Here is a 57,496-nt window from a genome sequence, read left to right as displayed (position 1 = left end):
CACTACCTGTGCGACGAGCAGGCCGACTGGTACCCGGACCTGGACGACATGGCGTCGAAGATCACGAACCGTACGAAGGCCGTGGTCATCATCAACCCCAACAACCCGACGGGCGCGGTCTATCCGAAGGAGATCGTCGAGGGCATCCTCGATCTGGCCCGCCGGCACGGCCTGATGGTGCTCGCCGACGAGATCTACGACCAGATCCTCTACGACGACGCCGTGCACCACTCGGCCGCCGCCCTCGCCCCCGACCTGGTCGTCCTGACCTTCTGCGGGCTGTCGAAGACGTACCGCGTGGCGGGCTTCCGCTCCGGCTGGCTGGTGGTCACCGGCCCGAAGCAGCACGCGAGGAACTACCTGGAGGGCCTGACGATGCTGGCCTCCATGCGCCTGTGCGCCAACACGCCCGCCCAGTACGCCATCCAGGCCGCGCTCGGCGGCCGCCAGTCCATCAGCGGGCTGACCGCCCCGGGGGGCCGCCTGCACGAACAGCGGGAGGTGGCCTGGCGCATGCTCAACGACATCCCCGGCGTGAGCTGCGTCAAGCCCAAGGGCGCCCTGTACGCCTTCCCGCGCGTCGACCCGGCGGTGCACAGGATCCACGACGACGAGAAGTTCGTCCTCGACCTGCTCCTGCGGGAGAAGATCCAGGTGGTCCAGGGCACCGGCTTCAACTGGCCCACCCCCGACCACTTCCGCATCCTGACCCTCCCCCACGCGGACGACCTGGAGGCCGCGATCGGCCGCATCGGCCGCTTCCTGAGCGGCTACCGGCAGTAGGGCACCGGGAACCACCGACGGGACGACCGCGTCGGATCAAGGTACGAGCGAAGAGGGACAGGGGAGACAGGGCTGTGCGGGCATCCTCCTGGCGGCCGTCGGTGCCGTCGCAGCGGTGCTCGCCTGGTCGCCGAAGGCGCGGGTCAGCATCGACGGCGGCTTCGAGGGCATGCACCGGGACCTGAGCGTCCTCTACGTCGACCTCCCCTCATCGCCGCCGGCGGGGCGCTCGTCCCGCTCCTCGCCTGGCTGCTCACCCTGCGCACGGTGCGCCGCCCATGGCTCGCGGCCGTGATCGCGGCGGGCGCGCTCTCACTCGGCATCTGGGCTCTGCTGAGCTGGTGGACGCCGTATCAGCGGCCGGAGTTCATGGGGCAGCCGCACCGGTCGGCCCGGGACCGGGCCGGGGCAGGCCCGGGAGCAGCCGTCGGATGGGATGGGGCCCGGCCGGCACGCCTTGCCGGCCCTCCCCCGGACCGCGAAGCCGCGGCCGCACGGAGTGGAAGGCAGACGGTGGACCGTGAACCGGACACACCCGGTTCGTCGGCGGTCCCGCTCCACCGCATGTGCCCCTGTTCCCGGAGCAGGAGGGACGGCCGGGTGGAGGCGTTCTCCACGGTTTCCGGGCCCCGCGCGGACCCGACGCCCGCGCTCCGCGGTTCCGGCCGAGGGCTGCGGTGCACGAGCGAGGGCTGCGGTGCACGAGCCGGGTTCTGCACGGCGGATTCCCTCCGGCCGGCCCACTTCCACGGAATGTCAGTGCTCGGCCGTAGGCTTCGAAGCCGCCGGAAAGGCCTGCACCGAGCCGGCCGGGGATCGGGGGTGGGTGGGATGACGGGAGCGTTGGGCGCGGGGCTGCGTCGGGTGGTGGAGGCGGCCGATCCGGTCAGTGGGCGGGTCAAGGGGACGGGGACCCAGCTTGCGGGGCTGGTGAAGCGAGGACTGGCGTTCCGGCACCCCCGTGCGCCGCACGATCACTTCCTGACGCCTGCGGGGCATCGGATCCGGGAGGGGGAGGCGGTACCGGCACCGGTGGAGGCGGCGCCGGTGAAGGCGGAGGCACCGGCCACGACCGGGGTGTTCGCGGCTCGTGTCGGTGGTGAGGGCGCGGCGCACCAGCCCGGCCCCGCCCGGCGGCGGGAGGTGCACAGTGCCTGGCAGGGCATGCTGGAGCTGCGTCGGATGACCAACCCCGACGGCGCCACGGACCGGCCCTGTGGCTGGGAGCGCTCGCATCTCGTGCAGGCTGCCGCACTCGCGCTGGAGGCCGCCGGGCGTCCCCCGGCCGGGCAGGACCCCGAGGGCGGTTACCGGGTGCGGGAGACGCCGCAGCCTGAGGCCGTCGCCGTGTACGAGGGGGACGGCGAGGCGCTGCGGGCCTGCGCGGCCGCCCTGGAGGGGGCCGGCTGGCAGGTCGGCGCGTACACGGAACCGAGGACGCGGACCCGGTACCTGCTGGCCTCCCCGCGCCGCGTATGAGGGCGCGTGCCAGGATCGGTGGCGAGTACAGCGAGTCGAGCAGGTGCGAAGGGGACGCAGTGAGCGAGCCGTTTTCCGTCCGGGTGACCGTGCGCGGATACGAGACCGACGTGCAGGGCCACCTCAACCAGGCCGTGTACCTCAACTACGCGGAGCACGCGCGCTGGGCGCTGCTCCATGAAGCGGGGATCACGCAGTCCGTGCTCGCGGCGCGGGGCGTGGGACCGGTCGCCCTGGAGACGACCATCCGCTACAGGCGCGAGCTGCTCGCCGGCGACGAGGTCGACGTGAGCTGCGTCTTCGTCTGGAGCACCGGCAGGACGTTCCGTATCGAGCAGGTCGTCACCAGGGCGGACGGCACGGTCTCGGCCGAGATCACGGCGGTCGGCGGGGTGCTGGACCTGGGGCTGCGCAAGCTGCTGCCGAGCCCGCAGGACGTCTTCCGGGAGCTGGCCGAGAACCCGGGTGCGCTCGGCCTGTAGGACCGGCCGCGGCGGCGGAGGGGAGACCCGGCAGGGAGACCGGTGGACGGCTCGGGGCGGAGGTCGCTTCGTTTCCGCTTCCAGCCGGTGAACGTTCCGCCGCCGGAACGGCAACGCCCCGGGCCGTCCGGGCCGCCACGGCCCTCGGAGCCCTCGGCGCGGTATGCGCCCGGCCGGTGGCCACCTGGCCGGCCCCACCGGGCACCCGCTCAGCCCTGCGCCGCGAGGGCGGCCAGCCGCCGGGCCTGTGCGCGGGTGGCGCGGGCGATCCCGTCCTCGTCTGCCGTGCGCAGCCGTCCCTCCTCCACGATCTGGCGGCCGTTCACGAACGACGCGGTGACCGGCGCCGCCGCGCCCAGGACCAGTGCGGCCACCGGGTCGGCGATGGAGGCGTGGGCGAGGGTGTCCATCCGCCACAGCACCAGGTCGGCGAGCTTGCCCGGCTCCAGCGAGCCGATCTCCGCCGCCCGGCCCAGGACCCGGGCGCCCCCGTGGGTGCCCAGGCGCAGTGCCTGACGCGCCGTCAGTGCGGCTTCGCGGTGCGGGCCGAGGCGGTTCACGAGGAGGGCGTTGCGCAGTTCGGTGTGCAGTTCGCCGGACTCGTTGGAGGCGGTGCCGTCCACGCCGAGGCCGACCGGGACTCCGGCCGCCAGCAGGTCGGCGACGCGGGCGATCCCGGCGGCGAGACGGGCGTTGGAGGAGGGGCAGTGGGCGACGCCCGTGCCCGTACGGGCGAAGGCGGCGATGTCGGAGTCGTTCATGTGGACGCAGTGCGCCATCCACACGTCCTCGCCGAGCCAGCCGGTGGACTCGAAGTAGTCGGTCGGGCCCATGCCGAACAGCTCGTGGCAGAACGCCTCCTCCTCCACCGTCTCCGACCCGTGCGTGTGCAGCCGTATGCCGAGGCCACGCGCCAGCTCCGCACTCTGCCGCATCAGTTCGGTGGAGACGGAGAACGGGGAGCAGGGGGCCACGGCGATCCGGGTCATGGCGTCGCAGGAGGTGTCGTGGTGCTCGCGGACGGTCTCCTCGGTCGCGGTGAGGGCGTCGTCGAGCGTCTCGACGGCGAAGTCCGGGGGCAGCCCGCCGTCCTTCTCGCCGCGGTCCATCGAACCGCGGGCGAGCGTGAAGCGCACGCCCATGTCGCGGGCGGCGCGGACGACGGCGCCGGAGAGGTCGCCGGAGCCGCGGGGGAACACGTAGTGGTGGTCCATGGCGGTGGTGACACCGCCGCGGGCCATCATCGCGAGGGAGCCCTGGGCGGCGGCGTGCACCATCGGCTCGTCGATGCGCGCCCAGGTCGGGTAGAGGGCGACGAGCCAGTCGAACAGGTTGTGGTCGGTGGCCAGGCCCCGGGTGATCCACTGGTAGAAGTGGTGGTGGGTGTTGACCAGACCGGGCGTCGCCAGGTGCCCGGTGGCGTCGATGCGGCGGACGACGTTCTCCAGGCCCTCGGGGGCCCGGCCCGCGCCGAGCGACTCGATGCGGTGGCCGGCGAGGACGAGGTACCCGGAGGCGTACTCGGTGTCCTTCGCGTCGACGGTCGCGATCGCGCAGTTCTCGATGACGGTGCGCCGGACTGCTTCCATGGGTTCGTCCCTCTGACGTGTTCCGGTTCTTGCTCTCGGGTCCCTGCGTCGTTCTCGTTCTCAGAGGCTGGTGAGGTCCGGCGGTATGAGCGCCTCGCAGCCCTCGCGCAGGATCGTGGCCTCGATCAGGCCGTAGGGACGGTCGGCGGCGAAGTACACGGCGCCGTCCGCGGTGTCGTTGTCGAGGCCGAAGGGTTCCAGGTCCACCTGGAAGTGGTGGCTGTTGGGCAGGGAGAGGCGCACCTCGTCCACCTCGTCGCGCTGCTCGATGATCCGGGTGCCCATCCGGTACAGCGTCTGCTGCAGGGACAGGGAGTACGTCTCCGCGAAGGCCTGGAGCAGGTGCTGCTTCGTCCGCTCGTACGACGTGTCCCAGTCGGGCACCGGACGCTCGTCGTCGGTCCAGTTGAACCGCCAGCGGGCGGCGACCGAGGTGGCGAGGATGCGGTCCCGGGTCTCCTTCAGCGTCGTGTACCGGTCCTTGACGAAGCCGTGGAACTCGGAGTCGGTGGAGTTCAGCACCGTCAGGTCCTTCAGGCCCGAGACGATCTCCCAGCGCTCGCCGTCGTAGGTGACCTGCGTCAGCCGGGTCTCCTGGCCCTTGCGGACGAAGGAGTGCTCCCCGCGCTCGCCGGCGTGGGCCTCGGAGGTCGCGATCCGCTCCCAGGCGTACTCCTCGACGCGGATGCGGGCCCGGTGGAGGGGTTCCTGGGAGGTGACGAAGTGCCGGGCGAGGTGGATGCCGAACTGCTCGGCGGACTCGATGCCGTACTCCTTGGCGAAGGCGAACACGGTGTTCTTGGTGGTGTCCGTCGGCAGGACGTTGGCGTTGGAGCCGGAGTAGTGGACCTCCTCCATGTCGCCGGACAGGGCGACGGAGACGTTGAGGTCCTTGATGTGGTGGGTGGCACCGTCCCGCGTGACCCTGACGACGCGGTTCTCCGCTTTGCCGTACTGGTGGTGGCCGAGAATCGTGGGCATGTCTGCTAGCTCCCTCGGTATACGGAGTAGCCGAACGGGTTGAGCAGCAGCGGTACGTGGTAGTGCTCGCCCGGCACGACGGCGAACGTGATCGCCACCTCCGGGAAGAACGCTCCGGTGCCGCCGCCCCGGTGCGCGGGGGCGTCCTGCCGTGCCTCGGCTCGCCCGTCGGTGGGGTGGGGCCCGGGCCTCCGTTCGAAGTACGGCTCGACGTCGAAGTGCAGCCGTACGTGGGTGGTGCCCTCCGGCAGCGCGGGGAGGTCCTCGCACCGCCCGTCCGCGTCGGTCGCGAAGCCGCCGAGGGCCTGCCAGTGCGCCGTCCGGCCCGGGCGGGCGGAGAGCTGGACGGCGACGCCCCGGGCGGGGCGGCCGACACTGGTGTCCAGGATGTGCGTGGAGACGGAAGCGGTGGTCTCGGTACTCATGCGGGCGCTGCTCCCGGGGATGCAGAGACGTCAGGGCTGTCGGTCCGCTTCGACGAGCCGGGCCAGGCGGACGCGGTTGATCCTCCCCAGCTCGGCGCGGACGGTCTCGCGTTCCTGCTCAGGCGTGTTGCCGATGCGCTCCCTGGCCGCGTCGCGCATCTGCTCGCCGGTCCGGCCGGTGGCGCAGATGAGGAACACATGGCCGAACTTCTCCTGGTGGGCGAGGTTCAGCTCGAGCATCTCCGCCTTGAGCCGGTCCGGCGCGGAGGTCATGCCGCTCTGCTCCCGCGCGGAGGCCGGGTCGCCGGGCCGGGGTCCGCCGATCGGCGGGTGTCCGGCCATCGCCTCGTCGAGGTCCGCCGCGGTCAGCCCGATCATGGCGGTGTCGGCGGCGGCGTACAGGTCGTCGGCGGTCGCGTAGGGGCGGGCGGCGAGCAGCCTGTGGGCCCACGCCGTGGAGGCGCACACCTCGTGGAGTACGGCAAGGGCCGCACTCTCCTCCAGGGCGTTGAAGCGGGCCAGGCCCTGCGGCGTGGAAGCGGACGTCACGGAAGCCTCCCCCGGCCGGGAACGGCCATCCTGTGGAACGGGCGTGCGAACAGCTAACGCCGCCCCGGGCCACCACGTCAACAGTTTGTTGAAAAACGCGACAGCCGGGCCGTCCCCCGAGAACCCGCCGAAACCCTTCAGGGACCTTCAAAAGACCCTCAGGAGCCCTTCTCCCGGTTGAGGTAGTTGTAGACGGTGAAGCGGCTGACGCCGAGCGCGCCCGCCACCGTCTCGACGCCGTGCCGGACGGCGAAGGCGCCGCGCGCCTCCAGACTCCGGACGATCTCCTGTTTGGTCCTGCGGTCCAGGTCGGCGAGGGGCCGGCCGTGCCGGCGTTCCAGCGCGGCGAGGAGGTGATCGAGGGAGTCGGCCAGCTGGGGCAGGCGCACGGCGACGGCATCGGCGCCCTCCCAGGCGAGGACGACGTCGTCGGGACCGGCCTCGTCGGGCGGGAGCAGCCGCCCGCCCATGGCGTCGACGAGCGGCTTGACTGCGGCGACGAACGGCTCGTCCGCCACGCCGCTCATCCCTCGCCCTCCGCGATCACGTTGACCTGGAGCGAGACCCGGGTCGCGCCGGCCTCCAGGCTGCGGCGCAGCAACGCGTCCACAGCGGCGAGGACCACGTCGGCGCCGCCTTCCGCGGTGTTCCCGAACGGCCCGACGTCCACCGAGTCCAGCGCGGCCCCCTCCACGACCTCCCGGGCCACCACCGCATGCGCGGGCGCCTCCTCCAGATCGAAGGGCTCGGTCGTGAACTCCACTCTCAATCGCATTTCGCCCTCAGAACGCACCCCTGACCTGCACTTTCCCCCGGATCACCCCTCGCGAGGGCACACCGGGGACGTACCAGTCGACCGCTTCACAGCCGGGAGGCACCCCGGGCCGATCGATTTCCCCGGGACGGAGCCGCTTCGTCCGCCACGACGCGACCCTAACCGACCGACGCCCCCTCCGCCCCGCACGTGGGCGGACCGCCCGCGCGGCGCCATGGCCCCACAGCCGGCCGCCCCGCCTCCGGCCGCCCCGCCGAGCGTGCACCGGCCCGCCGGCTCCGAGCGCCCCGAGGCGGGCGTTCCGCCCGCCGGAAGGGCCCTCGCGTGACCGGTGGGAGTCGGAGCGCCTGAGTCGGAGCGCCTGCCCCTCGGCACGAGCGGAACCCCGGACCGGACACGGCACCCGGTGGGGGACGCCGTCGGCAGCCGGTTCAGACGTCCACAGGCCCCCTCCTCCTGGCCCTCGGAACCCGCGGCACGATCATCGGCGGCCTCCTCGGGGCGTCACCGGCAGGTCGGTCCGGAGCCGAACCCCCGTTCCGGGGGCGGGAGGTGCCGGGCCGTGTCGCCGGCCGAGTGCTCGCCCCCTCCCGAACGGCCGGATCGTCCCATGACCACGCCCGGGCCAGGGCACTTCGACAGAGTCGCGTGACGAGCTGCACGGTGCCCCGAGTCGCTCCGTACGTGTCGGGGAGCGGCGTTCCCACGGCTTCGGAAGGCACTCCGGCGGCGGGTGCCGGGCCGCCGGGTAAGCGCTCCGCCGCCTGCGTCGCCGCCGGTGTCCCGGTGGCCGAGGACAGAAGCGCCGGCTACGGGCCGGTGGTGGGCGGCGCTGTCCCTCCTCGTGAACAACAGAATGAGACAGCGGCCTCGTCGGAGCGGCTGTCGGTTTCCCGTCCTTGCCGCTCCCGCCTGCCGTGCGGCGTTCACCCCGACCGTTCGAATCCAGCAGTGCGCTGCCAGACCGTTGCGCCGCGTGTGCGACATGTGGGTGACGCTCGGTCAGCTGGTTCGAGCAGCGCCGTCCACCCGTTCGAGATCTTCCAGATAGGCTCTGACCTGGCTGAACGACCGGTTCGCCCCGCTGTGGAGCAGCCGCCGGCTGCCTACGCTGAGTTTCAGGGGCGCCAGCTCCTGTGAAGAACTCTCGAGGCTGAGGAGCACCGACTTGACGGACCTCGTACTGCTCGCGGGCGGATCGGTGACGATGACCCACCACGTCACCGGCACCTATTTCATGTGCAACGACTGGCACGACGGCGTCGGCAACCACACCCAGACCTGGGCACAGGACCCGTTCGCCAAGGACAACTCCTCGCACCGGTGGTTCCTGCGGCAGAACGCCGACGGCACCGTGCGCATCGAGTCGTACGCCAACCACCGCTGTCTCACCGCGGGGGCCAACCCGCCCGACACCGTGACCCTCCGAGAACGCACGGACAGCCTCAGCCAGCACTGGCGGCTGGTCTCCCACGCGGAGCGGGGCAATGACTTCTACATGGTCTCGGTCGTGCACCCGCGCTACGCCCTGGCCATCGCGGACCACCTTCAGGGCAACGACCGGCTGGTGGGCCTGACCCGCATGTGGGGCGGGCCGAACCTCTCCCAGCTGTGGCGGATCTATCCCTCGTCGGAGGACCGGGGATGACTCCGGACGAGCACGCGCGCCGCCCCGTCGCGGGGAGTGCCACCTGAAGCGTGCCGGTCAGTCAGCGGGTGTCCGCCGAGCGCCGGCCACGGCGGCGCAACGGCGGTCACCCGCGGCCGGACGTCACCGGCGGCCTTCCCCGAAACACCTCACGAACGGCGGAACCGTCCTGCTGGTCACGCTCGCGGACGACTGGCGGGCGCAGGCTGCCTCGACGCGTGCGGCCGGGCTCCCCGGGATCTTCACCGAGACCGTCGGGACCGTCTGGTGGACCACCTGCCTGGAGGTCCTGCCGCCGCGTGAACGTTCCCGGCCCGGCTGCCCCACCGGACCCGAACTCGCGACCCGCCTGCTCGGCCCGCTCGCCGCGCTGCCCGCCCTCGAAGGCCGGATCCGACTGCGTACCCGCGTCGCGGCAACGGGACAGCGGGCGCGGCGGCGACCGGCAGGGCGGCGGGGGCCGGGCCGTAGGTCCCGGTGAGGTCGTGGCCGGGGGCGCCGGCGGCGCTCGTGACGGTGTGGGCGCCCCCGGCCCGCTGGTCAGTCGTGGGCCGCGACGAGGTGCTCCAGCAGTGCGTCGGGGAACTCCCGCTGGAAGGAGTTGGCCTGCCAGCGGTCGGGGAAGAGGGCGAGCTGGGCCTTGTCCCTGATGCGGGTGAGGGCTTCGCCCTTGACGATGCGGGAGCGGTTGAGCGCCTCGGCGCCGGCGGCGTCGGTGGCCCGGGCCAGGTGGTACGGCAGCATCTCCAGTCTCACGGCGGCGGAGAACTCGCCGGCCATGCGTGTGGTGACGACGTCGAACTGCATGGGTCCCACGGCCGCGAGCACGGGCGCCTGGTCTCCGCGCAGGTCGGAGGCCAGGACCTGGACCACACCCTCCTCGTCCAGCTGGGCGATGCCGCGCCGGAACTGCTTGGAGCGGGACAGGTCGACCGGCCGGACCACCGCGAAGTGCTCGGGCGCGAAGGTCGGCATCGGCGGGAACACGGCCGGCCGGCCGGTGTGGAGGGTGTCGCCGACGCGCAGGACGGCGGCGTTGCCCAGGCCGACCACGTCGCCGGGGTAGGCGACGTCGACCACGGAGCGGTCCTGTCCGAAGACGCTGTGCGCGTACTTGGTGGCGAACGGCTTGCCGGAGGCGGCACGGGTGACGGTCATGCCCCGCTCGAAGACGCCCGAGCAGACCCGCATGAACGCGATCCGGTCACGGTGAGCGGGGTCCATGTTGGCCTGCACCTTGAACACCAGCCCCGAGAACGGCGCGTCCACCGGCCGGGTCCCCCCGCCCTCCAGCTCGCGCGGGCCGGGCGGCGGGGCGAGGTCGACGACGGCGTCCAGCAGCAGCCGCACCCCGATGTTGGAGACCGCCGCGCCGAAGAACACCGGCGTGGTCCGGCCCGCCAGGAACTCCTCCTGGTCGTGGACGGCGCCGTCGGCCTGCAGCAGGTCCAGTTCCTCGAGCGCCTCGCCCCAGTCCGCGCCCTCTTCCAGCGCGGCCTGGCGGGCCGGGACGGCTTCCTCGGTCGCCTCGTGCGCGCCGCCGGGCGTACGGGTGTAGCGCAGCATCCGCCCCGGCTCGCGTACGTCGATCAGCCCGCGCAGGTGTCCGGCCTCCCCGACCGGCCAGGTGACGGGGGTGGGCCGGAGGCGGAACTCCCGCTCGATCTCGTCGAGAAGCTCCAGGGCGTCGCGTCCGGGACGGTCCCACTTGTTGATGAACGTGATCACCGGAATGCCGCGGTGCCGGCAGACGTCGAACAGCTTGCGGGTCTGCTCCTCCAGGCCCTTGGCCGCGTCCACGAGCATCACCGCGCAGTCCACCGCCGCCAGCACCCGGTAGGTGTCCTCGGAGAAGTCCGCGTGACCGGGAGTGTCCAGCAGGTTCAGCACACACCCGCGGTGCGCGAACTGCAGCACCGCCGAGGTCACCGAGATCCCGCGGGCCTTCTCGATCTCCATCCAGTCCGACGCCACCCCGCGCCGCCCGGCCTTGCCGTGCACCGCGCCCGCCTCGGTGATGGCCTGCGCGTGCAGGGCGAGGGCCTCGGTCAGCGTGGACTTGCCCGCGTCCGGGTGACTGATCACCGCGAACGTCCGCCGCCGGGCCGCCTCGGGGGCCGCCAGGTCCTGGGGGGAACTCATCGCACCGCCTCCGCGTCCGCCGCGGCCTCCGCAGGCCGGGCCGGGGACCCGTGCGGGAAACGGGCGGACTCCTCCGCCTGCCCCGACTGCCGACGCGGGTCCTCACACCGCGCATCGGCTTCGACCCAGTACGTGCGCAACCGTGTCACCAGTTTCTCGTGTGCTTCGCTGTCACTGCCCGGCAAGGGCGAACCGTCGGCGGGAAACCCTCCGGCAGTTCCAGAACAGTCCGTACGTCCTCCAGGCAGAGGTCCGGCGGCCGCATACGCCGCGCCGCCTCGCCTCGCGTACCCACTCTCTCACCGAACCGGTAACCTACCCTAACGTCAGGTCAGGTTACCGATCGCTGCCCGAGGGCAGCCCCGAGGGACGACGCCGTACACTTCGGACCAGGCGCGGACGACACCCCCGGTCCCCGCCCTTCCCGGGCGTGCTCCGCGCGCCTGGTTTCGCGCTCCACGGGGCAGGCGGGGAACCGTCCCGGCAGACGCTCGGCTAACGTCGGAATATGAGCCATCCGCACCCCGAACTCAAAGCCGCCCCTCCCCTGCCCGAAGGAGGGCTGAGGGTCACCGCCTTGGGCGGCCTGGGCGAAATCGGCCGCAACATGACCGTATTCGAGCACGCCGGCAAGCTGTTGATCGTGGACTGCGGTGTGCTGTTCCCGGAGGAGACGCAGCCCGGGGTGGACGTGATCCTTCCCGACTTCACCTCGATCAGGGACCGCCTCGACGACATCGTGGCCGTCGTGCTGACCCACGGCCACGAGGACCACATCGGCGGCGTGCCCTATCTGCTGCGCGAACGGAGGGACATCCCGGTCGTCGGCTCGAAGCTCACCCTCGCCTTCATCGAGGCCAAACTCAAGGAGCACGGCATCCGGCCGCGGACGGTACGGGTCAAGGAGGGCGACCGGCGCGGCTTCGGCCCCTTCGACTGCGAGTTCGTCGCGGTCAACCACTCCATCCCGGACGGGCTCGCCGTGGCGATCCGTACCGGAGCCGGCATGGTGCTGCACACCGGCGACTTCAAGATGGACCAGTTCCCCCTCGACGACCGCATCACCGACCTGCGCGCCTTCGCCCGCCTGGGCGAGGAGGGCGTGGATCTGTTCCTCACCGACTCGACCAACGCCGAAGTGCCCGGCTTCACCACATCCGAGCGGGAACTGAACCCCGCGATCGAGCAGGTGATGCGTACCGCGCCCCGGCGGGTCATCGTCTCCAGCTTCGCCAGCCATGTGCACCGCATCCAGCAGGTCCTGGACGCCGCCCACCAGCACGGCCGCAAGGTGGCGTTCGTGGGCCGCTCCATGGTCCGCAACATGGGCATCGCCCGCGAGCTGGGCTATCTGAAGGTCCCCTCCGGCCTGGTCGTGAGCACCAAGGAACTGGAGAAACTCCCCGACCACCGGATCACCCTGGTGTGCACGGGATCGCAGGGCGAGCCGATGGCCGCGCTGTCGCGGATGGCCAACCGCGACCACCAGATCCGCGTCGGCGAGGGCGACACCGTCCTGCTCGCCAGTTCCCTGATCCCCGGCAACGAGAACGCCATCTACCGGGTGATCAACGGGCTGACCCGGTGGGGCGCCCGCGTCGTCCACAAGGGCAACGCCAAGGTGCACGTCTCCGGGCACGCCAGCGCCGGCGAACTCGTCTACTGCTACAACATCGTCAAACCCCGCAACGTCATGCCCGTGCACGGCGAGTTCCGCCACCTGCGGGCCAACGCCGACCTCGCCGTCCGCACCGGAGTCGCCCCCGACCGGGTCGTCATCGCCGAGGACGGCGTCGTCGTCGACCTCGTCGACGGGCGCGCGTCCATCACCGGCAAGGTGCCCGCGGGCAACGTCTACGTGGACGGCATGGAGGTCGGCGGCGCCACCGAGGCATCCCTCAAGGACCGCCTCACCCTGGCCGAGGAGGGCGTCGTCACCGTCGTGGCCATCGTCGACGCCGACACCGGCGCGCTGGCCGAGGCGCCCGACTTCCTGGCCCGCGGCTTCGTCCACGACGACACCACGTTCGAACCCGTGATCCCCGTCATCGAGAAGACGCTGGCCACCGCCGCCCAGGAAGGCGTCGGCGACGCCCACCAGCTCGAACAGCTCGTCGCCCGCGCCGTGGCCAACTGGGCCTTCCGGACCTACCGCCGCAGGCCGCTGATCATTCCCGTCATCATCGACGCCTGACCAGGCCGCGCCCCCGCCCGGCCACCGGCGGGGGCCACCAGGCACCCTCGCGGCAGCAGCACCGCACCCTGTGCCCGACGGACATCGGAAAGGTGGACGGATGAGTCCGCGCTTCGAGGAGCTCGACTGGCAGGAGACACCGATCGGTGAGGTCAGCCTGCGACGGCGCCGCCATCCGGTCTCGGGCGAGGACGTGTACGAGGTCAAGCTCGGCGACGAGTTCTTGATGTCCAGCCTCTTCACCGCCGGCGAGATCGCGCTGGCGGAGCTGGGGCTGGCCGAGCTGCCGGACACCGCACTGGACGTCGCCGTCGGCGGACTGGGACTCGGACACACCGCCCGGGCGGCATTGGACGACCCCCGCGTCCGCAGGCTCACGGTGATCGACGCGCTCGCGGAAGTCATCGGCTGGCACCAGCGGGGCCTGGTCCCCCTCGGGGCCGGGCTGGCGTCGGATTCCCGCTGCCGCCTGGTCCACGGCGACTTCTTCGCGATGGCCGCCGGCGCCGGCGGACTGGACCCGGCGGAACCGGACCTCCGGTTCCACGCCATCCTGCTGGACGTGGACCACTCGCCGCGCGAGGTGCTCCACCCGCGCCACGCCGCGCTCTACCGTCCGCCCGGGCTCCGCGCTCTCGCCGGACACCTCCGTCCCGGCGGTGTGTTCGCCCTGTGGTCGAACGATCCGCCCGACGAGCAGTTCGTCTCCGCGCTCACCGAGGTCTTCGCGGAGTCGGCGGCCCACGTCGTCGAGTTCACCCATCCCCTGCAGGGCGGTACGTCGGCCAACACCGTCTATGTGGCCGGCACGAGAACAGGCACGCGGTGACGGGCACGTAGTGACGGGCACGCGGTAAGAGGGTCCACGGGCCGCCCGGGGCGCCTCCCCCGTCGGGCGGCCCTTCCGTCCGCGGACGGCGGGCCGCCCGCGAGCTCGTCGGGCCGGTGCGGGCAGACGCCCCGGTCCGCACGCCGAGGGCCGCCTGCCCCGCCGCTCCGTGATCAGCGGCAGGCAGGACGGCCGCGCTGCCCGTCAGTGGCCGCCGGTGAGTTGTCCGGCGAGGCGCTGGTGCATGTCGGCGCTGGGTTCGTTGAGGCCGACGATGGTGACCTTCTTGCCGCGCTGGGCGTACTTGGTCTCGATGGCGTCCAGGGCCGCGACGGAGGAGGCGTCCCAGACGTGGGTGCCGGACAGGTCGATCACCACGTCGTCCGGGTCGTTCTTGTAGTCGAACTGGTAGACGAGGTCGTTGGAGGAGGCGAAGAACAGTTCACCGGTGACCGAGTAGACGACCTGCTTGCCGTCGGGGTCGACCACCCCGGAGACGTTGGCCAGGTGCGCCACCCGCTTGGCGAAGACGACCATCGCGGCGATGGTGCCGACGACGACGCCGATGGCGAGGTTGTGGGTGGTGACCACGACGACCACCGTGGTCGCCATGACGAGGGTCTCGCCCAGCGGCATGCGCTCGAGTGTCCTGGGCCGGATGGAGTGCCAGTCGAAGGTGGCGACCGACACCATGATCATGACGGCCACGAGGGCGGCCATGGGGATGTCGGAGACGACCGGACCGAAGACGATGCACAGCACCATCAGGAACGTGCCCGCGAGGAAGGTGGACAGGCGGGTGCGGGCGCCGGAGACCCGTACGTTGATCATCGTCTGGCCGATCATGGCGCAGCCGCCCATGCCGCCGAAGAAGCCGGTGACGATGTTGGCGACGCCCTGGCCGACGGACTCGCGGGTCTTGTTGGAGTGGGTGTCGGTGATGTCGTCGACCAGTTTGGCCGTCATCAGCGACTCCATCAGGCCCACCAGCGCCATGGCGAAGGCGTAGGGGGCGACGGTGGTGAGGGTGTCCATGGTGAGGGGGGCGTCCGGCAGGCCCGGCACGGGCAGGGAGGACGGCAGTTCGCCCTTGTCGCCGACCGAGGGGACCGCGATGCCGGCGGCCACCGTGATGACGGTCAGCACGACGATGGAGACCAGCGGCGCCGGAATCACCGTCGTGACCTTCGGGAAGAACACCATCAGGGCCAGACCCGCGACGACGAGCGGGTAGACCGCCCAGGGGACGTCGCGCATCTCCGGCACCTGGGCCATGAAGATCAGAACGGCGAGCGCGTTGACGAAGCCGACCATCACCGAGCGGGGCACGAAGCGCATCAGCTTCGCCACGCCGAGCGCGCCCAGGATGATCTGGAAGACACCGGCCAGGATGACGGCGGCGACCAGGTAGCCCAGCCCGTGCTCGCGGTTGAGAGGGGCGATGACCAGGGCGATCGCACCGGTGGCGGCGGAGATCATCGCCTTGCGGCCACCCACGACGGAGATGACGACGGCCATGGTGAACGAGGCGAACAGGCCGACGCCGGGATCGACACCGGCGATGATCGAGAAGGAGATGGCCTCCGGGATCAGGGCCAGGGCCACCACGAGCCCGGCCAGCACCTCGGTACGGAGGGTCTTCGGGGAGGCCAGCCAGTCGGGCTTGGACATGCGCGGCCTGAGGGCCGCGGACAGCGGTGAGGACATGCAACCGTTCCTGTTCGGGCGCACACGTCCATACCGCTGGACGCACACGCGCGTCGTACCGATCCCGCGAGGTGCGGACTCTTCGGCGGTCCGGCCGCCTCGGCGGGAGCCGTGCCGGACAGGGCGGCAACCCCACGGCTGCCGGTCGGGCATCATTGCCCGGAAGTCTTCGGGTGCCGTCCGGGCCCGGTCGGGGCCTCGCTACGGCGGTTGCGCCCCTGCCACGCGCTGGACGGCGGGGACGGGCACAGAGGAAACTGTACCCCGACGTAAGGGGAGGGTGCGGTTTGTCGACTTGTGAAAAGAAGGTAAACAGCCCCCAGGATCCTGTGATTGTTCTCACGTAGACTCAAGAACTTGACGATTCCTCAAACAGGCGGAGATGTGAAGGAGAAGGTGCGGCGATGAGCGAGCGGCACATGCAGATCGGCGAGGTGGCCGAGCGGACCGGTCTGTCGCTGCGCACCATCCGGCACTACGAGGAAGTGGGCCTGGTCATTCCCTCGGCGCGCAGCAAGGGCGGCTTCCGGCTGTACGCGGAGGCCGACGTGGCGCGGCTGATGGTGATCCGCCGGATGAAGCCGCTGGACTTCTCCCTGGAGGAGATGCGGGACCTGCTGGAGATCACCGACCGGCTCGCCGCCACCGACGACCCGCCCGCTGACAGAGAGCTCGAGCGCCTGCGGGAGCGGCTGGACTCCTACCGCAAGGTGGCCGACGCACGCTGCGAGAACCTGCGGGCCCGGCTGGAGATGGCCGAGGACTTCGCCTCCACCCTGCGCCGCCGCCTGCAGACGGACGCCCACTCGGGCGCCTGACCCGCTTCGGTCCTGGTCCGGGTCGGGGGGCGCGGTCCTCCATGGGCCGCGCCCCGACGTCGTCCCGCCCCTCGAGGTCGTCCCGCCGCACGACGGTGTTCGGCGTGGGGGGGGTCGGCAGAGTGCCGACGAGGTGCACGGCGGACGAACCACCCTCGCCCAGCGCGTCGACGAAGCCTTCCCTGCGCCGGGCGAGCGCCCCGCGTCACGTGCCCGGGGCCGGGAAGGGGTGGACAGGCGGGGACCGGTGGGGCATTCAGGGGCGTGGGCAGGTGGATTCTCCCGGGTCCTGGTAGGTGCGGTAGAGCGACGACCGGTCCCGGCGTTCTCCGGGGAAGGTCACCACGGGGACCGGCTTGCACACCGGCCACAGGCCGGACGCCGCCTTCTCCCGTTCCGCCCCCACGCTCTCGTCCGCGAACGTGAAGACGCCGCTCGCGCCCGGCACGCACCCGGCGGCGCAGTGTTCCAGAGGGCTGCCCCGGCGCAGTTCGTCATGGACGTCGTTGTGGTTCACGACGCTGATGTCGCTGTCGCGGGCCGCGGCCACGGCGGAGCCCACCGCGGTGAGGGCGTCGTGGTGCATCACGGCGTAGCCGTCGTTGAGGGCGTCGGGTCCCTCCTGGCCGAAGTACCGGTGGTAGGACTCGTCGAAGCGGGCGAAGGCCCTGGGGACCTGCTCGTCGCCGTCGGCGGCGGCGCGCCAGCGCGGTGCGTCCACGGCGGCGGCGGTCACGATCTCGATGTTGTTGCGCTCGGCGATCCGGCGTATCCCGGCCGTCTCGGTGACCGGGTCGCGGCCGGTGCTGACGCGCAGCACGCGCATCGGCTCGTCGTCGGGGCCCGGGATGCAGGAACTGGTGCGGTCGATGGTCTCCAGGAAGGGCGGCAGGTCCGCGTCCCGGCCGGCCAGGAACACCGTTCTGGCGCCGACCGCGCACATCGCGGACACCGCCCGCCGGAAGATCTGCGGGGTGCCCCGGACCGGCCCCTTGATGCCCTGGTAGGTCTCGGTGCGCCGCTGGACCTCGTCGGTGGTGATGCCGTACTCGGCTCCGAACTCCCGGCGGAAGACCCGGCGGAGGTTGGCGACGTAGTTGTCGTTGCGGTCGTCGGCGATCATGAACGTGTTCTTCCGGTCCACCTTGTTCGCGCTCACGTAGCGCTTGAGCGCGTCGACGAACTGGTCGGTGGAGGGCGAGGCCTTGAACAGGTGGGGGTGCTCCATGTCGCGGGAACTGAGCACGGCGCTGACCGACGGGATCCTGGCCGGTCCGAGTCCCTCACGCACGGCGGCGAGCGTGGCCGTGTCGCTGTTGGGGAAGCCGACGGCGGCGACGACCGGGGCCTCGCCGCCGCGCCGGGCGGTCAGGTCCTCGGTCACGGTCCGCCAGTGGCTCAGGTCCTCGCCGACGTTGGCGAAGAGCAGCTGGATGGCGGTGTCGCCGGTGGCGGGACCGTGGTTGTGGCTGCGCTGGGCCACGTAGGCGCCCTGGAGGGAGTGCCGGATCAGTTCCTTCGACATGGCGGCGCCGGGGGTCCTGGACGTGTACGGCATGACGACGGCGACGCTCACCAACGGCTTGCCCGACGTGCGGGCCGCCTTCCGCGCCGCCTCGTTCTCTTCCGCGATCCGGCCCAGTACGTCGGTGAGGTCCGGGGAGAAGGGGTAGGCCTCGGCCGTGACGCCGACGCACTCCCCTCCGGGGGCCGTCCGCCGCAGTTCCCGGTCCCCGGTGCAGAAGTCGCGGTGCTCCCGGTGGCTGTCCAGGCCCCACCACGCGCCGGCCCCCGTCAGGACGGCGACCAGCGTCCACAGCGCCACCACGTCGACCACCCCGAGGACGCGGAAGCGCAGCCGCCCCGGCAGCCAGCCCCAGGTCCTCCGGTCCCGCAGCCTCATCCCGCCCCTCCCCTGCCTGTCCGCCCCCTGCGGGGCTGGTCGTCCTGCCAGCGACGGTCCAGGGGCCAGTCCTCGCCGTCCCGCACCGCGCGCGGCCAGCGGACGGCGGCCTGGGCCAGCACCGCGCGCCCGGTCAGGTGCTGGGCGGACAGGAAGGACAGGTCCTGGCCGATCCGGTCGACCAGGGCCCTGTCCGCCTCGGCCAGTTCGTCCGCCGCGTACCACAGGGCGTGCAGGAGCCGGTTGACGGCCTGCTTCTCCAGTCCCGCGCCGGGGTCGGCGCGGAGCTGCAGCCGGTCCCGGCGCCCGCGGGCGACCTCCTGGCACTGCTCGAACCAGGCGTCGCCCGGCGGACGCGGCGCGTGGGCCACCGTGCGCAGGATGTACAGCCAGTCGCACGCGTCGCCGTCGGCCCGGAGGAACTCGGCGTGCAGCCGGTCGACGACCTCCTGCGCCTCGCCCGCGGCGAGCCGGTGCCACAGGGAGCGGGACCTCTCGTCGCGCTCCGCCCGCCCCGTGCGGCCCTCGGCCCGCTGCCGGTGGTGCCCGGCGAGCAGGGCGTGCGCGCCGAACCAGTCGACGCCCCGCCCACCGCGGCCGCTGCGCATCTGGTGCACCAGCAGCGCCCGCAGGAACCGGTCCGTGATGAACGGGCGGCTGCCCGGTCCCCGTGACCAGCGTTCCCGTTCCAGCTGGACGGCGGCACCGTCGGCCGCGGGCAGCCCGTCGATCCGGCGGGGCACCCACCGCTCGGCCAGCTGTTCGGCAGCCTCGCGGTCCCAGGCCAGCGAGAACAGGCACAGTTCGTCGTGGTTCTCGCTGCCGACCAGGGTGTCGAGCAGCCGCCAGATGACGGATTCGCCGGCACCGCCGGGATGGGTCAGGTCGAGGAGTTCCTCGGCCGCCACCCACTGCTCGGTGCCCGCCCGGTGCACCACGGCGTCGCACAGTCTGCGGACGCCCATGGGATGCCCCCGCGTCAGGTCGTGCACGGCGGTCGCGATGTACGGGTCGAAGGAGGCCCGGTCGTCGCGTCTGAGCATCCGCTCCAGGTGCTCGGTCTCGAGCGGGGGGAGGGGCAGAAGCAGCACGCCGGCCGAGGGGTCGGTGCCGGCGCGGGTCCACCGGGAGTCGGTGCCGACGTCGTGCAGGGCGCGGCGGACGGCCGCCGGGTAGGGGTCGTGTTCGCCGTCGGGGGTGTCGTCCCGGGTGGCGGGGCTGTCGTCGCCGCGCAGTTCGGTCGCGATCACGACGAGCTGGTCGTGGGAGCCCCGGCCGGGCCGCGCACGCTGTTCGAGGAGGAGCTCGAGGAAGTCCCGGCCGGCGTCGGTGTGGACGTTGTCGAGGAGGACCAGCGGGCGGGGGGCGCGGTTCGCACGGCGCAGGGGCCCGTAGCGTACGTCCGCGAGGAAGGCTGCCGTCAGCATGTGTTCGACCCCTCGCCGGAAGCCGCGGCCCTGGTGGAACTCCTGGCACATCCGGGCCACGGTCGGTGCGCGCAGCACGGCCGGCACCGGCCTCGGCGGTACGGCGGCGGCGCCGGGAGGCAGGCCGCGCAGCCGGTTGTCGGCCTCGCTGCGGTAACTCTCGTACCAGCGCACCAGGTGACGGGAGGCGAGCCGTCGCGAGCACCGGCGGCGCTGACCGGCGAGGAAGGTGCGCACGGCCGCCTCGGGAAAGGCCGCGGGGTCCGGGGAGCCCCCGTCGGGGGAAACGGGCAGCGCCGCGCGGAAGAGCGTGTCCCAGGTGGGGGGCGGGTCCCCCGCCGGCGGGTCGTTGTCCGGTGGGTCCGTCATCAGGGTGGCGGCGTGCCGGTCGGCCACCCGCAGTTCCTCGTCGTTGCCGGGGCGCCGCGCGGACACCACGGCGAGCAGACCCGCCGTGGTGCGGGGAAAGCACAAGCGGCCGAACCCGGCGACGGGCTTCGACAGTTGGGTGACGAGTTCGACCAGGACCTCCACCGCGCAGGAGCTGTTGGAGATCTCCGGGCCGACCCGGGCCCGCTCCTGGAGTTCCGTGCAGTTGATCCTCGCGAACGGCACACGCGGTCCCGGCCAGGGGCCCGTACCCGGCGCGTAGGCCTGCTGGAGGTCGTCCAGCAGGGCGCTCTTTCCGGTGCCGTGCCGGCCGCTGAGCAGGACCACGGGCAGGTCCTCGGCGAACTCGTGATGCGGTCGTCTGCGGTGGTGGTCGCGCTCGAGGCCGACCAGGCGCGGCACCAGCTGCCCGAGCAGGGGCTCGCGTGCGTACACCTCGGGGATCGGGGGGTCCGTCGCCGGTGCGGATGCCGGCGGAGCGCTGGAGCCGTTCATCCCAGCCTCAGCATCGAGTTGACGATGTCCGTCACGATGCCGGAGGCCAGGTCCCGGCCCATCGAGCCGACCGACCGGGAGCCGCTCTGCACGAGGTCCCGGCTGTGCCGCAGGAAGCGTTCCAGGGTGGTCGCGTCGGGTGCGGCGCCGGTGCGCGAGGCATCGGTCAGGGCACTCGCGAGTTCGCGCACCTGCCGCACCTCGCTGTCGCTCTCCGACAGGTCGGGGCGGGCCGCCTGCACCAGGGTGGCCAACTGCTCGAAGGACAGGAACACCCCGGTGCCCCGGTCGTCGACGCCTATGTGCACCGGGGCGGGCAGCTCCAGGTGGTCCTTGGCGTACTCAAGGTCCTCCAGGGCGAGTTGACGGCCGCAGTAGAAGGCTTCCGGCGCCCAGAGGAAGTCCTCGGCGGTGGCCCCGCCCAGGTGATGCTGCTGTCCGGCCCGGTCCCACCAGGCGAACAGGGCCGCCTTCGCGTACCGGCGCCGGGTGTCCCGGTCGTCGTACGCCTCGTCCCAGGCCCGCGCCTCGGCGAGGCCGGCGGCGGTCGGACCGACCACCGGGGGAACGGCGCCGGAGTCGTTGTGCACGGTGATCCAGCCGAGCGCGGCGAGGCGTTCCACGACCGCTTCGACGAGGTCCAGGGTGCAGCGCTCATGAGCTGCGTAGGCGGAACTGGCAACCCGGTTCCCGAGCGCGCCACCGCTCTCCTCCGTCAGCCACAGCAGGAATCTCGCGGACGCGGCACCGGTCTCGTCGTAGACCGGCGAGAGCCCGTTCGTGGGCACTGCCCGGGATCTGATCATCGTGTCCCCCACTCGCGTGACCAGTGATGGGCGTTCGCCTTCCCAGAACGGGGAAGTCAAACACGTCACATATGACGTTCATCGGACGCCGGTCCACTCGTCGGCCGCCCATCGGGGGCCCGGGCAGTGCGGCCGGACGGCGAGACACCGGGTGCCTTCGCGGGCCCCTCCCGCCCGCGCGCAGGGCAGGGGCGCCTCGGCGGCGTGCGAACCGGTGCGGGGGAGGGAAGGCCGTCGGCGCTCCTCCTTCGACCGGAGAGGAACCGCGCCCCGTGCCGTCGCACCCACCGCGGCCCCGGGGCCGGTCCGCCGGCCCCGTCCGGGGTGCGGATCCGCCCGGCGGGCAGCAGCCTGGAGGCATGGCAGATCCAGCACACGCGGCAGCTGCGGCGGCCCCGACGGAGCATCCGCACATCGTGGTCCACTCCCCTGCGCTGGACGGCTCGCGCCGGGTCACCTCGGGTGACGAGACGCTGGGCGTCGCCTCGCACCTCGACGACGTGAGCGAGATCCTGCGGCTCGCCGACCTCTATGTCACCGACGTCGAGGGAACCGACCTCATCGAGTGGCAGGGCGGCGGTCCCGAGGACTGGCCGGGCCTGTCCGAGGAGCACCACGAGGCCTGACCCCCACGGGTCTGCGGCAGCGGCCGCAGACCTCCTACGGCACCCTCACACCCCCCTCTGAACCGTGCCCCGGAGGGCTTCGAGCACCCCTGCGGCGTCGGCGGCCGTGCGGCGTGCCACGGGTCCGTATGACAGACGTCGTGGAAAGCCGTGACAGACCGCACCTCCGCTGCCCTCGGACCACAGGGAGTGTGGAGGGCGTGAACACCGTCATGGAGGACGCCGACCCGCGGCGGAGCTGCCGGGAATCCGCCGCCGTACACGCCGGGTGCAGCAGCGGTGCCGCCACGGGACCGCGAGGTTGAGTACAACGGAACCCGGGACGAGGGATCCGGGGGCCGGGACCATGACGATGACCATGAACATGGACGACTGGGTGGAACGGCTCGGCGGACCGGACGGCCCCGGTCGTTATCGCCGGTACGCGCTGCTCAGTCTCGGCCACTTCACCGTCTTCGAGGTCGGGCTGTGGGCACTCTGGGTGGCGCAGTCGGGTGCCGGCACGTCCACGGTGGTGTCCGTGGCCGCGTTGGCCTCGGTCCACGTCGTGCTCCAGACGCTGCTCTCCCGCGCCGCCCTCCGCCACTATCTCGGCACCGCTCCCCGGCCCGGCCCGCTGATCGCCCTGTACACAGCCGCGACCGTGACCCTGGCCACCCTGGGATGCGCGCTGTACGCCACCGGCCGCATCGACGAACGCGGCCTGGCGACCTGCCTGTTCTGGCTGTTGATGTTCCACTCCGGCCCCTCCGCGCTGGCGCTGCCCCGCCGGACGGGAGCGGTACTGGTGGCGGTGGTCTCCCTGTCCATGGCGGCGGGCGGCGTGGCCGTGGGACTCTCCGGGACGTGGCTGGCGGTCGTGCTCGGCGGCACCCTGATCATGGCGCCCTCCATGGCCGCGGCGATCCGGGCCACCGGCTGGGGCGTGCGCCTGGTCGAGGAACTGGCCGCGGCACGGCAGACGCAGGCACGGCTCGCCGTCGCCGAGGAACGGCTGCGGTTCGGCCGCGACCTGCACGACGTGCTGGGGCGCAACCTCGCGGTGGTGGCGCTGAAGAGCGAGCTCGCGGTCCAGCTGGCGCGCCGGGGGCGGCCGGAGGCGGTGGACCACATGGTGGAGGTGCAGCGCATCGCGCAGGAGTCGCAGCGGGAGATCCGCTCGGTGGTGCGCGGCTACCGGACCGCCGACCTGCACACCGAACTCGCCGGAGCCCGCTCCGTACTGGAGGCGGCCGACATCGCCTGCAGCATCGAGGACGGGCCGGCGCACCGGCTTCCCGCCGATGTCCAGGCCGCACTCGGCTGGGTGGTGCGCGAGGGAACGACGAACGTGCTCCGCCACGCGCCGGGCGCGTCACGCTGCACCGTGTCGCTGCGCACGGCGGGCCCGGACGCGGTACGGCTGACGATGGAGAACGACGGCGCGCCCACTGCCGAAGGCGGTGCGGGCACCGGCCTGTCGGGACTGCGGGAGCGTCTGTCGGGACTGCGGGGCACGCTGACCGCGGAACGGCGCCCCGGAGGCGTGTTCCGGCTGACGGCGCACGTCCCGTGGCAGGAGGGGGAGGCGGAGGAGGAAGGGACAGGACGCTCCGAAGCCCGGTGACCGGGGTCCCGCCGACGGCCCGGGGGTCCCGCTGTTCCTGCTCGGCCTCACCGGCACCCCGCAGCCGGCGAACGCCTCGCGCGGCGGGGTGGTTGCCGTAGGTTTGCGGTGTTCCCGCGGGATCGGCAATACCGGCGGGCCGGGGTTTTCGGCCGGTGTGCCGGGGCTTCGGATTTCATCCGCGCGTCCGCTGTTATTTCCCTCACGACGTCGTGCCTCGGGATTTAACCGACCCCTTGCCTAATATTGGCCAGGACACGACACAGGAGGGAGCGGTGACCGTGCGCCGGGACTTCAGGAATCCTGCCAGGTGCCGCTCCGACCTGGTCATCGGCAGGGAGGAACCGTTTGCCGAAGCGCGCGAGCAGCTGGCCCGCGGGGGCAGCGTGCTGCTGCACGGGCCCGCCGGAATAGGTAAATCGACCGTGCTGCGGGCACTTGCGGCGGAAAACGCGGGCGGGGCGCACACGGTGTTGCGCTGCTCCGCCACGGAGTCCGAATCCCACCTTCCGTTCCTGGCGCTGGCGGACCTGTTCGGTCTGGTCCTCGAGAGGGTGTCCGGTGCGCTGCCCGCCGCGCAGCGCACCGCGCTGGAGTCGGCGCTCACCGGCCGCGGCGAGTCCACGCTCCAGCGGGACGGGCTCGCGCTGCGCCTGGCGGTGCTGTCCACGCTGCGGGCGCTGGCCACCGAGGGGCCGGTCCTGGTCGTCGCGGACGATCTGCAGTGGCTGGACTCGGCCAGCACGGAGCTGCTGGGCTTCGCCGCCCGGCGCCTGGGCGACGCGCCCGTGCAGATGCTGTGCGCGGTGCGGGCCGAGGGCACCGGAGGGCAGGAGTACGACCGTCATCTGCGGGCCTGCCCGCCGGACACCCACGTGGTGCGGCTGGGCCCGTTCTCCCGTGCCCAGGTGTCCGCGCTGCTCGACCACCGCGGCTACACGGGCCTGTCCCGCACCACGGTCCGTGACATCCACCGCACCAGTGACGGCAACCCGCTGTTCGCCCTCGAACTGGGCCGTGCCCTGGCCGAGAGCCCGGCCCGGCCGCGCCCCGGCGAGCCGCTGCCGGTGCCGACCTCGCTGCGTGCCCTGGTCCTCAGCCGGCTGGAGATGCTGTCGGACGACGCGCGCCGCACCCTGCTGGTGGCCAGCGCCGGTGCCCGCCCCACGGCGACGCTGCTGCACGCGGCCGGCCGGGACCACGCCGAGGAGGAGACGGCCCAGGCCGCCGCGCTGGGGCTGCTGGCGACGGACCCGGAGGAGCCGGCGCTGCGGTTCGCGCATCCGCTGATCTCGGCCGCGCTGTACGCGGAGGCCCCCGCGCACGAGCGGCGGGCCGCTCACGCGGCGCTGTCCACGGCGGCGTCCGACCCCATCGAGCGGGCCCGGCATCTGGCGCTCGCCACGACCGGCACCGACCCGCAGGTGGCGGCCCGGCTCGCCGAGGCCGCCACGCTGGCCCGGGACCGCGGGGCGCCCTCGATCGCCGCCTCGCTGGGGCTGCTGGCCGCCCGCCGCACCCCGGCCGACACAGCCGACGGCACGCCGGGCCCGGACGAACGGCGGCTGCAGGCCGCCGAGGACGCCATCATCGCGGGAGAGGCGGATCTCGCCCGGGACATCGCGCGCGAGGTGCTGACCCGGGCCACGGCGCCCGCGGAGCGGGTGCGTGCGTGGATGGTGGTCATCGAGGCGGCCGGGCAGGCGCTCGGTGAGGTCGACGCGGTCTTCCCGCAGGTGCTGGCCGACGCGGGCGACGACCCGCGGCTGCTCGCCCTGGTCCACTACCAGCTGGCCTGGCGGGAACTGGTGGTCGACGGAGACTTCGACAAGGCCCGGCGGGAGGCCGCGCACGCGGCGGACCTGGCGGCGCGGGGCAAGGACCGGCGCACCGAGCTGATGGCGCTGTCCTTCCAGTCGTCCACCGAGACGCTGATGGGCCACCCCGACGCCCCGGCCACCATCAAGCGGGCCCTGAGGGAACCCCAGGACCCGTATGTGGCCTGCCACCACAACGGCGCGGGCATGGCCAGGTTCCGCTGGCTGCTCATGAGCGACCAGCTGCCCGAGGCCCGCAAGAGCATCACCGGGCTGCTGCGTGAGGCGCGGCGGCGCGGCATGGTCGAGAGCGAGGTGCACTTCCTGCGCTTCCTGGCCGACACGGAGCTGCGCTCCGGGCACTGCGGCCGCGCCCTGGACCTGGCCCGGGAGAGCCTGCGGCTGGCCCGGGACTCCGGGATCGGGGAGGGTGCCTCGGCGATGCTGGCCTCGCTCGCGGAGGCCTGTGGCGGGGACGTGGAGCGGGCGCTGGTGCTGGCGCGGGAGGCCGCGGACCACGCCGAGGTGGACGGCGACCAGATGTACCTCTCGCGCGCCCTGGCCGCCTTCGGCTACGCCCAGTTGGCCGCCGGGGACGCGGCGGGTTCCGTCCGCTCTCTGCGCCGGGTGCGGGAGCTGGAGCAGGGCATGGGCATCATCGACCCCGCGCGGGGCCGCTGGCACGGCGATCTCGCCGAGGCGCTGGTCCGGATCGGTGAGCCGGGCGAGGCGCAGGAACTCATCAACCTCACGCGGGTGCACGCGTTGCGGCTGGACCGTGCGGGCGTCCTCGCCGTACTGGACCGCGCGGAGGCGCTGGTGCGGGCGGCCCGCGGGGAACACGAGGCCGCGCAGGAGCAGTTGGCGTCGGCGCAGGATCGGCTGGGGCGGCTGGGGCACGGGCTGGAGGAGGCGCGGGCCGCGTTCGCGCTGGCCCGGCTGCGCGCCCGGCGCCCGGGGGCTGCCCCGGGTCATGTCCCGTACGACGAGGCCGCCCGGCTGTTCAGGCGCTGCCGCGCGCTGCCCTGGCTGCGGCAGGTGGACGCGGCCGTGGCCGCCGGCCCGGTGGAGCCGGAGGCGGTGCCCGCGGCCACCTCGGCGGCGCTGGACGGCCTCGCCTCGATGGAACGGCAGGTCGCCTCGCTGGTGATGGAGGGCGCCACCAACCGGGAGATCGCCGCCCGTCTGTTCGTCAGCGTCAAGACGGTCGAGGCGACGCTCACCCGGGTGTACCGGAAACTGGGCATCCGGTCGAGGGTGGACATCGTCCGCCTGGCGGCGGGGCGCCGCACGGAGTGACCCCGGGGACCGAGGGTTTTCCCTGTGCAACTCCCTTAGGGGGTTCCCTCATTGGGGGAGCGCGCTCCGGCTCGTAGCGTAGTGGTGTGCCGCTCGCCGGGCACACGGGGCCGGCAGTCCGGTCCTCGTGCGAACCCCCACCCCGCGCGATCCCCACCGGCGACCGATGAGGAGACCGATGTCCGGGCTCGTCCGCAGCACGAAGACCGCCGCGACCACTGATGTGATCGCCGCCACCTGATGTCCTGAGTACCCCTCAGGTGATTGCCAGGGGGCGTTGCGGGCTTCCACGAGCAGCCCGCAACGCCCCCTCTCCACTCCCCCGGCGTCCCGTCATCGGCGTACGGCTCCGAAGCGGTTGTCGTACGCCGTGTCCGGGTGCATGACCTGCGGCATCCGTTCCCCCTCCCTCGGCGGTGGTCCCGGCCCGCGCCGGCCCTCCGGTGAGCCCACGGGCCGACTGGGCCAGGCGGGTGGTGCGCTCCCTGTCGGCCCGCCGGCCCGCCCTGATTGCCTAGGATCCCCCTGTGGCCACCTTCCATCTCCAGCGCACGGCGCCCCTCCCGCTCGACGAGGCCTGGCGTCGGCTCACGGAGTGGTCCCGCCACGGGGCGGCGGTCCCGTTCACCCGGGTCACCGTGACCACTCCCCCGCCCACCGGTGAGGGCACGGTCTTCGTCGCCCGGTCGGGCCTCGGCCCGGTCGCCTTCGACGACCGGATGGAGGTGACCGTCTGGCGACCCCCCTCCGACGGTTCTCCCGGCCTGTGCCGGCTGGAGAAGCGGGGCCGCGTGGTCAGGGGCTGGGCGGAGATCGAGGTCCGTCCGGGACCGGGGGGCCGCACCCGGGTGCTGTGGCGGGAGGACCTGCGCGTCCGCTTCCTGCCCGGCTTCTGCGACCCGGCCCTGCGGGCCGTCTCCCGCCGGATGTTCGGCCGGGCGGTGAACACCCTGCTGCGGCAGCCGTGACGGCGGGCGGGGGCGTCCGCGCCGGCGGCGTCTCTCCGTCCGTCACACCGTCGGACCGGTCCCGGCGACGGACGCGGAGGCAGAGGCACGATCGGGGTCACCGCCGCTGTCGCGGTCGCAGTCACGATGGATCGGGGTGCGGGCACCCGTGAGGGGGCGGCCGGTGCCGCCTCGGCGGGCGGCGACGATCTCGGCGGCGATGGACACGGCCGTCTCCTCGGGGGTGCGGGCGCCGAGGTCGAGGCCGATCGGTGAGTGCAGGCGGGCCAGTTCCCGGTCGGTGACGCCGGCCTCGCGCAGGCGGGCGTCACGGTCCAGGTGGGTGCGGCGGGAGCCCATCGCACCCACGTAGGCGACCGGGAGGCGCAGCGCGAGCCGCAGGAGCGGTACGTCGAACTTGGCGTCGTGGGTCAGGACGCACAGGACCGTACGCGCGTCGACCTCGGTGCGCTCCAGGTACCGGTGCGGCCAGTCGACGACGATCTCGTCGGCCTCCGGGAAGCGTGCCCGGGTGGCGAACACGGGGCGCGCGTCGCACACGGTGACGTGGTGGCCGAGGAAGGCACCGGCCCGGACCAGCGCCGACGCGAAGTCGATCGCGCCGAAGACGATCATCCGGGGCGGTGGCACCGACGACTCGACCAGCACCGTCACCGGGGCACCGCAGCGCGAGCCCTCCGCGCCGATCTCCAGGGTGCCGGTGCGGCCCGCGTCCAGCAGCGCGCCTGCCTCCGCCACCGCCGTGCGGTCCAGTTCCGGGTGGGCGCCGAAGCCGCCCTCGTACGAGCCGTCCGGGCGGACCGTGAGCGCGCGGCCCATCAGGCCGGGCGGGCCGCTCACGATGCGCGCCACGGCGGCCGCCTCACCGCGCGCGGCGGCGGCGAGCGCGGACGCGAGCACCGGGCGGTCGGGGTCGGCCGTCCGTACCGGTGTGACGAGGACGTCGATGACGCCGCCGCAGGTCAGACCGGCGGCGAAGGCGTCCTCGTCGCTGTGGCGGAAGCGTTCGAGGACGGTTCCGCCGTCCCGGAGGGCCTGTCGGCACAGCTCGTACACCGCGCCCTCGACGCAGCCGCCGGAGACCGAGCCGACGGCCGTGCCGTCGGTGTCCACCGCCAGGGCGGCGCCGGGCCCGCGGGGTCCGCTGCCGGTGACCGCCACGACGGTGGCGACCGCGAAGTCACGGCCCTGCCCGGCCCACCGGTGCAGTTCCTCGGCGATGTCCAGCATCTCTCGGTCTCCTCGGCAGGGGCCTGCGGGCCCGCGGGCTTCGGGGGCGGTCGGGGCCGGCCGGTCCCGGGCGGCTGCCCCGCACCGGTGGGCGCGTCACACGGTTCGGACGAGGTGTTCCGGGCGGACCGGTGTGCGGTTCAGCTCAAGTCCGGTCGCGTCCCGGACGGCCGCGAGGACCGCCGGGGTGGAGGAGAGGGTGGGGGCCTCGCCGACGCCGCGCAGCCCGTACGGCGCGTGGTCGTCGGCGAGTTCGAGCACGTCGACGGGGATGACCGGCGTGTCGAGGATGGTGGGGATGAGGTAGTCGGTGAAGGAGGGGTTGCGCACCTTCGCCGTCCTCGGGTCGACGACGATCTCCTCCATGACCGCCACGCCCAGGCCCTGGGTGGTGCCGCCCTGGATCTGGCCGATGACGGACAGCGGGTTGAGCGCCTTGCCGACGTCCTGGGCGCAGGCCAGTTCGATCACCTTGACGAGACCGAGTTCGGTGTCGACCTCGACGACGGCGCGGTGTGCGGCGAAGGTGTACTGGACGTGGCCGTTGCCCTGGCCGGTGCGCAGGTCGAAGGGTTCGGTCGGCCGGGGCCGCCACTCCTCCTCCACCTCGACGGCCTCGTCCCCGAGGACGTCCACGAGATCGGCCAGCACCTCGCCCCCTTCGGTGACGACCTTGCCGCCCTCCAGCAGCAGTTCGGCCGTCGCCCACGCCGGGTGGTGCGGGCCGAACCTGCGCCGGCCGAGCTCCAGGACCTGCTCCCGGACGAGTGCGCAGGCGTTTTTGACCGCTCCCCCGGTGACGTACGTCTGCCGGGACGCGGAGGTCGAACCGGCCGAGCCCACCCGGGTGTCGGCGGGACGGATGGTCACCTGGCCGACACCCAGCTCGGTCCGGGCGATCTGGGCGTGGACGGTGACTCCGCCCTGGCCGACCTCCGCCATCGCGGTGTGCACGGTGGCCACGGGCCGGCCGCCGACCACCTCCATCCGCACGCGTGCGGTGGAGTAGTCGTCGAAGCCCTCGGAGAAACCGACGTTCTTGATGCCGACCGCGTAGCCGACGCCGCGTACGACGCCTTCACCGTGGGTCGTGTTGGACAGGCCGCCGGGCAGCTGGCGCACGTCGGCGCCCTCGCTGCTCTCCCACTGCCGCTCGGGCGGCATCGGCATCGCCTTGACGCGGCGCAGGAGTTCGGCGACCGGCGCCGGGGAGTCGACGACCTGCCCGGTGGGCATGACGGTGCCCCGCTCCATGGCGTTGAGCCGCCTGAACTCCACCGGGTCCAGGCCCAGTCGCCCGGCCAGCTTGTCCATCTGCGCCTCGTAGGCGAAGCACGCCTGGACCGCGCCGAAGCCGCGCATCGCGCCGCAGGGCGGGTTGTTGGTGTAGAGGGCGAGGGCTTCGATCTCGACGTCGTCCACGACGTACGGCCCGATGCCGAGGGAGGCGGCGTTGCCGACCACGGCCGGGGAGGCGGAGGCGTACGCGCCGCCGTCGAGGACGATGCGGCACGTGACGTGGGTCAGCCTGCCGTCGCGGGTGGCGCCGTGCTCGTAGAGGAGCTTGGCCGGGTGGCGGTGGACGTGTCCGAAGAAGGACTCGAAACGGTTGTAGACGATCTTGACGGGCTTGCCGGTGCGCAGGGCGAGCAGGCACGCGTGGATCTGCATGGACAGGTCCTCGCGGCCGCCGAACGCGCCACCGACACCGGCCAGGGTCATCCGTACCTTGTCCTCGGGCAGGCCGAGGACGGGCGCCATCTGGCGCCGGTCGGAGTGGAGCCACTGGGTGGCGATGTGGAGGTGGACGCCGCCGTCCTCCTCGGGGACGGCGAGTCCGGACTCGGGGCCGAGGAAGGCCTGGTCCTGCATGCCGAAGGTGTACTCGCCCTCGACGACGACGTCGGCGCGCCCGCGGGCCCGTGCCACGTCGCCGCGCACGACGGGCTGGCGGTGGACGATGTTGGGGTGGGCGACGTGGTGGCTGTGGTGGTCGTCGCGGTGCTCGTGGACGAGGGGCGCGTCGGGGGCGGTGGCGGAGGCCTCGTCGGTGACGACGGGAAGTTCGCGGTAGTCGACCTTGATCCTGGCGGCGGCGCGGCGGGCGGTCTCCGGGTGGTCGGCGGCGACGATCGCGACGGGCTCGCCGTGGTGGCGGACCTTGCCGTGCGCGAGGACCGGGGTGTCCTGGATCTCCAGGCCGTAGTTCTTCACGTCGGTCGGCAGGTCGTCGTACGTCATCACGGCGTAAACGCCCGGGGTGGCGAGCGCCTCGCTCGTGTCGATGGACACGATCTCGGCGTGCGCGACCGTGGAGCGCAGGATCTGGCCCCAGAGCATGTCCTCGTGCCACAGGTCGGAGGAGTACGCGAACTCGCCGGTGACCTTGAGGGTTCCGTCGGGGCGGAGGGTGGACTCTCCGATGCCGCCCTTGGTCGCGGAGCCCTGCGTGATCTTGGTGGGAACACCGTTCGTCGGCATGCTCAGCCCCTCTCGGACCGGCGGGCGGCCGCGAGGCGGACCGCGTCCAGGATCTTCTCGTAGCCCGTGCAGCGGCACAGGTTGCCCGAGAGCGCCTCGCGGATGTCGGCGTCGCCGGGGCTGGGGTTGTGCTCCAGCATCTCGTCGGCGGCGACCAGCAGGCCCGGGGTGCAGAAGCCGCACTGGACGGCACCGGCGTCGATGAACGCCTGCTGGATCGGGGCGAGTTCCGCGCCCTCGACGGCACCGCCGCCGGCACCGTCCCGCGCGCCGCGGGGGCGCTGGCGGGCGAGGTCGGCCAGTCCTTCGACCGTGACGATCTCACGCCCCTCGGCCTGGCCGGCGGCGACGAGGCAGGAGCACACCGGGACGCCGTCGAGGCGCACCGTGCAGGAGCCGCACTCGCCCTGTTCGCAGGCGTTCTTGGACCCGGGCAGGCCGAGCCGCTCGCGCAGCACGTACAGCAGGGACTCGCCCTCCCACACGTCGTCGGCCTCCTGGGGCCGTCCGTTGACCGTGAAGTGGACACGCATCACGCGGCTCCCTCGGTGAGACGGCGGGTGCCGCGGTACGACTCCCAGGTCCAGGTCAGTGTGCGGCGGGCCATGACGCCGACCGCGTGCCGGCGGTAGCCCGCGGTGCCGCGGACGTCGTCGACCGGGTTGCAGGCGGCGGAGCAGAGGTCGGCGAACTGCTGGGCCACCGACGGCGGGACGGTCCTCCCGTTGTCCCAGAGGCCGCCCTCGTCGAGCGCCGCCTTCAGGAAATCCTCGGCGGCGGTGGCCCGTACGGGGGTGGGCGCCGCCGAACCGATGCCGGTGCGGACCGTGCGGGTGCCGGGGTGCAGGGCCAGGCCGAACGCGCACACGGCGATGACCATCGCGTTGCGGGTGCCGACCTTCGAGAACTGCTGCGGTCCGTCGGCCTTCTTGATGTGGACGGCGCGGATCAGCTCGTCGGGTGCCAGCGCGTTGCGCTTCACGCCGGTGTAGAAGGCGTCGATCGGGATGCGGCGGGACCCGCGCACCGATGCGGCCTCGACCTCGGCGCCGGCGGCGAGCAGTGCCGGGTGGGCGTCGCCGGCCGGGGAGGCGGTGCCGAGGTTGCCGCCGACCCCGCCGCGGTTGCGGATCTGCGGGGAGGCGACGGTGCGGGCGGCGAGGGCGAGGCCCGGCAGTTCGGCCCGCAGGTGTTCCATGATCCTCGTGTACGGGACGGAGGCGCCGAGCCGTACGGTGTCCTCCCCGACCTCCCACTCGGTGAGGTCGCCGATGCGGTTGAGGTCCATGAGGTACTCGGGCCTGCGGTGGTCGAAGTTGATCTCGACCATCACGTCGGTGCCACCCGCGATCGGCACGGCGGTGGGGTGCTCGGCCTTCGCGGCGAGCGCCTCCTCCCAGCTGGCGGGGCGAAGGAAGTCCATGACCGGCTCTCTTCTTCGTCTCGTGGCTCGTACGGATCGAGCCAGTCCGGGTGCGGCGGGTCCGGCTCGTGCAGAGGGGATTCACGCGGAGTGGCCTCAGTACACCGCCCGCTGCTCCACCCGGGTCAGTCACGAAAGACATGAAGGAGTTGCCTGGCCAGCGGGGGCATCTTGTAGATTCGTATGAAAAGAGGACCTCAGTAACCTCCTTGTCTTCCTCCGGAAACAACGGACACGGAAGAGACGGAGTACACAGTCCGGGGGGGACGGGCGACCGTGCCGGATCGGCCACTCACCCGGGCGCTGCGGGGAAGCCCCCCGCGGACCGTCCACGGCCTGTGAGCGGGTCCCCACAGGCCCATCGTAGACATCGGTACACATCGAGACAGGGAACGGCGGCGACGAGAATGCGGCTGCGCGCACTGCTGGAGACCGACGCGCTGGGGCTCGCGCTGCTCGGCGGCGAGGACGAGCTGGACCGCACCGTGCACAGGGTGATGACCACCGACCTGCGGGACCCCAGCCGCTACCTCTCCGGCGGGGAACTCGTGCTCTCCGGTCTGGCCTGGCGCCGGGACGCCGCCGACTCCGAACCGTTCGTACGGCGTCTGGTGAAGGCGGGGGTCGTCGCCCTGGCGGCCGGCGAGGCGGAGCTGGGCACCGTCCCGGAGGACCTGGTCGTGGCCTGTGCGCGACACCGGCTGCCGCTGTTCGCGGTGCACGAGTCGGTGGCCTTCGCGACGGTCACCGAGCATGTCGTACGGCAGGTGTCCGGCGAACGGGCCGGGGACCTCGCGGCCGTGGTGGACCGGCACCGGCGGCTGATGACGTCGGGCCCGGCGGGCAGCGGCCCGGACGCGGTGCTCGACCTGCTCGGCACCGACCTGGACCTGCGGGCGTGGGTGCTCTCACCGACCGGGCGGCTGATCGCGGGTTCGGAGGCGGGGCCGCGGCTGCCCGACGACGTGTGCGTGCGGCTCGCGTCGGAGCAGCTGGCCGCCGCCCGCGGCGACCGCGGCGGCCCGCTCCGGGTGACCCTGGACGACCGGACGACGTACAGCCTCTTCCCGGTGCGCGGCGGTGGACTCACGGGCCGGACGGTGACGGCCGCTCCGCAGGCCGCACAAGCCCCGCAGCCCGCACAGCCCGGGCCGGGCGGGCCGGGCACACCGGCCTCGCCGGAGCTGCGGGACGGCAGGGACGGCAGGGAGACGGTGCTGTCGGACTGGCTGCTGGTGGTCGAGGCGGACGCCGGGGACTGGGCCGAGGAGCGACTGGACCTGCTGTACGGGGTCACCCAGCTGATCGCGGTCGAGCGGGACCGCCGGAACGCGGCGCGCACGGTACGGCGCCGGCTCGCGCAGGAGGTGCTGGAGCTGGTGCAGGCGGGCGCGGCGCCGGCCGAGGTCGCGGCCCGGCTCCGGGTGGCGGCGCCGGTGCTGGTGCCCGCTCCCGGGGCCGCGCCGCACTGGCAGGTGGTCGTCGCGCGGGTCGACTGGGACGGCGGCGGGTCCGGGGACGGGGCGGCGGCGCAGGCGCTGCTCGAGGAGATCCTGGTCGACCCCTCGTCGACGGGGCCCGAGCACTCCGACCGGATCGCGGTGGCGCACACCGGGGACGAGGCGGTCGCGCTCGTCCCGCTGCCCGCGGTGGCCGGCGAGCACGAGGGTGCCGAGGGGCGGGGACTTCTCGCCGACGTGCTGCTGGAGTCCGTACGGGAGCCGCTGACGGCAGGCCTGGACGGCGACGGGCGGCTCACCCTCGGGGTCAGCGCGGCCGTGCACTCGGCGGAGGGGCTGCGCGGGGCCCTGGAGGAGGCCCGGCACGCGCGGCGCGTGGCCGCGGCGCGGCCGGGCCGGGTCTGCGCGGCCGGCCACCACGAGCTGGCCTCGCACGTCCTGCTGCTCCCGTTCGTCCCCGACGACGTACGGCGGGCCTTCACCGCGCGTCTCCTGGGCCCGCTGCGGGACTACGACCGGCGCCACCGCGCCGAACTGATCCCCACGCTGGAGGCCTTCTTGGACTGCGACGGTTCCTGGACCCGCTGCGCCGCCCGGCTGCACCTGCACGTCAACACGCTGCGGTACCGGGTGGGGCGCATCGAGCAGCTGACGGGCCGTGACCTGTCCCGCCTGGAGGACAAGCTGGACTTCTTCCTGGCCCTGCGCATGAGCTGACGGCCGGACGGCCGGCCGGAGTTCGCGGGGCGGGGGTGGCGCGTGGTGAGGGCGTGCGCCGGTGGGGAGTCGCGGGCGCCGTCGGGCAGTCCACCGTTCGGGCCCGTTGATCCACGACTTTGTGAAATCCTTCACCCACCCTCTTGGCCCGGCCCCGTTGTTCGTGCTGAGATGCGGCCACCACTCAACAGCTCGATGGCGTGCTCGGGGAGGGCAACGTGGCGCACACCGCCATGTCTGGTAACGGAACGACCGCTGGTGACGATCCCCTCCAGACCGCGGTATGGCGGTTGCGCTCACGCGCCTGCTGGGCCGACGCCGCCGCCCTGCTCACCCCGAGCACCCCGGCCGCGGCGCTGCAGCGGTCGTCGCTCCTGGTGGAGCGGTGCCTGTACACGGAGGCGGGCTGGGGCGAGGCCGAGGACGCGCTGCGGACGGCCGAGGCGCTGGCCGACACCGATGACGAACGGGGTGCCGCGGCCTGTGAACGCGGGTACCTGGCCTACGCCGCCACCCTGCTCGCGGTGCGCGACCGGGCCGACGAGGCGCGGGCCGCGCTCGGGCGCGCGGCGGCGCTGATCCCTCCGGGAGCCCCGGCACGGGCACTGCTGGACTTCCGGCGCGGGCTGATCGCCGAGAACCTGGCCCGCTCCCCGCAGTCGGCGCGTGCCGCGTACCGCCGCGCCCACGCGGGCGCCACCACGCACGCCGATCCACTGCTGCTCTCCGGCACCTGGCGCCACCTCGCCGGACTCGCCCTGCGGGAGGGCGAGTTGGCGGAGGCGCGGCACGGCTTCGCCGAGTCGCTGCGGATCCGCGAGGAGTTGGGCTATCTGGTCGGCACAGCCCCGGCCCTGGTCTCCCTCGCCGACACGGAGACCGAGCCGGAGGCGTCCCGTCTGCGCGAGGAGGCCCGTCGGCTGCTGCGCCTGCTCGGCGGCGTCCCCACCTGGCTGTCCCGCCAGCTGGCACCGCAGAGCCCGGGCGCGGCAACGGCATGACGACCTCGGCCGCACCCGGCCCGTCCGGCGTTCGAGGACGAGGCCCGTTCGGATCTGAAGGGGGTCTGGGGGCGCTCCCCCAGGGAGGGAACGGGGCGGGTCGGAGGCGGGAGGGGACGGGGCGGCGGAGACAGGGCGGGACGGGGCGGCGGAGGCGGGAGGGGCATCACCGCCCGCCCCGTTGAAGCGCCCCCCCACCAGCGACCGGACCACGTCCAGATCGCCGACGGTCAACGCGTCGAGGTAATCCGGGGGCACGGCCCCCAGGGACGGAACGGGGCGGCGGCGGAGGCGGGAGGGGCACCACCGGCGCCGACCGCTCAGCCCGCCCCGTTGAAGTGCTCCCCCACCAGCGACCGGACCACGTCCAGATCGCCGACGGTCAACGCGTCGAGCAGAGCCGTGTGTTCGTGCGCGTCGGCGATCAGCTCCGCGCGGCCCCGCACCCCGGGGGCGCTGCCGGCCAGGGGCCACTGGGCGCGGCGGTGGAGGTCCTCGGCGATGCGGACCAGTTGTTCGTTGCCCGCGAGGGCGAGCACCGCGCGGTGGAAGGCCCGGTCGGACTCGGCGTACGTGGCCCGGCAGCCGGAGGAGGCGGCCCGGACGGTGGCCTCGGCGAGGGGGCGCAGTCCGGCCCAGCGTTCGGCGGGCACCGTAGCGGCCAGCCGCAGCATCACCGGGACCTCGATCAGCGCCCGGACCTCGGCCAGTTCGGCGAGCTCCCGGTCGCCCCGTTCGACGACCCTGAAGCCCCGGTTGGGCACGACCTCGACCGCGCCCTCGAGGGTGAGCTGCTGCATGGCCTCCCGGACGGGTGTCGCGGAGACCCCGAACCGCTCGGCCAGCACCGGCGCGGAGTACACCGCGCCGGGCCGCAGGTCGCCCGTCACCAGCGCGGTGCGCAGCGCGGCGAGGACCTGCCCGCGCACGGAGGACCGCTGGAGGGGTGTGCGGGGCCGGGGAAGGACGGCGGGCGGTTCGCCGCGGGTGTGCTCACCGCGTACGGCGTCGTCCCGGCCGGGTGCGGCGTCGGCTCCGCCGCTCCGTACGCCGGACCGGGCCGGTCCCCTGCCTCCGCCCGCGCCCGTGCCGTCCCGCCCGGTCCCGGTGCCACCCGCCCCTGCGAAGCCCTTCGCGCCCTGCCTCACGGGGTCCTCCTCGGGACGTTTCGGTACGTGGGGTCATTACGGCGGTTTGTCGTTTGCCCGTCACGCACCATACGGGCACGGGCCCCCGCTTCACATCTCGAAGATCTTGGGTAAGGTGAGCCTTACCTTTACCGGCCCGGCGTCGGGCCGGTTCGGCGACACGTGAAGGGGTGGTCCCATGGCAGCGACCGGTTCGGCCGTCGCGGACGCGTACGCCCGCCTGGCGGAGGCCTTCCCGGCATTCGCCGTCACGGAGCTCGCCGCCGACGAGGAAGTACCCCGGGAGGGCGCCTGGGTGTCCGCCGACGCGCTGGCCGAGGGGGACGGCGGCTCCGCGCTGGACGCCTTCCTGGCCTGGGACGACAGCCAGGTACTGCGGGACTACGGACAGCAGGCCCGCCCCGACGTGGTCGCCAGCTTCGGCCTGCACCGCTACGCCTGGCCCGCCTGTCTGCTGATCACCGTGCCGTGGTTCCTGCACCGCCGCGTGCCCCGTTACCCCGTGACCCACGTCTCCTTCGACCGTGTCGCCGCCGGACTCGCCGTGGGCCGCATGGCCGTACGCCCCCACACCTTCGCCTGCCTTCCGCACGACCCGGCGGCCGCGCTGCCCGGCGCCCGCGTGGTGGTGGACGAGGAGGCCCTGCGCGCCGAGGTGCGCGCCGCCGTCGCCGAACACCTCGGACCCGTCCTCACGGGCTTCGGCCCGAGGATGCGCCGTCGCGGCCGCGCCCTGTGGGGCATGGCGACCGACGAGGTCGTGGAGAGCCTGCGGTACATCGGGCAACTCCTCGGCGAGGAGGAGCGGGCCCTGCGGGAGCTGGAACTGCTGCTGCCGGGCGCCACCAAGCCGTACGTCGGCTCGGCGGGTTTCCGCCCGGCCACGGGGCCCGACGGCCAGGCCACGCACACCCGGGACCGGATCAGCTGCTGCATGTTCTACACCCTGCGCCCCGACGACGTCTGCGCCACCTGCCCGCGCACCTGCGGCACCGGAAGGGTGAGCGAGAAGGCGGCCACCGGCAAGGTCATCAGCATGCCCACCGAGGTCACCACCATGCCGGTGGCGAAGGCGAGCTGACGCCGCGCCACTCGGCGCGCCCCTCGCCGCCCCGCCCGTCCGCCCACTGGATCCGCCGGCTCCGCACCACCACGAAGGTCACAGGGTCTTCACGATTCCCTCGCCCGTTGCGAGGTGTACTCACGGAACCACCCGTACGGGTAGTCTCATTCGAACCCAACTCCCGCCCCTCGCGCGTCAGTTCCAACAGAACGCCGCCCTGGGCATCCCCTCGCACCTCTAATGGCGACCACTTGCCCCGAAATCCCCAGAGGAACGGCGGGATTGGGCCACTATGGCGGGCGTTACGCCCTATCCCAATGCAAGGGACCCCTAGATGAGACTGACCGACATATCGCTGAACTGGCTGCTTCCGGGCGCCGTGCTGCTCCTGGGCATGCTGGCGGCGGTGGCGGTGCTCGCGCGCGGCAAGCGCTCCTCGGTCAAGGACACGAGCGCGGACGACTCGTGGGAGCGCAGCGAGGAGCGCCGCAGGCGCAAGGAGGCTCTGTACGGCACCGTCTCCTACATCCTGCTGTTCTGCTGTGCCGCGGTGGCGGCAGCGCTCTCCTTCCACGGTCTGGTCGGCTTCGGCGAGCAGAACCTCGGCCTGTCCGGCGGCTGGCAGTACCTCGTGCCCTTCGGTCTGGACGGCGCGGCGATGTTCTGCTCGGTGCTCGCCGTGCGCGAGGCCAGCCACGGTGACGCGGCGCTCGGCTCCCGCATACTCGTGTGGACCTTCGCGTTCGCCGCGGCCTGGTTCAACTGGGTGCACGCTCCCCGGGGCGTGGGGCACGCGGGCGCTCCGCACTTCTTCGCGGGCATGTCCCTGTCGGCGGCCGTGCTGTTCGACCGCGCGCTGAAGCAGACCCGCCGGGCCGCCCTGCGCGAACAGGGCCTGGTGCCGCGTCCGTTGCCGCAGATCCGGATCGTCCGCTGGCTGCGGGCTCCCCGGGAGACGTACCGTGCCTGGTCGCTGATGCTGCTGGAGGGCGTACGCAGCCTCGACGAAGCGGTCGAGGAGGTCCGCGAGGACCAGCGCCAGAAGGACGAGACACGCCGGCGCCGGCGCGACCAGGAGCGGGTGGAGCGGGCGCGCTTGAAGGCCATCAGCCGGGGCCACCGCGCTCTCGTGGGCGGCGGTGGCCATCCCATGGAGGCCCCGACCGTGGAGCGGGCGGACGACATGGCGACCAAGGAGCCTGCCATAGCGGCGCCGGAGGCCGTCCTGCCCGTGCGCTCGCGTCCGTCCCTGCAGCCGGTACGCGGGCGTTCCGACCCGATGACCGTCGACCTCACCGCGGAGGACGACACCCAGGCGCTGCCGCGTCTGGACTCCCTCGAGCGCAAGCTCAAGGACCTGGAGCAGCAGTTCGGCTGACGCGGGCGGGACGGGGCACTCGACGGGACGGGGTACGGCCGCACGGGCCGTACCCCGTCCCGTCGGGTGCGTCGGTGCCGGTGCCGGTATCAGGCGGCGTCCGTCTCGAGTTCGAACCAGACCGCCTTGCCCACCCCGTGCGCCCTGATCCCCCACGCGTCGGCGAGGGACTCGACCAGGACCAGTCCACGGCCGTGCGTACCGTCGTCGGCGGCCGGTACCCGCGGCCGGGGTTCGTGGTCCACGAAGTCCCGTACCTCGACCCGTAATCCGCGAGGTCCGACGGTGGCCGTCAGGACCGCCGCCCGGTCGGTGTGGATCAGGGCGTTGGTGACGAGCTCGGTGGTGAGGAGCTCCGCCGTCTCCGACTGTCCTGGCCTCCCCCAGTGCCTGAGCATGTGTCGTAGGTCGTGGCGGGACTCGGGCACCGCCCGCAGGTCCGCGCGCCCCAGCCGACGTTGCAGCCGGGCCGCCTTCGGTGTCTGCGCCGCGTCCCCGTCGGCCGTCCCGTCCACGGTCGTCACCGAGCCGGTCCCGGCCGCGCCGGGACAACCCCCCTGTGCCTGCCTTCTCATGGCCCCCGCCCACGTTCCGGTGTCGATTCCCCCTGCGGCTCGAACATGTCCGGGAGAATCCATGCCCTGTCACCCACGCGGCAGTCATGCGGCGGTCACAAGGCGTCGTCAAAGCCGGATATTGGCCGAACTTCAACGGCCACACACGTGTGCGGGGCCGTCCTCCCGACCCCCGTGGCGAGAGGACGGCCCCGGGTCCGCGGTGGTCGTGCGGCCCGTTGCGGACCACGCTCTTCCGGACAGTTCCCCTCCGGACAGCTCACTTCCGGACAGTTCCCCTCCGGACGTCGGTGTCAGTACAGCCTGTTGACGGCCTTGGTCGTCGTCTTCTTGAAGGCGGCCACCGGGGCGTTGCCGAAGTCGCCCATCTGCCCCCAGCTCACGATGGTGACCGTCCTGCCGTCGCGTCCCACCGACAGCAGGTGGATGTCGGTGGCGCCCCAGGAGGCACGGGTGTGCAGCCCGTGGACCTGTGCGCCCTCCTCGACCGGCAGCGAGCCGTAGTACCGGCCCTCGGCCCCGGTCTCCGGGTCCGACTGCTCGATGCGGTCCGCGCAGGAACGGATCCTCTTGTTGATCAGGGCGGCCAGTGCCTTGCCCTGGGCGGCCGAGCCCGTCACGACCGTGGCCTGCACGGCGCCCGTGTCCGGTTCGGTGTGGAAGACCCGGTGCCGGTAGTCGTAGGCCGGAACGCCGTCCTCTCCCAGACAGGGGGCGAGCTCGATCGGGAAGCCGTCGGTGACGGGCCCGGCCGTCCACTCGGACGACGGGTGCGGCGGAAGCTGGGACGCCGCGAGGAACTTGGGTGGCACGGCCTTCGCCTGCCGTGCCTTCGCCTGCTGTGCCTTCGGCGCCACGTCCGTGGCAGGCGCGGCTCCGGCCGGCCCGGTGAGCGACGTGACGGCGGCGAGTGCGAGGAGGGTGATGACGGAGAGTGCGGCGGCCCGGGTGCGCATGGGCATGGGTGTCCCCCGTGAGGAGTGTGTGGTGGGATGCGGGTGCTGCCGGGATGGCCTGGACGGTCCGTCCGGTGGCCGTCGGGGCGACACCAGGAGCATCTGCCGTCCCGGGAGGCAGGCGCAAGCGTCGGCGGCCGTTCCCGGGGCATGGAACCATCCCAGCCCGTCTGACGTGCAGGTACATGAAGTGCCTGGGATGCCGTCCCGGGCCCGTCCGGCCCGACGAGTGCGCGCGGGGTGAAGGTGTCGGCACAGGACGACGTGGCCGAGTTCGCGGCACGGCTGCGGGAGCTCAAGGAACGTACGGGCCGCAGTTACGGCTCGCTGGCCCGCCGCCTGAACATGAACACCTCGACGCTGCACCGCTACTGCGCGGGCGAGGCGGTCCCCCTCGACTTCGCTCCGGTGGAACGCTTCGCCGCCCTGTGCGGGGCCTCGGGCGCGGAACGCCTGGACCTCCACCGCCGCTGGCTCCTGGCCGTCGAGATACGGCAACGACCGCGAGCGGGAGAGGCGCCGGCAGCGGCGGTCGTGGACACTCCACCTGCCACCACGGCTCCGGTCACCGGGCGCACGAACAGCCGTCCCGCAGAGACGACCAGTGGCGACGGGGCCGGGGCCCAGGATGACACCGCCATGGACACGGACACCGCTTCCGGGATCGTCCCCGGCACCGATCGACCGCGCCTGGACGCGGGCGTCGTCATCGGTCCTCACCCCCCGGCCGGCCGGCCCCTCCCCCGGCCGCGCCCCTGGTACCGGCGCCCGCGCGTCGCGGGTGTTCTGGCCGTCGCGTGCGCGTTGCTCGCCACCGTGGGCACGCTGGCCGCGCTGCGGGACGGCCACCGCTCCTCCCCCGACGACACCTCCCGGGCCACCGCCGACTCCGTACCGACCTCCTTCGTGGACCCCACGGCACCGGGTCTGCGTGTCCCGTCACCGCCCGCCTCGGCGTCCGCCTCGTCCGGACGCCCGGAGCGCTCACCGGACGGCTCCGGAACCGGGCGCGGGCCCTCCGGCCCGGCCGCTCCCGGCGGCACCTCCGGGAGTTCCGCGGGGGGCGGCTCCGACGGTTCCTCCAGCGGCTCGTCCGGGGGCTCCCCCGCACCCGCCGGTGCGCCTCTCGCCTGGACCGCGGATTCCCAGGCCTGGGCGTACGGCTGCGGTCACGACTACGTCGTCGCCAAGCCGCCCGCCCAGGTGCCCCCGCCCCCGGTCCCGCAGGATGCCGGTACCTGGGCGGCCACGCAGGCGGCGGTGCACGGGGGCGAGACGATCGTGAGACTGTCCGTACAGGGGACGTCGGACACTGCAGTCGTCCTCACGGCGCTGCGGGTCCGGGTGACCGGCCGCGCCGACCCCGCTCCGGGCAACGCGTACGCCATGGACCAGGGCTGCGGCGGCGCCCTCACCCCGCGGTACTTCGCGGTGGACCTGGACAAGGACCGGCCGATCGCCCGCGCGGTCGCGGGGAACGACGCCGGTACGCCGATCCCGGCGGTCCGCATGCCCTACCGGGTCTCCGCGAAGGATCCGGAGGTGCTGGAGGTGACCGCCAGGACCGCGGACTGCGACTGCCGCTGGTACCTGGAGCTGGACTGGTCCTCGGGCGGCCGCTCCGGCACCGTCCGGATCGACGACGGCGGCCGTCCCTTCCGCACCAGCGGCATCGCGGGGCTGCCCCGCTACGAGTACGACACCTCCAACCGCCGCTGGGCACCCCGCACAGACTGAACCCCTTCACGGGCGCGGCACGTTGCGCAGGTTGGAGCGCGCCATCTGGAGCATCCTGCCGACCCCGCCGTCCAGCACCATCTTCGACGCGGACAGCGCGAAGCCGGTCACCATCTCGGCCTTGATCTTCGGCGGGATGGACAGCGCGTTGGGGTCGGTGACGACGTCGACGAGGGCCGGGCCCTTGTGCTTGAACGCGGACCTGAGTGCCCCGGCGAGGTCCTTCGGCTTCTCCACCCGCACCCCGTACGCGCCGCACGCGCGGGCGACGGCGGCGAAGTCCGGGTTCTTGGTGGTGGTGCCGTGCGAGGGCAGCCCGGCGACCAGCATCTCCAACTCGACCATGCTCAGGGAGGAGTTGTTGAAGACGACGACCTTCACCGGCAGGTCGTACTGGACGAGGGTGAGGAAGTCCCCCATGAGCATGGTGAACCCGCCGTCGCCGGACATCGACACGACCTGCCGGCCCTGGTCCACGAACTGCGCCCCGATCGCCATCGGCAGCGCGTTCGCCATCGAACCGTGCGAGAACGAACCGATGACCCGGCGACGGCCGTTGGGCGAGAGGTAGCGGGCCGCCCAGACGTTGCACATCCCGGTGTCCACGGTGAACACCGCGTCGTCGTCGGCGATTTCGTCCAGGAGGGAGGCCGCGTACTCGGGGTGGATCGGCACGTGCTTCTCCACCTTGCGCGTGTACGCCTTCACCACCCCCTCCAGCGCGTCCGCGTGCTTCCTCAGCATCCGGTCGAGGAACCTGCGGTCGTCCTTGGCCTTGATCCTCGGGGTCAGGCAGCGCAGCGTCTCCCGCACGTCGCCCCACACCGCGAGGTCCAGCTTCGAGCGCCGGCCGAGGTGCTCGGGCCGCACGTCGACCTGGACGATCTTCACGTCGTCGGGGAGGAAGGCGTTGTACGGGAAGTCGGTGCCGAGCAGGATCAGCAGGTCGCACTCGTGGGTGGCCTCGTAGGCGGCGCCGTATCCGAGCAGCCCGCTCATGCCGACGTCGTACGGGTTGTCGTACTGGATCCATTCCTTGCCGCGCAGGGCGTGCCCGACCGGGGACTTGATCTTCTGGGCGAGTTCCATGACCTCGGCGTGCGCGCCCTGGGTGCCGCTGCCGCAGAAGAGGGTGACCTTTCCGGCGGAGTCGATCATGTCGATCAGGCGGTCGATCTCGGCGTCGCCGGGGCGGACCGAGGGGCGGGAGGTGACCAGGGCGGTCTCGGCGGCCTGGTCGGGGGCCTGCCGGTCGGCGATGTCACCGGGGAGGGTGACGACGCTGACGCCGGAGCGGCCGACCGCGTTCTGGATCGCGGTCTGGAGCAGCCGGGGCATCTGCTGGGGGTTGGAGATCATCTCGCTGTAGTGGCTGCACTCGCGGAACAGCTGGTCGGGATGGGTCTCCTGGAAGTAGCCGAGGCCGATCTCGCTGGAGGGGATGTGCGAGGCGAGGGCGAGGACCGGGGCCATGGACCGGTGGGCGTCGTACAGCCCGTTGATGAGGTGGAGGTTGCCGGGCCCGCAGGAGCCGGCGCAGGCGGCGAGGCTGCCGGTGATCTGCGCCTCCGCACTGGCGGCGAAGGCGGCGGTCTCCTCGTGCCGGACGTGGACCCAGTCGATGGCGGAGTTGCGGCGCACGGCGTCGACGACGGGGTTGAGGCTGTCGCCGACGACGCCGTAGAGGCGTTTGACTCCCGCGCGGGTCAGGATGTCGACGAACTGTTCCGCGACGTTCTGTTTGGCCATGGTTCCCAGGTGCCCCTTCGGTGTCCGTGAATCCCTGGATCCTCGTCCGGGTTCCATGGAGTCACACCCGGCGGGTTCACGCCTCCCAGACGGCGGCGGCCGTGCGGTCGTCCGCGTATCCCTTGACCCGTACCTGGGTGTCGGCGAGGAACGCGGCGAGGCCCGGCGGTCCGGGGCGGGACCACCGCACGGCGAGGTGGGCGCGGAGTTCCTCCTCGCCGCGCAGCGGGTCGGCCAGGCCAGGACTGCACAGCAGGAGGGTGTCACCCTCGCGGGCGACGGACGTACGGAAACGGAAGGGCTCGCGCGCAGGGCCGGGGGCGGGCTCGTACCGGCTCGGGGGTGTCGGTATGCCGAGGTCCATGGTGAGCCGGTCGCCCTCGGGGGTCTCGGAGGGCGGCGAGCCGAAGCCGAGCACGGCCCCGCCCCTGGCCTCGGCGGCCTCCGGTTCGATGTCCTGCCACGCCCCGCCCCGCAGCCGGAACAGTCCGCCGTCGCCGACCCCGAAGAAGACGCGGGTCCGGCAGCCGGGGTCGGCGGGCAGCAGCAGGCAGCGCAGGGTGGCCGCGTACGCCTCGGGTTCGAGGCCCTGCTCGGCGGCGCCCGCGCGGAGCCTGCCGAGGGTGCGGTCGGTGAGGCGGTGCAGCCCCGACTTGAGGTCACCGCGCCGGCCCGCCCTGATGTCCTCGGCCAGACGGGCGTGGCTGAGGCCCACCGCCTTGCCGATCCACCGGCAGGCCTCGGCGGCCGCACGATGCGCTCCGGGGGCGCCCCGTACGCCGGTGGCGACCGCCACCAGCACCAGGGCCCGGTCCCCGCTGCCGAACCGGGCGGTCAGCAGGGCGTCCCACCGCGGTTCGCCCCGGTACCGCGCGGAGTCACCGCGTACGGAGGCGGCCCGCAGGGTGCAGGAACCGTACCGGGCGCCGTCGAGCACGGTGTCCGGGACCAGGTCCTCCAGTGCGTGGGGGTCGGCGGCGGGCAGCGCGGTGGGCTCGGCGTCGTAGGTGGGCGGCCGGGAGCCCACGTGGCCGCGCGGCGAGGGCGGCGGTTCCACGGGCGGGACGAGGCGCGGGGCCCGGGGGCCGGGGGAGGCGCCGGTGGGGGTGGGGCCGGGGACGGCATCGGGTGGGGCGGGAAAGCCGGTCGCCGAAGTCGTGCGGCCCGGCGGGGGCCAGGCCGGCGGTGCTCCTTGCGGCGGGTGGGGCGTCCGGCCACCGGAGGACTGTGTGCCGGACGGCTGCGTGCCGGACGGGTTCCCCGTGGAAGGCCCTCCGTGCGCCGGCTCGCCCACCGGACCGTCCGCCCCCTCGTTCACCGTGCCGGCCACGGAGTCGAAGCGGTCCTCCAGGGAATCGGGCGCGGGCGCGGAGCCCGTGTCCGCGGTGGCACCGTCGTACAACTGCCCCCACCAGTCGTCCTCGTGGCCGGTGGACCTGCCCCCCTGCTCGCTCATACCTTGCATTGTCCACCGCGCGGGCCCGATGAGACCCGATGAGAACGGAGCAGGGGAAATCCGTTCCCGGCACCGCGCGGCCTACGGCACCACGGCCACTCGGGACACATGGGGCACATGAGGCACACGGGGCACGGTTGTTCGACGCGAGGGGCCGGTGGGAGCCCCACACCTGGTCTGCGCCTCCGGCCGCCCTCCGGCACCCTGGACAGATGGGAGCGTGGGATCTCCTGCTGACCGGACTGGTGATCCTGTTCGGCCTGTGCGGAGTACTGCTGCCCGGGGTGCCGGGGTCGTGGCTGGTGTGGGCCGCGATCCTGTGGTGGGCGCTGAAGGACCCGCGGCCCGTGACGTGGTGGGTACTGGTCGGCGCGACGGTCGCCCTGCTCCTGTCCCAGGTGGTCCGCTGGACCCTGCCGCCCCGCCGGCTCCGGGCCGGCGGCATCGACGGCCGGGTGCTGGCGTACGCGGGCGCGGGGGCGTTCCTGGGCTTCGTCCTGGTGCCCGTCCTGGGCGCGGTCCCGGGATTCGTGGCCGGGATCCACGCCTGCGAGCGGGTCCGCCTGGGCCGCCGCGGCGAAGCGGTGACGGCGACGCGTACGGCGATGCGCTCGGGCGGCTGGAGCGTGCTGACCGAACTGTTCACCTGCCTGCTGATCACGGCGGCATGGCTCGTCACGGTCGTCTGGCGATGACCGGCAGGCCGGCCGGCCTGCCGGTCCACCGGTCCGCGGCTACGGCCGCAGTGCTCCCTCGTGGGTGAGCAGGTGGATCTTGCGGTCCAGGCCGCCCGCGTATCCGGTCAGCCTCCCGTCGGCGCCGATCACCCGGTGGCAGGGGCGCACGATCAGCAGCGGGTTCGCGCCGATCGCCCCGCCGACGGCCCGTACGGCGGCCCTGGGGGCGCCGATCCGCGCGGCGATCTCCCCGTACGACACGGTCGCCCCGTAGGGGATGTCACCGAGCGCGGCCCAGACCTTCTCCCGGAAGGGGGTGCCGGCGGTGTGCAGCAGCAGCCGGAAGTCCTCGAGCTCACCGGCGAAGTACGCGGCGAGCTGCTCCTCGGCCGCACGGAACGGGCCCGGGTCCTGCCGCCAGGCCTCCCGCACACTGCGCCCGCCCTTCTGCCCGGGCACGGAGAGCGAGGTCAGCGCCCCGTCCGGGCCGGCGGTGAGAAGCAGTTTCCCGAGAGGGCTGTCGACACTGGTCCAGTACGTGTCCGTACCCGTGCCGGTACTCGTGCCTGTGCCTGTGCCGACCGTGCCGTCCGCCGTCGTGCTCGTGGTCGCGTTCGTGGTCGTGTTCATGAGTACTCCAACTCCCCTGCCGCGCGCAGGTGGTTCAGGGCGTATGAGCGCCAGGGGCGCCAGCTGTCGGGCAGGTCGGGGCCGGGCAGGGCCACGTCCGGGTCGCCGAGCGCGCGGGTGCGGATCTCGGCGATGGTACGGACGTCCAGGCCCGGAACGCCGGTCAGGGCGTCCGCGGACTCGTCCCGGTCGGCGCCGGGGTCGAGCCGTACGGCGCCGTCGGCGAGGGCGGCGGTGAGCGCACCCAGGGTGCCTCCGGGTTCGGCGTCGGCGAGGACGGACGGTTCGGGGAAGAGGTGGGTGAGGGTGCCGCAGGGGGCGTCGAGCGTCTTGCCGTACCGCTGGACCAGCCGTGTGGCCTCGCCACGCCCCACCAGGGCCCGTACGGCGAGTTCGGCGGGGTCGGTGGTGCCCGGCGAGCGCAGTCCCGGCCGGGCGGCGACCAGTGGGGCGAGCCGCGTGTCGGCGCCGAGCCGTTCGTCGACGGCGTAGGGGTCCGCGTCCAGGTCGAACAGGCGGCGCAGCCGCTGTACGGCGGTGGTCAGGTCGCGGAGGTCGGTGAGGTGGATGCGGGCGTCGAGCCAGCCGCCGGGGCGGGCGCCGGAGCCGGTGCGGGCGGCGCCGGGATGTTCGTCGACGGCGGTGGTGCCGGTGCCGTACGGAAGCCGGAGGGTGCGCCGGTAGGTGCGGGTGCCCGGGGTGCCGGTGACGTCCTCGACGCCCGGGACGGCCTCGCGTTCCAGCAGGTCGAAGACGGGTCCGGGCTGGTAGGGGCCGCGGTGGGCGAGGCGCAGGGGGACACCGGCGGGGGGAGTGGCCGTGCGGTGGCCGGCCCGGCCGCTCCGTGGCGCGGCGGCACGCAGTTCGCTGGGAGTGGCGGCGTACACGGCCCGGACGGTCTCGTTGAACTGCCGCACGCTGGCGAACCCGGCGGCGAAGGCGATCCCGGTGACCGGGAGCATGGTGGTCTGGAGGAGCACGCGCGCGGTGTGCGCCCGCTGCGCCCGGGCGAGTGCGACGGGTCCCGCGCCGAGTTCGCCGGTGAGCTGGCGCTGCACCTGGCGGGCGCTGTAGCCGAGCCGTGCGGCCAGTCCGGCGACCCCTTCGCGGTCGACGACGCCGTCGGCGATCAGTCGCACGGCCCGGCCCACGACGTCGGCGCGTACGTTCCACTCGGCGGAGCCGGGAACGGCGTCCGGACGGCACCGCCGGCAGGCCCGGAACCCGGCGCCCTGCGCGGCGGCGGCGGTCGGGAAGAACCGCACGTTGCGTCGCTTGGGCGTGACCGCGGGGCAGCTGGGACGGCAGTAGATCCCGGTGGTCGCGACGGCGAAGAAGAACGCCCCGTCGAACCGTCCGTCCCGGCTGCGCACCGCCTCGTACCTGCTGTCCTCGTCCGTCACGCCGTCCAGTCTCCACCGGCCGGCGGACCCCGGCTGGCGGAAATCGGACGTGAAGGACGGGAGGGCGGGCGGCCGCCCGGTACTCGGCGGACGGCCGCTGCCGGCGTTCGGACGGGCGACCGGTGTTACCGCCGGCGGCTGTCGCCGCCCCTCTTCGCCTCCATGGCGGCCCTGCCGATCGCCCCCTTCCGCTTCCAGTCCTTGCGGATCTCGGCGCGGAGGCGTGCGTCGGTCTTGGCGACGATGCGCCGGTTCTCGCGGAGCAGCTTGCGGTAGCTCTCGAGGCGGCGTTCCGGGAGGGCACCGGTCTCGATGGCCTCGGTCACGGCGCAGCCCGGCTCGCTCTCGTGGGCGCAGTCGTGGAAGCGGCAGCCCTCGGCGAGCTCCTCGATCTCGGAGAACACCTGGCCGACACCGCTGCCGGCGTCCCAGAGGCCGACGCCCCGCAGGCCCGGGGTGTCGATGAGGACGCCCCCGCCGGGCAGGGCGAGCAGGTTGCGGGTGGTGGTGGTGTGCCGGCCCTTGCCGTCGACGTCACGGGCGGCCCGTACGTCCATCACGTCCTCGCCGAGGAGGGCGTTGGCGAGGGTGGACTTGCCGGCGCCGGACTGGCCGATCAGGACGGAGGTACCCCCGGCGGCGACGGCGGTGAGAACGTCGAGCCCTTCCCCGTCCTGCGCGCTGACGGCGAGTACCGGCACGCCGGGCGCGCTGGTCTCCACGTCCTGGACCAGGTGCGCCAGCGTCACCGCGTCCGGCACGAGGTCGGCCTTGGTGAGCACGACCACCGGCCGGGCCCCGGACTCCCAGGCGAGTGCGAGGAACCGCTCGATCCGGGCCAGGTCGAGCTCGACGGCGAGCGGGACGGCGATGACGGCGTGGTCCACGTTGGCGGCGAGGATCTGCCCCTCGGACCGCTTGGACGAGGTGGACCGCACGAAGGCGGTGCGCCGCGGGAGGCGGGCACGCACATACCTCGGCGTGCCCCCGTCCGGGTCGACGGCGGCCCAGTCCCCGGTGCACACGACCCGCAGGGGGTCGTGCGGGGTGACGAACGCGGTGTCGGCCCGCACGGTCCCGTCACCGGTGACGACGTCGCACTGCCCGCGGTCGACCCGCACCACACGGCCGGGCAGCAGCCCCTGCGCGCCGTACGGGGAGAACGCGTCCTCCCAGGCCTCGTCCCAGCCGAAGGCGGCGAGAGGATGCGGGGAAGCGGAAGGAGAAGAGGAGAGGTTCAAGGGAAACCCTTCGAAGGGCGGCCCCGGCACCGCGCTTCACAGGCGCGGCAGAGGAAGAGGTGTCAGCCGAGGGCCACGGAGGTGGGATGAACGGACGTCCGGATGCGGGCAGCACCCCTCACGGAAACAGCCATCGGTCACACCTCCCTTTCACCACACGTACCAACGACAGCAGCAGCCAACGGCCCTGCTCACTTCCGCGCCCAGGGTAGAGTGCCGATCAGCCGGACGGCCACTCCTTTTCCGCACCCACCGCGCCCACCGCGTCCCGCCCCCGGTACGGGCCCGCCGGACCCCGTCACCCGCTCGCGCAGGAGCGGCCGTTGAGGGTGACGTCGGTGGGCGGGGAGTTCTCGCCGGTCCAGGAGGCGAGGAAGCCGAAGGCCAGTTTCCCGCCGGCGGGGACCCTCTTGTTGTAGTCGGCGGGGGTGGCGGTGACGCGGGAGCCCTGCTGGCTCGCTCGGGCGTCCCACATCTGGGTCACGCGCTGGCCGTCCCGGAAGGTGAAGGCGACGCGCCAGGATTCGAGGGGCTCTGCCGTGGTGACGGTCAGGGTGGCCTGGAAGCCGTCGGGCCACTGGTTGCCCAGGTCGTACGTGGCGTGGCAGACGGCCGGCTCGGCGGGCGCGGTGGTCCGGGGCGGGGAGGCCGTGGCGGAGGTGCTGCCCTGCGGTTCGGGGTCGGGGTCGGGGTCGGAGTGGGGGCCGGTGTCGGGGTCGGTGGCCGACCGGCCCGGGGCGCGTCCGTCGGCGGAAGGTTCGTGAGCGTCGGTGGATGCGGCGCCGGGGGCCGAGGCGGGTGGGGCGGCGCCGGGGCCCTCGGGCGGGTACGGATCCGGGTCGGCCACCGCCCGGCGGTCGGCGTCGGGGCGGGCGGCGCTGCCTTTCTCCGCGCCACCGAACTGCGTCAGGGAGACGGCGAGCGCGATTCCCGACACCAGGACGGCGGCGACCATCAGCCGGTTGCGGACGACGCGCGCCCGGTCCGATGCGCCGGCCGGGGCTCCGTCCGCGCCGGGTCCGTCGGGGCGGCCGGGGCCGAGGCGTGCCTCGGCCGCGCGGCGGCGGCGCTCCAGGTAGGCGAGGCCACCCCAGCCGATGATCCCGCCGGTGAGCGCGACGGGCAGTCCGCCGCCGTGCAGCCGCAGGCAGGAGGCGGCCTCGGCGCACTGCACGCAGACGGCGAGGTGCCGGGACAGGTCGTCGGGGGTGTCGGCTGCGGGCGAGCGGGTGACGGCGTCCAGCAGCCGGGCGTAGCTGCGGCACTCCGCGTCCATCGGCGAGTCGAGGTGGTTGCGGTGGCAGCGGTCCCGGAACAGGCGGCGGACCTGGGCGAGTTCGTCCGCGGCGGTGGCGGGGTCGAGGCCGAGCCTGCGGGCCACCAGGGGCAGGGGCAGGGACTCCGCCTCGGCCAGCCAGAGGAGTTCGGCGTCGGCCTGCTGCAGATCGCGCAGTCCGCGCAGGGCGATCGGGCGGCTCAGCGGCGGGCCGGTGTAGCGGGCGGCCTTGTCCGAGTGGAGCCACAGCCGCAGGTCGGGATCGAGCCGGTGCCCCTGTCCGATGTCCTCCCAGTCCGCGGCCGTGGTGCGAACGGCGGCCAGCAGCAGGGGTATTCGGGGCAGCCTGGAGGAGCGGCGGCCGGTGCCGCGCACCGTACTCGCCTCTGCCTCGCGCACCGCCCGTATGCCGTGTGCGAACGCCTCGCGCGCGAGTTGCGCGGCGGCGGTGGAACCGGCCGTGCAGAGATCGGCGTACGAGAGCACCGCGTCCCAGCACTCGGAGAACAGTGCTGCCTCGGTGGCGTCCTGAGGGGCCGGCAGGTCGGGCATGAGTCTCCTGCATCCACGAACGAGGTCAACTCGGCATTCTGAAAGCGCAGTTGGAGAAACCCTCGGGGAGGTGGACGAGCTTTTCACGATCTCGACACAACTGACAAGCTCGCTCTCCGCTTCGGGCGGCACGGCGAGAGGCGTACGCGCCCGCGCGCACGCCTCTCGGCGGAGCATACGCAGGGAAGGCCGGAACGTCTGCGTTCCGGCCTTCCCTGTTTTCCCGTTCTCCTGCTCAGGCGCTCCCGGCCCTCGCACGTCTCACACCTCGACGGGCTCCTGCGCCGGGAGGCTGTCCATGAAGGAGCTGACGGAGAACACCGCGCGCCCCGGTCCGGGCTCACCGTAGCCGGGGGGCGAGGACAGGCCGAAGTCGTCCATCGTGGCGCGGTAGGCCTCGAGCAGCCTGATGTGGTACTCCAGCGGCGCGCCCTGCGGGTTGGCCTTGCCGAGCGGGGTCGTCGGCTCGGGGCACCAGGTGGTGAAGCGGGGCGTGATGCCGTGCGACATGAAGAAGCGCAGGCCCTCGGTGGTGGAGGCGATGGCCTCGTCGACCGTGGTGAAGCCGAAGGGCTCGGCCATCTCCACGCCTGCCACGAAGTTCGGGATCACGTTGCGCGCGCCGAAGACGTCCGCGGAGTCCAGGATGCGCTTGTGCCACTCGTCGCGGCCGACGTAGCGCTCCTTGCCGGGGCAGTACAGCTCGAACAGACGGCGGTCCCACACCTCGTAGTTGGGGTGGTAGATCTGTACGCCGTAGTCCTTGAAGCGCTGCACGTCGTCCCTGGGCAGCGCCTGGGCGACGACCTTGCCGATCCAGCGGCCGGGGAAGCGCTCCTCGATGGCCTTGGCGTAGTGGCCGTAGAAGTCGGCCTCGTCACGGCCGGCGACCGTCCTGGTGATCGCGCCGCCGGTCAGCGTGTAGGCGGTGGACGCCTTCGCCGTGTCGTACCGGTCGATGATCTCCAGCGCCTCGAGGACCTCCTCGACATCCTTGACCCCGGTGTAGGGGCGGCCGGCCGCCTTGTGCTGGCGCCAGTTGTGGTTGATGTCGCAGTACTGGCACTCCTCCTTGGCGCCGAAGTACTGGCAGACCCGGAAGACGGTCAGGTAGATCAGGTAGCCCCACTGGATCGTGGGGGCGACCTCCATGACGGACTTCCCGTTGGAGAGGGTGTGCCGGTAGTACTCGGGCATCGGCGGCACGCCGACGTCCGAGATGCGCTTGCCGTCGAGGTAGAGGCCGAGGACCCCGTCCTCGTCCGCGGCGACCCGGTAGGGGGAGGCCGGGTTCACCCTCACGGAGACGACGGTACGGCGCAGGTCGTAGGGGCCGCCGGTGAGGATGATCTCCTCGGGCGGGCGCCGGAGCGCGGCCTCGCCCAGCTCGGGCAGCGTGCCGTGGTCGAAGGAGAAGATGAAGTACGACTTCGGTTTGACCTCGCCGCCCTCGTTGTCGCTGAGGGCGGACGGGTCGAAGGCGACCCCGCCCCGGAGCAGGTCCTCCTTGAGGACGGCCTCGCGCGGCACGTGCGGGAACCGCTCCATCAGATCCTCGACCAGCGCGGTACGGCTGCCGCTGCCCATCCCGTGTCTCCTTCCGATGCGGACGTACGACTCCCGGCTCGGACGTACGACTCCTCACGGTATGCCCCTGCCCGTCGGTCCGTGGTGCCGGGGCCCCCGACGTGACGCGGGGCACTCCCCGGGACCTGCGAGGACAGTGCTTCCTCCGGGGGCGCCCGGTGGGCCTCGGTGCCGTGCGGCGCCCCGTGCGCGCCCCCGCGGGAGGCGGTAAAGCGGGCCGGGCGGCGCATGCCCCGGGGCTCGCGATACATTCCGGCGGGGACCTTTTCGGTCCCGCACCTCGGGGAAGGACGACCGGTGACCGGGACCGTGACCAACTGGGCGGGCAACATCACGTACGCCGCCAAGGAGCTGCACCGCCCGCACACCCTGGACACGCTGCGCGCGCTGGTCGCCGGGAGCAGCCGGGTGCGGGCGCTGGGCAGCGGGCACTCCTTCAACGGGATCGCCGAGCCGGGCGGGGCCGGCGTCCTGCTCTCGCTCGAGGGCCTGCCCGCGCAGGTCGACGTGGACACGGCGGCCCGGACGGTACGGGTGGGGGGCGGCGTGCGGTACTCGGAGCTGGCCCGCCGCGTGCACGGACGAGGACTCGCGCTGCCGAACATGGCGTCGCTCCCGCACATCTCGGTGGCCGGTTCGGTCGCCACTGGCACACACGGCTCCGGGGTCGGCAACGGTCCGCTCTCCTCGGTGGTGCGCGAGGTGGAGCTGGTCACGGCGGACGGTTCGACGGTACGGATCGGCCGCGGGGACGAGGCCCGGTTCGGCGGTGCGGTCACCTCGCTCGGGGCACTGGGGGTCGTCACGGCGCTCACCCTGGACCTGGAGCCGGCGTTCGACGTCGAGCAGCACCTGTTCACCGGGCTGCCGCTGGCCGGGCTGGATTCCCACCTCTTCGAGACGGTGATGTCGGCCGCGTACAGCGTGAGCCTGTTCACCGACTGGAGGGCGCCGGGGTTCCGGCAGGTGTGGGTGAAGCGGCGTACGGACCAACCGCTGCCGGACTTCCCCTGGGCGCCGCCCGCGACCGAGAAGCTGCACCCCGTGCCGGGCATGCCGGCGGTCAACTGCACGGACCAGTTCGGCGTGCCGGGGCCCTGGCACGAGCGGCTGCCCCACTTCCGCGCGGAGTTCACCCCGAGCAGCGGCGAGGAGCTGCAGTCGGAGTACCTGCTGCCGCGCCGGTTCGCCGTCGACATGCTGCATACGATCGACGGCATCCGGGAGACGGTCTCCCCCGTGCTGCAGACCTGCGAAGTGCGGACCGTGGCCGCCGACGGCCAGTGGCTCAGCCCTTCCTACGGCCGGGACACCGTGGCCGCCCACTTCACCTGGGTCGCGGACACGCCCGCGGTGCTGCCCGTGGTCCGGCGTCTGGAGGAGGCGCTGGCCCCCTTCGACGCGCGGCCGCACTGGGGGAAGGTGTTCACCACCCCGGCGTCGGAGCTGCCCGCCCTCTATCCGCGGCTCGGCGACTTCCGGACCCTGGCCAGGTCACTGGACCCGGCGGGCAAGTTCAGCAACGCGTTCGTGCGGGACGTCCTGGGCGGCTGACCGTACCCCGGCCCAGCCCGCCCCCGCCTCGCCCGACTTCGTACAGCCCCTTTCCGAACCCCTTGTCGAACGCCGGCACCGGCCATAGCCTTGCCGCGCGCCGGTGGCGGTGCCGCCCGGTGCGGCAGGGCGGGCACGGCAGGGATGGGGGCACCTTCGGTGAAGCGCACCTCGCGGGACATCCGTACCGCCAACCGTTACGAGGTGCTGCGTCAGATCATCGCCGAGTCCCCCACCTCACGGCAGGAACTGGCGGCCGCCACCGGGCTCAGTCTCGCCACGGTCGCCACCCTCGTCGGCGAGCTGCTCGACCTCGGCATGATCGTCGAGGTCGGTTTCGAGGACTCGGCCGGCGGACGTCCGCGCGGTCTGGTGGCCGTCGACGCGGCGGGCGGCGTCCTGATCGGGGTCGACCTCGCCGAGACGTACGTCCGGGTCGAGCTGTTCGACCTCGCGCTGAACGTGCTGGCCCGCGCCGGCGAGGAGACGAGCCCCGGTGAGAACCGGCCCGAGCGGGTCGTGGACCGTGTGGCGTCGGCGGTCGGCTCGGTGGTGGAACGGGCCGGGATCGATGCCGCGCGGGTGCTGGGGGCCGGGGTGAGCGTGCCGGGCCAGGTGGACCGCGCCACGGGTGTCTCCGAGTACGCGCCCAACTGGGACTGGCACGACGTGCCGCTGCTCGACCTGCTCGCCGAGCGGATCCCCCACCCGCTGTACCTGGACAACCCGTTGCGTGCCTGCGCGGTGGCCGAGCTGTGGTTCGGGGCGGCGCGCGGGCGCGGTGACGCGGTGGTGGTCAACCTCGGGACCGGGGTGGGCGCCGGGCTCGTGCTGGGCGGCGGAGTGCACCGCGGGGTCAGCAACAGTGCCGGCGAGTGGGGGCACACCACGCTCGTCCTGGACGGACGCCCCTGCCACTGCGGCCATCACGGCTGCGTCGAGACGTACACCGGGGCACCGGGGATCATGCTGAACCTGCGGGAGGTGAGCCCGCACAGTCCGCTGCTGCGCCCCGACGACCAGACGGCCACCGTGGACGCCCTGGCACGGGGGGTGGCCTCGGGCGACCCGGTGGCGGTCGAGGTCCTCGAGGACACCGCCCGTTACCTCGGTGCCGGGATCGCCGGCCTGATCAACCTGTTCAACCCGGAGGTGGTCGTGCTCAGCAGCTGGGTCGCGGCCGCGTTCGGTGAGCCGCTGCTCGACGCGGTGCGCGAGGCCGTCACCCGCCACGCGCTGCGCCGCCCGCTGGCCGCCACCCGCATCGTGCTCTCCCCGATTCCCACCGATCCGGTCTGCCTGGGCGCGGCGACGTTCGCGCTGGAGGGTGCGTTGCAGGCGGCGCGGAGGGGAACCGGCACACGCGCCGACACGCCCACGCGAGCCCGCGGCTCCCGCGCCGGCACGCCGTGACGTCCCCCGCGCCCCCCGCGTCCCGGGGCCCAAGCCCTCGTCTCCGTCGGCCCGTTCACCGGTCCGTCCGTCACCTCGAACGGCGCACAACGCTTCGTACGGACTTTGTCCAACCCCTTGCCGAAGCCTTGGCCGAAGGTTAGCGTCCGGCACCGCAGGGCCTTTCCGCGCCGTCCGCCGCACCACCGCCGGAAGCCGTCCGCCGTTCACCGCAGCTCCCCCTGCTCCGCGCGCACCGCCCCGTACCGCCGGCACCGCCCGTACTTCCGCGCACCCGCCCGGGGCGCCTGCTCCACCCACCTGCCCTTCGAGCCGTACTCGAGACAAGGACGTCGACATGTCGGCATTGAGTACTCACCACTGGGACCGCCGTTCCGTACTGCGGGCGGCCATGGGGCTGGCCGCGGTCGGCGGGCTCGCCGCGTGCGGGGGCAACACCGGCCGGGACGGCGGGCCGGGGTCGGGCAGGCGCCTGGTCCAGTACTTCCACGCCTACGGCGAGGCCGGCACCGAACAGGCCATCAGGCGCTACGCCAAGGCCTACGGGGAGGCCGACGTGACCACGCAGTGGATCACGGGCTCCAACTTCGAGAGCAAGCTGTTCGCCTCCCTGCTCACCGACAGGGCCCCGGACGTCTTCGAGTTCCATCCGCAGATCCAGCTCGTCAGGAGCGGCCAGGTGGCGGACCTGACCGACCTGGTCGAGCCGGTGAAGGACGACTTCAACCCGGCCGACATCCGGTCGCACACCGTCGACGGGAAGATCTACGGGGTCCGGATGATCGACGACCCGCAGTTCTTCTTCTACCGCAAGTCGATGTTCGAGAAGGCGGGCGTCGGTGTCCCCACCACACTCGACGATCTCCTGGCGACAGCGGCCGAGTTGACCACGGACAAGGTCAAGGGCATCTATCTGGGCAACACCCTGCACCCGGTCGTCAACCCGATGATCTGGGCGTCCGGCGCCGACACCCTCGACGAGAGGAACGAGATCGCCTACCACACGGACGCGGTGGTCGGAGGCTTCCGCACCCTGCGCAAGCTCTTCACC

45 protein-coding genes and 1 pseudogene (2 of these 46 running past the window's edge) are annotated in these 57,496 nt (G+C 73.1%); 21 read left to right on the top strand and 25 right to left on the bottom strand.

What is annotated here, in order from left to right:
• The 4 genes and pseudogenes from TU30_RS03545 to TU30_RS03535 all read left to right on the top strand — a co-directional run.
• Window positions 1–783, top strand: partial view of a pyridoxal phosphate-dependent aminotransferase gene (locus TU30_RS03545; RefSeq protein WP_042164378.1) — the 3' portion only. It extends 426 nt beyond the left edge of the window; the window shows 783 of its 1,209 coding nt (coding positions 427–1,209); the start codon falls outside the window, past its left edge; its stop codon occupies window positions 781–783.
• Window positions 784–865: 82 nt separating this feature from the next.
• Window positions 866–1,158, top strand: a pseudogene (locus TU30_RS36825) (hypothetical protein); the annotation flags it as partial.
• 456 nt (window positions 1,159–1,614) lie between these two features.
• Window positions 1,615–2,262 (top strand): hypothetical protein, encoded by a 648-nt coding sequence (locus TU30_RS03540; RefSeq protein ID WP_042164377.1) that lies wholly within the window; start codon window positions 1,615–1,617, stop codon window positions 2,260–2,262.
• Window positions 2,263–2,321: 59 nt separating this feature from the next.
• On the top strand, window positions 2,322–2,744 hold the full coding sequence (locus TU30_RS03535; protein ID WP_042164374.1) for a thioesterase family protein: 423 nt from the start codon (window positions 2,322–2,324) through the stop codon (window positions 2,742–2,744).
• A 209-nt stretch (window positions 2,745–2,953) separates the two neighbouring features.
• Here the strand turns inward: TU30_RS03535 and TU30_RS03530 are convergent, their stop codons facing one another.
• The 6 genes from TU30_RS03530 to TU30_RS03505 all read right to left on the bottom strand — a co-directional run bounded on the left by TU30_RS03530 (window position 2,954) and on the right by TU30_RS03505 (window position 7,063).
• Complete coding sequence (locus TU30_RS03530; protein ID WP_042164372.1) at window positions 2,954–4,333, bottom strand: 8-oxoguanine deaminase; 1,380 nt, start codon at window positions 4,331–4,333, stop codon at window positions 2,954–2,956.
• Between the two features lie 60 nt (window positions 4,334–4,393).
• The gene (pucL, locus tag TU30_RS03525) at window positions 4,394–5,314 is read right to left on the bottom strand and encodes a factor-independent urate hydroxylase (protein WP_042164370.1); all 921 of its coding nucleotides are present in this window, start codon (window positions 5,312–5,314) and stop codon (window positions 4,394–4,396) included.
• 5 nt (window positions 5,315–5,319) lie between these two features.
• Window positions 5,320–5,739 (bottom strand): hydroxyisourate hydrolase, encoded by a 420-nt coding sequence (uraH, locus tag TU30_RS03520; protein WP_042164367.1) that lies wholly within the window; start codon window positions 5,737–5,739, stop codon window positions 5,320–5,322.
• Window positions 5,740–5,769: 30 nt separating this feature from the next.
• Window positions 5,770–6,288, bottom strand: a complete 519-nt coding sequence (gene uraD, locus TU30_RS03515) for a 2-oxo-4-hydroxy-4-carboxy-5-ureidoimidazoline decarboxylase (RefSeq protein ID WP_042164364.1) — start codon at window positions 6,286–6,288, stop codon at window positions 5,770–5,772.
• 158 nt (window positions 6,289–6,446) lie between these two features.
• Complete coding sequence (locus tag TU30_RS03510; RefSeq protein WP_042164361.1) at window positions 6,447–6,815, bottom strand: helix-turn-helix domain-containing protein; 369 nt, start codon at window positions 6,813–6,815, stop codon at window positions 6,447–6,449.
• A complete protein-coding gene (locus TU30_RS03505) occupies window positions 6,812–7,063 on the bottom strand; it encodes a hypothetical protein (RefSeq protein ID WP_042164359.1) in 252 nt (83 codons plus the stop codon). The genes TU30_RS03510 and TU30_RS03505 overlap by 4 nt, the downstream gene beginning before the upstream one ends.
• A gap of 1,168 nt (window positions 7,064–8,231) precedes the next feature.
• On the opposite strand from TU30_RS03505, the gene TU30_RS03500 reads away from it, so the two are divergent.
• Window positions 8,232–8,711 (top strand): RICIN domain-containing protein, encoded by a 480-nt coding sequence (locus TU30_RS03500; RefSeq protein ID WP_042164356.1) that lies wholly within the window; start codon window positions 8,232–8,234, stop codon window positions 8,709–8,711.
• A gap of 540 nt (window positions 8,712–9,251) precedes the next feature.
• Here the strand turns inward: TU30_RS03500 and TU30_RS03495 are convergent.
• Window positions 9,252–10,853, bottom strand: coding sequence for a peptide chain release factor 3 (locus tag TU30_RS03495; protein WP_042164353.1), 1,602 nt, complete (start codon window positions 10,851–10,853; stop codon window positions 9,252–9,254).
• A 508-nt stretch (window positions 10,854–11,361) separates the two neighbouring features.
• Between TU30_RS03495 and TU30_RS03490 the strand changes: the two genes are divergently transcribed.
• Both TU30_RS03490 and TU30_RS03485 read left to right on the top strand, forming a co-directional pair.
• Window positions 11,362–13,047, top strand: coding sequence for a ribonuclease J (locus tag TU30_RS03490; RefSeq protein WP_042164350.1), 1,686 nt, complete (start codon window positions 11,362–11,364; stop codon window positions 13,045–13,047).
• A 100-nt stretch (window positions 13,048–13,147) separates the two neighbouring features.
• The gene (locus TU30_RS03485; protein ID WP_042164347.1) at window positions 13,148–13,876 is read left to right on the top strand and encodes a spermidine synthase; all 729 of its coding nucleotides are present in this window, start codon (window positions 13,148–13,150) and stop codon (window positions 13,874–13,876) included.
• 204 nt (window positions 13,877–14,080) lie between these two features.
• Here the strand turns inward: TU30_RS03485 and TU30_RS03480 are convergent, their stop codons facing one another.
• Window positions 14,081–15,583 (bottom strand): SulP family inorganic anion transporter, encoded by a 1,503-nt coding sequence (locus TU30_RS03480; RefSeq protein WP_042164344.1) that lies wholly within the window; start codon window positions 15,581–15,583, stop codon window positions 14,081–14,083.
• 404 nt (window positions 15,584–15,987) lie between these two features.
• On the opposite strand from TU30_RS03480, the gene TU30_RS03475 reads away from it, so the two are divergent.
• Window positions 15,988–16,401 carry a MerR family transcriptional regulator gene (locus tag TU30_RS03475; protein ID WP_042164341.1) on the top strand — a complete coding sequence of 138 codons (414 nt, stop codon included), beginning with the start codon at window positions 15,988–15,990 and terminating at the stop codon, window positions 16,399–16,401.
• A gap of 256 nt (window positions 16,402–16,657) precedes the next feature.
• On the opposite strand, the gene TU30_RS03470 is transcribed toward TU30_RS03475, so the two are convergent.
• From TU30_RS03470 to TU30_RS03455, 3 genes are read right to left on the bottom strand one after another with little or no spacing between them, the layout of a single operon-like run.
• Window positions 16,658–18,304: a hypothetical protein gene (locus TU30_RS03470; RefSeq protein WP_052479737.1), complete on the bottom strand. Its 1,647-nt coding sequence runs from the start codon at window positions 18,302–18,304 to the stop codon at window positions 16,658–16,660.
• Window positions 18,301–20,556, bottom strand: coding sequence for a hypothetical protein (locus tag TU30_RS32805; RefSeq protein WP_158719298.1), 2,256 nt, complete (start codon window positions 20,554–20,556; stop codon window positions 18,301–18,303). The genes TU30_RS03470 and TU30_RS32805 overlap by 4 nt, the downstream gene beginning before the upstream one ends.
• Before the next feature lie 56 nt (window positions 20,557–20,612).
• Entirely contained in the window at window positions 20,613–21,404 is a 792-nt protein-coding gene (locus tag TU30_RS03455; protein ID WP_042164320.1) for a hypothetical protein, read from the bottom strand.
• 377 nt (window positions 21,405–21,781) lie between these two features.
• Between TU30_RS03455 and TU30_RS03450 the strand changes: the two genes are divergently transcribed.
• The 4 genes from TU30_RS03450 to TU30_RS03435 all read left to right on the top strand — a co-directional run bounded on the left by TU30_RS03450 (window position 21,782) and on the right by TU30_RS03435 (window position 27,738).
• The gene (locus TU30_RS03450) at window positions 21,782–22,048 is read left to right on the top strand and encodes a hypothetical protein (RefSeq protein ID WP_042164317.1); all 267 of its coding nucleotides are present in this window, start codon (window positions 21,782–21,784) and stop codon (window positions 22,046–22,048) included.
• A gap of 346 nt (window positions 22,049–22,394) precedes the next feature.
• Window positions 22,395–23,654 carry a sensor histidine kinase gene (locus TU30_RS03445; RefSeq protein ID WP_370626550.1) on the top strand — a complete coding sequence of 420 codons (1,260 nt, stop codon included), beginning with the start codon at window positions 22,395–22,397 and terminating at the stop codon, window positions 23,652–23,654.
• A 275-nt stretch (window positions 23,655–23,929) separates the two neighbouring features.
• Window positions 23,930–26,770: a LuxR family transcriptional regulator gene (locus TU30_RS03440; protein WP_042164313.1), complete on the top strand. Its 2,841-nt coding sequence runs from the start codon at window positions 23,930–23,932 to the stop codon at window positions 26,768–26,770.
• 527 nt (window positions 26,771–27,297) lie between these two features.
• Window positions 27,298–27,738 carry an SRPBCC family protein gene (locus TU30_RS03435; RefSeq protein WP_042164311.1) on the top strand — a complete coding sequence of 147 codons (441 nt, stop codon included), beginning with the start codon at window positions 27,298–27,300 and terminating at the stop codon, window positions 27,736–27,738.
• Window positions 27,739–27,780: 42 nt separating this feature from the next.
• On the opposite strand, the gene TU30_RS03430 is transcribed toward TU30_RS03435, so the two are convergent.
• The 4 genes from TU30_RS03430 to TU30_RS03415 all read right to left on the bottom strand — a co-directional run bounded on the left by TU30_RS03430 (window position 27,781) and on the right by TU30_RS03415 (window position 32,872).
• On the bottom strand, window positions 27,781–28,968 hold the full coding sequence (locus TU30_RS03430; RefSeq protein WP_078878084.1) for an XdhC/CoxI family protein: 1,188 nt from the start codon (window positions 28,966–28,968) through the stop codon (window positions 27,781–27,783).
• Window positions 28,969–29,064: 96 nt separating this feature from the next.
• Window positions 29,065–31,449, bottom strand: a complete 2,385-nt coding sequence (locus TU30_RS03425; RefSeq protein WP_042164309.1) for a xanthine dehydrogenase family protein molybdopterin-binding subunit — start codon at window positions 31,447–31,449, stop codon at window positions 29,065–29,067.
• A 2-nt stretch (window positions 31,450–31,451) separates the two neighbouring features.
• Window positions 31,452–31,982: a (2Fe-2S)-binding protein gene (locus TU30_RS03420; protein ID WP_042164307.1), complete on the bottom strand. Its 531-nt coding sequence runs from the start codon at window positions 31,980–31,982 to the stop codon at window positions 31,452–31,454.
• Window positions 31,982–32,872, bottom strand: a complete 891-nt coding sequence (locus tag TU30_RS03415; protein WP_042164304.1) for a xanthine dehydrogenase family protein subunit M — start codon at window positions 32,870–32,872, stop codon at window positions 31,982–31,984. Before TU30_RS03415 ends, TU30_RS03420 begins: the two co-directional genes overlap by 1 nt.
• Before the next feature lie 407 nt (window positions 32,873–33,279).
• Between TU30_RS03415 and TU30_RS03410 the strand changes: the two genes are divergently transcribed.
• Window positions 33,280–35,049: a PucR family transcriptional regulator ligand-binding domain-containing protein gene (locus TU30_RS03410; RefSeq protein WP_042164303.1), complete on the top strand. Its 1,770-nt coding sequence runs from the start codon at window positions 33,280–33,282 to the stop codon at window positions 35,047–35,049.
• 233 nt (window positions 35,050–35,282) lie between these two features.
• A complete protein-coding gene (locus TU30_RS03405; RefSeq protein ID WP_042164774.1) occupies window positions 35,283–36,050 on the top strand; it encodes a hypothetical protein in 768 nt (255 codons plus the stop codon).
• A 320-nt stretch (window positions 36,051–36,370) separates the two neighbouring features.
• Here the strand turns inward: TU30_RS03405 and TU30_RS03400 are convergent, their stop codons facing one another.
• Complete coding sequence (locus tag TU30_RS03400; protein ID WP_042164301.1) at window positions 36,371–37,198, bottom strand: GntR family transcriptional regulator; 828 nt, start codon at window positions 37,196–37,198, stop codon at window positions 36,371–36,373.
• 178 nt (window positions 37,199–37,376) lie between these two features.
• Here TU30_RS03400 and TU30_RS03395 point away from each other — a divergent pair, with 178 nt between their 5' ends.
• The gene (locus tag TU30_RS03395) at window positions 37,377–38,279 is read left to right on the top strand and encodes a (2Fe-2S)-binding protein (RefSeq protein WP_042164299.1); all 903 of its coding nucleotides are present in this window, start codon (window positions 37,377–37,379) and stop codon (window positions 38,277–38,279) included.
• Window positions 38,280–38,595: 316 nt separating this feature from the next.
• Window positions 38,596–39,639, top strand: a complete 1,044-nt coding sequence (locus TU30_RS03390) for a DUF2637 domain-containing protein (protein WP_042164297.1) — start codon at window positions 38,596–38,598, stop codon at window positions 39,637–39,639.
• Between the two features lie 89 nt (window positions 39,640–39,728).
• Here TU30_RS03390 and TU30_RS03385 read toward each other — a convergent pair whose 3' ends face one another.
• Entirely contained in the window at window positions 39,729–40,163 is a 435-nt protein-coding gene (locus TU30_RS03385; protein ID WP_370626549.1) for an ATP-binding protein, read from the bottom strand.
• A 344-nt stretch (window positions 40,164–40,507) separates the two neighbouring features.
• Window positions 40,508–41,176 (bottom strand): hypothetical protein, encoded by a 669-nt coding sequence (locus tag TU30_RS03380; RefSeq protein ID WP_042164296.1) that lies wholly within the window; start codon window positions 41,174–41,176, stop codon window positions 40,508–40,510.
• 240 nt (window positions 41,177–41,416) lie between these two features.
• Between TU30_RS03380 and TU30_RS03375 the strand changes: the two genes are divergently transcribed.
• A complete protein-coding gene (locus TU30_RS03375; RefSeq protein WP_042164770.1) occupies window positions 41,417–42,907 on the top strand; it encodes a helix-turn-helix transcriptional regulator in 1,491 nt (496 codons plus the stop codon).
• A 6-nt stretch (window positions 42,908–42,913) separates the two neighbouring features.
• Here the strand turns inward: TU30_RS03375 and TU30_RS03370 are convergent, their stop codons facing one another.
• Together TU30_RS03370 and TU30_RS03365 are read right to left on the bottom strand one after the other, a co-directional pair.
• Window positions 42,914–44,656 carry a pyruvate dehydrogenase gene (locus tag TU30_RS03370; protein ID WP_042164294.1) on the bottom strand — a complete coding sequence of 581 codons (1,743 nt, stop codon included), beginning with the start codon at window positions 44,654–44,656 and terminating at the stop codon, window positions 42,914–42,916.
• A 76-nt stretch (window positions 44,657–44,732) separates the two neighbouring features.
• Complete coding sequence (locus TU30_RS03365; RefSeq protein ID WP_042164293.1) at window positions 44,733–46,112, bottom strand: protein phosphatase 2C domain-containing protein; 1,380 nt, start codon at window positions 46,110–46,112, stop codon at window positions 44,733–44,735.
• A gap of 212 nt (window positions 46,113–46,324) precedes the next feature.
• Between TU30_RS03365 and TU30_RS03360 the strand changes: the two genes are divergently transcribed.
• Window positions 46,325–46,807: a DUF456 domain-containing protein gene (locus TU30_RS03360; RefSeq protein ID WP_042164291.1), complete on the top strand. Its 483-nt coding sequence runs from the start codon at window positions 46,325–46,327 to the stop codon at window positions 46,805–46,807.
• Window positions 46,808–46,846: 39 nt separating this feature from the next.
• Here the strand turns inward: TU30_RS03360 and TU30_RS03355 are convergent, their stop codons facing one another.
• The 5 genes from TU30_RS03355 to TU30_RS03335 form a co-directional block, all read right to left on the bottom strand.
• Window positions 46,847–47,419 (bottom strand): methylated-DNA--[protein]-cysteine S-methyltransferase, encoded by a 573-nt coding sequence (locus TU30_RS03355; RefSeq protein WP_078878082.1) that lies wholly within the window; start codon window positions 47,417–47,419, stop codon window positions 46,847–46,849.
• The gene (locus tag TU30_RS03350) at window positions 47,416–48,822 is read right to left on the bottom strand and encodes a bifunctional transcriptional activator/DNA repair enzyme AdaA (protein WP_042164288.1); all 1,407 of its coding nucleotides are present in this window, start codon (window positions 48,820–48,822) and stop codon (window positions 47,416–47,418) included. The genes TU30_RS03355 and TU30_RS03350 overlap by 4 nt, the downstream gene beginning before the upstream one ends.
• Window positions 48,823–48,947: 125 nt before the next feature.
• Window positions 48,948–50,063, bottom strand: a complete 1,116-nt coding sequence (gene rsgA, locus TU30_RS03345; protein WP_042164286.1) for a ribosome small subunit-dependent GTPase A — start codon at window positions 50,061–50,063, stop codon at window positions 48,948–48,950.
• Between the two features lie 298 nt (window positions 50,064–50,361).
• Window positions 50,362–51,891 carry a cellulose-binding domain-containing protein gene (locus TU30_RS03340; protein WP_042164284.1) on the bottom strand — a complete coding sequence of 510 codons (1,530 nt, stop codon included), beginning with the start codon at window positions 51,889–51,891 and terminating at the stop codon, window positions 50,362–50,364.
• A 261-nt stretch (window positions 51,892–52,152) separates the two neighbouring features.
• Entirely contained in the window at window positions 52,153–53,478 is a 1,326-nt protein-coding gene (locus TU30_RS03335) for a radical SAM protein (protein ID WP_042164282.1), read from the bottom strand.
• A gap of 297 nt (window positions 53,479–53,775) precedes the next feature.
• On the opposite strand from TU30_RS03335, the gene TU30_RS03330 reads away from it, so the two are divergent.
• From TU30_RS03330 to TU30_RS03320, 3 genes are all read left to right on the top strand, one after another.
• On the top strand, window positions 53,776–55,032 hold the full coding sequence (locus TU30_RS03330; protein WP_042164280.1) for an FAD-binding protein: 1,257 nt from the start codon (window positions 53,776–53,778) through the stop codon (window positions 55,030–55,032).
• Between the two features lie 144 nt (window positions 55,033–55,176).
• Window positions 55,177–56,445, top strand: coding sequence for an ROK family transcriptional regulator (locus TU30_RS03325; RefSeq protein WP_176726138.1), 1,269 nt, complete (start codon window positions 55,177–55,179; stop codon window positions 56,443–56,445).
• Window positions 56,446–56,782: 337 nt separating this feature from the next.
• Window positions 56,783–57,496: the 5' portion of an ABC transporter substrate-binding protein gene (locus TU30_RS03320; RefSeq protein WP_078878081.1), read on the top strand. The gene runs 552 nt beyond the window's last position; 714 of the gene's 1,266 nt are visible here — the first part of the coding sequence; its start codon is at window positions 56,783–56,785; its stop codon lies beyond the right edge, outside the window.

Origin of the sequence: Streptomyces sp. NBRC 110035, from assembly GCF_000829695.1 — a bacterium.
In the GTDB taxonomy this organism is placed as follows: domain Bacteria; phylum Actinomycetota; class Actinomycetes; order Streptomycetales; family Streptomycetaceae; genus Streptomyces.
This window is presented reverse-complemented; position numbering and strand designations above follow the sequence as displayed.

What these genes read in the sequence shown, in the direction of transcription:
- TU30_RS03540 (WP_042164377.1), top strand. Translation starts at nt 1,615, where the DNA reads ATGACGGGAGCGTTGGGCGCGGGGCTGCGTCGGGTGGTGGAGGCGGCC.
- TU30_RS03530 (WP_042164372.1), bottom strand. Translation starts at nt 4,333, where the DNA reads ATGGAAGCAGTCCGGCGCACCGTCATCGAGAACTGCGCGATCGCGACC.
- pucL (WP_042164370.1), bottom strand. Translation starts at nt 5,314, where the DNA reads ATGCCCACGATTCTCGGCCACCACCAGTACGGCAAAGCGGAGAACCGC.
- uraH (WP_042164367.1), bottom strand. Translation starts at nt 5,739, where the DNA reads ATGAGTACCGAGACCACCGCTTCCGTCTCCACGCACATCCTGGACACC.
- TU30_RS03510 (WP_042164361.1), bottom strand. Translation starts at nt 6,815, where the DNA reads ATGAGCGGCGTGGCGGACGAGCCGTTCGTCGCCGCAGTCAAGCCGCTC.
- TU30_RS03505 (WP_042164359.1), bottom strand. Translation starts at nt 7,063, where the DNA reads ATGCGATTGAGAGTGGAGTTCACGACCGAGCCCTTCGATCTGGAGGAG.
- TU30_RS03495 (WP_042164353.1), bottom strand. Translation starts at nt 10,853, where the DNA reads ATGAGTTCCCCCCAGGACCTGGCGGCCCCCGAGGCGGCCCGGCGGCGG.
- TU30_RS03490 (WP_042164350.1), top strand. Translation starts at nt 11,362, where the DNA reads ATGAGCCATCCGCACCCCGAACTCAAAGCCGCCCCTCCCCTGCCCGAA.
- TU30_RS03485 (WP_042164347.1), top strand. Translation starts at nt 13,148, where the DNA reads ATGAGTCCGCGCTTCGAGGAGCTCGACTGGCAGGAGACACCGATCGGT.
- TU30_RS03480 (WP_042164344.1), bottom strand. Translation starts at nt 15,583, where the DNA reads ATGTCCTCACCGCTGTCCGCGGCCCTCAGGCCGCGCATGTCCAAGCCC.
- TU30_RS03475 (WP_042164341.1), top strand. Translation starts at nt 15,988, where the DNA reads ATGAGCGAGCGGCACATGCAGATCGGCGAGGTGGCCGAGCGGACCGGT.
- TU30_RS03470 (WP_052479737.1), bottom strand. Translation starts at nt 18,304, where the DNA reads ATGAGGCTGCGGGACCGGAGGACCTGGGGCTGGCTGCCGGGGCGGCTG.
- TU30_RS03450 (WP_042164317.1), top strand. Translation starts at nt 21,782, where the DNA reads ATGGCAGATCCAGCACACGCGGCAGCTGCGGCGGCCCCGACGGAGCAT.
- TU30_RS03445 (WP_370626550.1), top strand. Translation starts at nt 22,395, where the DNA reads ATGACGATGACCATGAACATGGACGACTGGGTGGAACGGCTCGGCGGA.
- TU30_RS03430 (WP_078878084.1), bottom strand. Translation starts at nt 28,968, where the DNA reads ATGCTGGACATCGCCGAGGAACTGCACCGGTGGGCCGGGCAGGGCCGT.
- TU30_RS03425 (WP_042164309.1), bottom strand. Translation starts at nt 31,449, where the DNA reads ATGCCGACGAACGGTGTTCCCACCAAGATCACGCAGGGCTCCGCGACC.
- TU30_RS03420 (WP_042164307.1), bottom strand. Translation starts at nt 31,982, where the DNA reads ATGCGTGTCCACTTCACGGTCAACGGACGGCCCCAGGAGGCCGACGAC.
- TU30_RS03415 (WP_042164304.1), bottom strand. Translation starts at nt 32,872, where the DNA reads ATGGACTTCCTTCGCCCCGCCAGCTGGGAGGAGGCGCTCGCCGCGAAG.
- TU30_RS03410 (WP_042164303.1), top strand. Translation starts at nt 33,280, where the DNA reads ATGCGGCTGCGCGCACTGCTGGAGACCGACGCGCTGGGGCTCGCGCTG.
- TU30_RS03405 (WP_042164774.1), top strand. Translation starts at nt 35,283, where the DNA reads ATGTCTGGTAACGGAACGACCGCTGGTGACGATCCCCTCCAGACCGCG.
- TU30_RS03395 (WP_042164299.1), top strand. Translation starts at nt 37,377, where the DNA reads ATGGCAGCGACCGGTTCGGCCGTCGCGGACGCGTACGCCCGCCTGGCG.
- TU30_RS03390 (WP_042164297.1), top strand. Translation starts at nt 38,596, where the DNA reads ATGAGACTGACCGACATATCGCTGAACTGGCTGCTTCCGGGCGCCGTG.
- TU30_RS03380 (WP_042164296.1), bottom strand. Translation starts at nt 41,176, where the DNA reads ATGCCCATGCGCACCCGGGCCGCCGCACTCTCCGTCATCACCCTCCTC.
- TU30_RS03370 (WP_042164294.1), bottom strand. Translation starts at nt 44,656, where the DNA reads ATGGCCAAACAGAACGTCGCGGAACAGTTCGTCGACATCCTGACCCGC.
- TU30_RS03365 (WP_042164293.1), bottom strand. Translation starts at nt 46,112, where the DNA reads ATGAGCGAGCAGGGGGGCAGGTCCACCGGCCACGAGGACGACTGGTGG.
- TU30_RS03360 (WP_042164291.1), top strand. Translation starts at nt 46,325, where the DNA reads ATGGGAGCGTGGGATCTCCTGCTGACCGGACTGGTGATCCTGTTCGGC.
- TU30_RS03355 (WP_078878082.1), bottom strand. Translation starts at nt 47,419, where the DNA reads ATGAACACGACCACGAACGCGACCACGAGCACGACGGCGGACGGCACG.
- TU30_RS03340 (WP_042164284.1), bottom strand. Translation starts at nt 51,891, where the DNA reads ATGCCCGACCTGCCGGCCCCTCAGGACGCCACCGAGGCAGCACTGTTC.
- TU30_RS03335 (WP_042164282.1), bottom strand. Translation starts at nt 53,478, where the DNA reads ATGGGCAGCGGCAGCCGTACCGCGCTGGTCGAGGATCTGATGGAGCGG.
- TU30_RS03325 (WP_176726138.1), top strand. Translation starts at nt 55,177, where the DNA reads ATGGGGGCACCTTCGGTGAAGCGCACCTCGCGGGACATCCGTACCGCC.